48 protein-coding genes and 2 tRNA genes (1 of these 50 running past the window's edge) are annotated in these 57,212 nt (G+C 70.7%); 33 read left to right on the forward strand and 17 right to left on the reverse strand.

What is annotated here, in order from left to right:
- Positions 1-128: 128 nt before the first annotated feature.
- Positions 129-1,976 (reverse strand): dihydroxy-acid dehydratase, encoded by a 1,848-nt coding sequence (gene ilvD / locus ACZ3I4_RS28350; protein WP_465385072.1) that lies wholly within the window; start codon positions 1,974-1,976, stop codon positions 129-131.
- An 842-nt stretch (positions 1,977-2,818) separates the two neighbouring features.
- Here ilvD and ACZ3I4_RS28355 point away from each other — a divergent pair.
- The 6 genes from ACZ3I4_RS28355 to serA all read left to right on the forward strand — a co-directional run bounded on the left by ACZ3I4_RS28355 (position 2,819) and on the right by serA (position 11,096).
- Positions 2,819-4,408 carry a putative bifunctional diguanylate cyclase/phosphodiesterase gene (locus tag ACZ3I4_RS28355; RefSeq protein ID WP_465385369.1) on the forward strand — a complete coding sequence of 530 codons (1,590 nt, stop codon included), beginning with the start codon at positions 2,819-2,821 and terminating at the stop codon, positions 4,406-4,408.
- A gap of 200 nt (positions 4,409-4,608) precedes the next feature.
- Positions 4,609-6,438: an acetolactate synthase large subunit gene (locus ACZ3I4_RS28360; protein WP_465385073.1), complete on the forward strand. Its 1,830-nt coding sequence runs from the start codon at positions 4,609-4,611 to the stop codon at positions 6,436-6,438.
- On the forward strand, positions 6,438-6,953 hold the full coding sequence (gene ilvN, locus ACZ3I4_RS28365; protein WP_221375924.1) for an acetolactate synthase small subunit: 516 nt from the start codon (positions 6,438-6,440) through the stop codon (positions 6,951-6,953). Before ACZ3I4_RS28360 ends, ilvN begins: the two co-directional genes overlap by 1 nt.
- A 23-nt stretch (positions 6,954-6,976) precedes the next feature.
- Positions 6,977-7,990, forward strand: a complete 1,014-nt coding sequence (ilvC, locus tag ACZ3I4_RS28370) for a ketol-acid reductoisomerase (RefSeq protein ID WP_465385074.1) — start codon at positions 6,977-6,979, stop codon at positions 7,988-7,990.
- 174 nt (positions 7,991-8,164) lie between these two features.
- Positions 8,165-9,406, forward strand: a complete 1,242-nt coding sequence (mpgS, locus tag ACZ3I4_RS28375) for a mannosyl-3-phosphoglycerate synthase (protein ID WP_465385075.1) — start codon at positions 8,165-8,167, stop codon at positions 9,404-9,406.
- 85 nt (positions 9,407-9,491) lie between these two features.
- A complete protein-coding gene (gene serA / locus ACZ3I4_RS28380; RefSeq protein ID WP_465385076.1) occupies positions 9,492-11,096 on the forward strand; it encodes a phosphoglycerate dehydrogenase in 1,605 nt (534 codons plus the stop codon).
- On the opposite strand, the gene ACZ3I4_RS28385 is transcribed toward serA, so the two are convergent.
- Positions 11,083-11,418, reverse strand: a complete 336-nt coding sequence (locus tag ACZ3I4_RS28385; protein ID WP_465385370.1) for a hypothetical protein — start codon at positions 11,416-11,418, stop codon at positions 11,083-11,085. The two genes, serA and ACZ3I4_RS28385, sit on opposite strands and share 14 nt — an antisense overlap.
- A gap of 357 nt (positions 11,419-11,775) precedes the next feature.
- On the opposite strand from ACZ3I4_RS28385, the gene ACZ3I4_RS28390 reads away from it, so the two are divergent.
- From ACZ3I4_RS28390 to ACZ3I4_RS28415, 6 genes are all read left to right on the forward strand, one after another.
- Entirely contained in the window at positions 11,776-15,474 is a 3,699-nt protein-coding gene (locus tag ACZ3I4_RS28390; protein WP_465385077.1) for an ALF repeat-containing protein, read from the forward strand.
- A gap of 13 nt (positions 15,475-15,487) precedes the next feature.
- On the forward strand, positions 15,488-15,811 hold the full coding sequence (locus ACZ3I4_RS28395) for a hypothetical protein (protein ID WP_465385078.1): 324 nt from the start codon (positions 15,488-15,490) through the stop codon (positions 15,809-15,811).
- Between the two features lie 493 nt (positions 15,812-16,304).
- Positions 16,305-20,504, forward strand: coding sequence for a polymorphic toxin-type HINT domain-containing protein (locus ACZ3I4_RS28400; RefSeq protein WP_465385079.1), 4,200 nt, complete (start codon positions 16,305-16,307; stop codon positions 20,502-20,504).
- Positions 20,494-20,961 (forward strand): hypothetical protein, encoded by a 468-nt coding sequence (locus tag ACZ3I4_RS28405; RefSeq protein ID WP_465385080.1) that lies wholly within the window; start codon positions 20,494-20,496, stop codon positions 20,959-20,961. The genes ACZ3I4_RS28400 and ACZ3I4_RS28405 overlap by 11 nt, the downstream gene beginning before the upstream one ends.
- Before the next feature lie 116 nt (positions 20,962-21,077).
- Positions 21,078-22,103 carry a 3-isopropylmalate dehydrogenase gene (locus tag ACZ3I4_RS28410; protein ID WP_465385371.1) on the forward strand — a complete coding sequence of 342 codons (1,026 nt, stop codon included), beginning with the start codon at positions 21,078-21,080 and terminating at the stop codon, positions 22,101-22,103.
- A 146-nt stretch (positions 22,104-22,249) separates the two neighbouring features.
- Complete coding sequence (locus ACZ3I4_RS28415; RefSeq protein WP_465385081.1) at positions 22,250-23,347, forward strand: branched-chain amino acid aminotransferase; 1,098 nt, start codon at positions 22,250-22,252, stop codon at positions 23,345-23,347.
- A 276-nt stretch (positions 23,348-23,623) separates the two neighbouring features.
- Here the strand turns inward: ACZ3I4_RS28415 and ACZ3I4_RS28420 are convergent, their stop codons facing one another.
- The gene (locus tag ACZ3I4_RS28420; protein ID WP_465385082.1) at positions 23,624-24,376 is read right to left on the reverse strand and encodes a tyrosine-protein phosphatase; all 753 of its coding nucleotides are present in this window, start codon (positions 24,374-24,376) and stop codon (positions 23,624-23,626) included.
- Positions 24,377-24,628: 252 nt separating this feature from the next.
- Here ACZ3I4_RS28420 and cimA point away from each other — a divergent pair, with 252 nt between their 5' ends.
- On the forward strand, positions 24,629-26,209 hold the full coding sequence (gene cimA, locus ACZ3I4_RS28425; protein ID WP_465385083.1) for a citramalate synthase: 1,581 nt from the start codon (positions 24,629-24,631) through the stop codon (positions 26,207-26,209).
- Positions 26,206-26,589: a RidA family protein gene (locus ACZ3I4_RS28430; RefSeq protein WP_465385084.1), complete on the forward strand. Its 384-nt coding sequence runs from the start codon at positions 26,206-26,208 to the stop codon at positions 26,587-26,589. The genes cimA and ACZ3I4_RS28430 overlap by 4 nt, the downstream gene beginning before the upstream one ends.
- On the opposite strand, the gene thrS is transcribed toward ACZ3I4_RS28430, so the two are convergent.
- A complete protein-coding gene (gene thrS, locus ACZ3I4_RS28435) occupies positions 26,567-27,763 on the reverse strand; it encodes a threonine--tRNA ligase (RefSeq protein ID WP_465385085.1) in 1,197 nt (398 codons plus the stop codon). The genes ACZ3I4_RS28430 and thrS overlap by 23 nt on opposite strands.
- A gap of 298 nt (positions 27,764-28,061) precedes the next feature.
- On the opposite strand from thrS, the gene ACZ3I4_RS28440 reads away from it, so the two are divergent.
- A complete protein-coding gene (locus tag ACZ3I4_RS28440; protein ID WP_465385086.1) occupies positions 28,062-29,645 on the forward strand; it encodes a hypothetical protein in 1,584 nt (527 codons plus the stop codon).
- A 61-nt stretch (positions 29,646-29,706) separates the two neighbouring features.
- A complete protein-coding gene (locus ACZ3I4_RS28445) occupies positions 29,707-31,203 on the forward strand; it encodes a serine/threonine-protein kinase (protein WP_465385087.1) in 1,497 nt (498 codons plus the stop codon).
- Here the strand turns inward: ACZ3I4_RS28445 and ACZ3I4_RS28450 are convergent.
- Together ACZ3I4_RS28450 and ACZ3I4_RS28455 are read right to left on the reverse strand one after the other, a co-directional pair.
- Positions 31,162-31,941: a hypothetical protein gene (locus ACZ3I4_RS28450; protein ID WP_465385088.1), complete on the reverse strand. Its 780-nt coding sequence runs from the start codon at positions 31,939-31,941 to the stop codon at positions 31,162-31,164. The genes ACZ3I4_RS28445 and ACZ3I4_RS28450 overlap by 42 nt on opposite strands.
- A 31-nt stretch (positions 31,942-31,972) precedes the next feature.
- On the reverse strand, positions 31,973-32,410 hold the full coding sequence (locus ACZ3I4_RS28455; protein WP_465385089.1) for a DUF2690 domain-containing protein: 438 nt from the start codon (positions 32,408-32,410) through the stop codon (positions 31,973-31,975).
- A gap of 138 nt (positions 32,411-32,548) precedes the next feature.
- Between ACZ3I4_RS28455 and ACZ3I4_RS28460 the strand changes: the two genes are divergently transcribed.
- A complete protein-coding gene (locus ACZ3I4_RS28460; RefSeq protein ID WP_465385090.1) occupies positions 32,549-33,448 on the forward strand; it encodes a helix-turn-helix domain-containing protein in 900 nt (299 codons plus the stop codon).
- Between the two features lie 21 nt (positions 33,449-33,469).
- On the opposite strand, the gene ACZ3I4_RS28465 is transcribed toward ACZ3I4_RS28460, so the two are convergent.
- Together ACZ3I4_RS28465 and arfB are read right to left on the reverse strand one after the other, a co-directional pair.
- Positions 33,470-34,177: an alpha/beta fold hydrolase gene (locus tag ACZ3I4_RS28465; RefSeq protein ID WP_465385091.1), complete on the reverse strand. Its 708-nt coding sequence runs from the start codon at positions 34,175-34,177 to the stop codon at positions 33,470-33,472.
- The gene (gene arfB / locus ACZ3I4_RS28470) at positions 34,177-34,605 is read right to left on the reverse strand and encodes an alternative ribosome rescue aminoacyl-tRNA hydrolase ArfB (RefSeq protein WP_465385092.1); all 429 of its coding nucleotides are present in this window, start codon (positions 34,603-34,605) and stop codon (positions 34,177-34,179) included. The genes ACZ3I4_RS28465 and arfB overlap by 1 nt, the downstream gene beginning before the upstream one ends.
- Positions 34,606-34,644: 39 nt before the next feature.
- On the opposite strand from arfB, the gene ACZ3I4_RS28475 reads away from it, so the two are divergent.
- From ACZ3I4_RS28475 to ACZ3I4_RS28490, 4 genes are all read left to right on the forward strand, one after another.
- Positions 34,645-35,961 carry a M16 family metallopeptidase gene (locus ACZ3I4_RS28475; RefSeq protein WP_465385093.1) on the forward strand — a complete coding sequence of 439 codons (1,317 nt, stop codon included), beginning with the start codon at positions 34,645-34,647 and terminating at the stop codon, positions 35,959-35,961.
- Positions 35,961-37,307, forward strand: a complete 1,347-nt coding sequence (locus ACZ3I4_RS28480) for a M16 family metallopeptidase (RefSeq protein ID WP_465385094.1) — start codon at positions 35,961-35,963, stop codon at positions 37,305-37,307. Before ACZ3I4_RS28475 ends, ACZ3I4_RS28480 begins: the two co-directional genes overlap by 1 nt.
- Positions 37,308-37,359: 52 nt before the next feature.
- A complete protein-coding gene (locus ACZ3I4_RS28485; protein ID WP_465385095.1) occupies positions 37,360-38,370 on the forward strand; it encodes an endonuclease/exonuclease/phosphatase family protein in 1,011 nt (336 codons plus the stop codon).
- 102 nt (positions 38,371-38,472) lie between these two features.
- A complete protein-coding gene (locus ACZ3I4_RS28490) occupies positions 38,473-39,483 on the forward strand; it encodes an endonuclease/exonuclease/phosphatase family protein (protein WP_465385096.1) in 1,011 nt (336 codons plus the stop codon).
- Here ACZ3I4_RS28490 and ACZ3I4_RS28495 read toward each other — a convergent pair.
- Both ACZ3I4_RS28495 and ACZ3I4_RS28500 read right to left on the reverse strand, forming a co-directional pair.
- Positions 39,480-40,079, reverse strand: coding sequence for a YdeI/OmpD-associated family protein (locus ACZ3I4_RS28495; protein ID WP_465385097.1), 600 nt, complete (start codon positions 40,077-40,079; stop codon positions 39,480-39,482). The two genes, ACZ3I4_RS28490 and ACZ3I4_RS28495, sit on opposite strands and share 4 nt — an antisense overlap.
- A gap of 43 nt (positions 40,080-40,122) precedes the next feature.
- Positions 40,123-41,064, reverse strand: a complete 942-nt coding sequence (locus tag ACZ3I4_RS28500; protein ID WP_465385098.1) for a 3-methyladenine DNA glycosylase — start codon at positions 41,062-41,064, stop codon at positions 40,123-40,125.
- A 172-nt stretch (positions 41,065-41,236) separates the two neighbouring features.
- On the opposite strand from ACZ3I4_RS28500, the gene ACZ3I4_RS28505 reads away from it, so the two are divergent.
- Genes ACZ3I4_RS28505 through ACZ3I4_RS28520 form a run of 4 tightly spaced genes read left to right on the forward strand, consistent with a single transcriptional unit; the run spans position 41,237 to position 44,117 of the window.
- A complete protein-coding gene (locus ACZ3I4_RS28505) occupies positions 41,237-42,172 on the forward strand; it encodes an ABC transporter ATP-binding protein (protein ID WP_465385099.1) in 936 nt (311 codons plus the stop codon).
- Positions 42,169-43,011 (forward strand): ABC transporter permease, encoded by an 843-nt coding sequence (locus tag ACZ3I4_RS28510; protein ID WP_465385100.1) that lies wholly within the window; start codon positions 42,169-42,171, stop codon positions 43,009-43,011. Before ACZ3I4_RS28505 ends, ACZ3I4_RS28510 begins: the two co-directional genes overlap by 4 nt.
- 10 nt (positions 43,012-43,021) lie before the next feature.
- Positions 43,022-43,285: a helix-turn-helix transcriptional regulator gene (locus ACZ3I4_RS28515; RefSeq protein ID WP_465385101.1), complete on the forward strand. Its 264-nt coding sequence runs from the start codon at positions 43,022-43,024 to the stop codon at positions 43,283-43,285.
- Positions 43,286-43,325: 40 nt separating this feature from the next.
- Positions 43,326-44,117, forward strand: a complete 792-nt coding sequence (locus ACZ3I4_RS28520; RefSeq protein ID WP_465385102.1) for a fumarylacetoacetate hydrolase family protein — start codon at positions 43,326-43,328, stop codon at positions 44,115-44,117.
- On the opposite strand, the gene ACZ3I4_RS28525 is transcribed toward ACZ3I4_RS28520, so the two are convergent.
- Positions 44,088-44,840: a TetR/AcrR family transcriptional regulator gene (locus ACZ3I4_RS28525; protein WP_465385103.1), complete on the reverse strand. Its 753-nt coding sequence runs from the start codon at positions 44,838-44,840 to the stop codon at positions 44,088-44,090. The two genes, ACZ3I4_RS28520 and ACZ3I4_RS28525, sit on opposite strands and share 30 nt — an antisense overlap.
- A 21-nt stretch (positions 44,841-44,861) precedes the next feature.
- On the opposite strand from ACZ3I4_RS28525, the gene ACZ3I4_RS28530 reads away from it, so the two are divergent.
- The 4 genes from ACZ3I4_RS28530 to ACZ3I4_RS28545 all read left to right on the forward strand — a co-directional run bounded on the left by ACZ3I4_RS28530 (position 44,862) and on the right by ACZ3I4_RS28545 (position 46,907).
- Positions 44,862-45,650: an SDR family oxidoreductase gene (locus ACZ3I4_RS28530; RefSeq protein WP_465385104.1), complete on the forward strand. Its 789-nt coding sequence runs from the start codon at positions 44,862-44,864 to the stop codon at positions 45,648-45,650.
- A gap of 68 nt (positions 45,651-45,718) precedes the next feature.
- A tRNA-Gln gene (locus ACZ3I4_RS28535) sits at positions 45,719-45,790 on the forward strand.
- Positions 45,791-45,881: 91 nt separating this feature from the next.
- Positions 45,882-45,954: transfer RNA gene (locus ACZ3I4_RS28540), tRNA-Glu, on the forward strand.
- A 275-nt stretch (positions 45,955-46,229) separates the two neighbouring features.
- The gene (locus ACZ3I4_RS28545) at positions 46,230-46,907 is read left to right on the forward strand and encodes an MBL fold metallo-hydrolase (protein WP_465385105.1); all 678 of its coding nucleotides are present in this window, start codon (positions 46,230-46,232) and stop codon (positions 46,905-46,907) included.
- 22 nt (positions 46,908-46,929) lie between these two features.
- Here the strand turns inward: ACZ3I4_RS28545 and ACZ3I4_RS28550 are convergent, their stop codons facing one another.
- From ACZ3I4_RS28550 to ACZ3I4_RS28565, 4 genes are all read right to left on the reverse strand, one after another.
- On the reverse strand, positions 46,930-47,676 hold the full coding sequence (locus ACZ3I4_RS28550) for an MBL fold metallo-hydrolase (protein WP_465385106.1): 747 nt from the start codon (positions 47,674-47,676) through the stop codon (positions 46,930-46,932).
- The gene (locus tag ACZ3I4_RS28555; RefSeq protein WP_465385107.1) at positions 47,673-48,461 is read right to left on the reverse strand and encodes an alpha/beta hydrolase; all 789 of its coding nucleotides are present in this window, start codon (positions 48,459-48,461) and stop codon (positions 47,673-47,675) included. Before ACZ3I4_RS28555 ends, ACZ3I4_RS28550 begins: the two co-directional genes overlap by 4 nt.
- Before the next feature lie 103 nt (positions 48,462-48,564).
- Positions 48,565-51,339: an AAA family ATPase gene (locus tag ACZ3I4_RS28560; RefSeq protein ID WP_465385108.1), complete on the reverse strand. Its 2,775-nt coding sequence runs from the start codon at positions 51,337-51,339 to the stop codon at positions 48,565-48,567.
- 30 nt (positions 51,340-51,369) lie between these two features.
- Positions 51,370-52,056: an IclR family transcriptional regulator gene (locus ACZ3I4_RS28565; protein ID WP_023561932.1), complete on the reverse strand. Its 687-nt coding sequence runs from the start codon at positions 52,054-52,056 to the stop codon at positions 51,370-51,372.
- 49 nt (positions 52,057-52,105) lie between these two features.
- Here ACZ3I4_RS28565 and leuC point away from each other — a divergent pair, with 49 nt between their 5' ends.
- The 4 genes from leuC (at position 52,106) to ACZ3I4_RS28585 (ending at position 55,719) form a co-directional block, all read left to right on the forward strand.
- Positions 52,106-53,545, forward strand: coding sequence for a 3-isopropylmalate dehydratase large subunit (gene leuC / locus ACZ3I4_RS28570; protein WP_465385109.1), 1,440 nt, complete (start codon positions 52,106-52,108; stop codon positions 53,543-53,545).
- Positions 53,546-53,560: 15 nt separating this feature from the next.
- On the forward strand, positions 53,561-54,148 hold the full coding sequence (leuD, locus tag ACZ3I4_RS28575) for a 3-isopropylmalate dehydratase small subunit (protein WP_465385110.1): 588 nt from the start codon (positions 53,561-53,563) through the stop codon (positions 54,146-54,148).
- A gap of 188 nt (positions 54,149-54,336) precedes the next feature.
- Complete coding sequence (locus ACZ3I4_RS28580) at positions 54,337-55,173, forward strand: HU family DNA-binding protein (RefSeq protein ID WP_465385111.1); 837 nt, start codon at positions 54,337-54,339, stop codon at positions 55,171-55,173.
- 105 nt (positions 55,174-55,278) lie between these two features.
- Complete coding sequence (locus ACZ3I4_RS28585) at positions 55,279-55,719, forward strand: hypothetical protein (protein WP_465385112.1); 441 nt, start codon at positions 55,279-55,281, stop codon at positions 55,717-55,719.
- Here the strand turns inward: ACZ3I4_RS28585 and ACZ3I4_RS28590 are convergent.
- Together ACZ3I4_RS28590 and ACZ3I4_RS28595 are read right to left on the reverse strand one after the other, a co-directional pair.
- On the reverse strand, positions 55,676-56,563 hold the full coding sequence (locus ACZ3I4_RS28590) for an NUDIX hydrolase (protein ID WP_465385113.1): 888 nt from the start codon (positions 56,561-56,563) through the stop codon (positions 55,676-55,678). The two genes, ACZ3I4_RS28585 and ACZ3I4_RS28590, sit on opposite strands and share 44 nt — an antisense overlap.
- A gap of 1 nt (position 56,564) precedes the next feature.
- On the reverse strand, positions 56,565-57,212 hold the 3' end of the coding sequence (locus ACZ3I4_RS28595; protein ID WP_465385114.1) for an RNA degradosome polyphosphate kinase. The gene runs 1,614 nt beyond the window's last position; only the last 648 of its 2,262 coding nucleotides appear in the window; its start codon lies beyond the right edge, outside the window; it ends in the stop codon at positions 56,565-56,567.

The raw sequence follows: 57,212 nt of genomic DNA on the forward strand, positions 1-57,212 counted from the left end.
GCCGCTGGCGCCCCCCCCCCCCCCCCCCGCGGGGGGGCCCCCCGCGCCCCCCCCCCCCCGGGGGGGGGGGGGCCCCCCCCGGGGGGGCGCCCCCCCCCCCGGGGGGGGGGGGGGCCCCCCCCACCCCTCTACTCCGGGACCTTGCGGTAGGCGCCGTCGCTGGCGCTGGTGGCCATTGACGCGTAGGCCCGCAGGGCGGCCGAGACCGGGCGCTGCCGGTCGACCGGCGTGTACGGCTTCGGGCGGCGCTCCTGCTCGTGGCGGCGCTGGGCCAGGGTCTCGTCGTCGACGTGCAGGGTGATGCCGCGGCCGGGGATGTCGATGCTGATCTCGTCGCCGGTCTCGACCAGGGCGATCAGGCCCCCCGCGGCCGCCTCGGGGGAGACGTGGCCGATGGACAGGCCGCTCGTGCCGCCGGAGAAGCGGCCGTCGGTGATCAGCGCGCACGCCTTGCCGAGGCCGCGGCCCTTGAGGAACGAGGTCGGGTAGAGCATTTCCTGCATGCCCGGGCCGCCGCGCGGGCCCTCGTAGCGGATGATCACGACGTCGCCCTCGACGACCTGCTTGCCGAGGATGCCGTCGACCGCGGCGTCCTGCGACTCGAAGACGCGGGCCGGGCCGGTGAACTTCCACAGCGTCTCGTCGACACCGGCGGTCTTCACGACGCAGCCGTCGGGGGCGAGGTTGCCGAAGAGGATGGCCAGGCCGCCGTCGACCGTGTACGCGTGGTCGACCGAGCGGATGCAGCCGTTCTCGGCGTCCGTGTCGAGCTTGGCCCAGCGGTTCTCGGTGCTGAACGGCTGCGTCGTGCGCACCCCGCCGGGCGCCGCGTGGAACAGCTCCAGGGCCCGCGGGGAGGGCGAACCGCCGCGGATGTCCCACTCGGCCAGCCACGACTCCAGGTCGGGCGAGTGCACCGAGCGGACGTCGGTCTTGAGCGCGCCGCCCCGGTGCAGCTCGCCGAGCAGGGCCGGGATGCCGCCGGCCCGGTGCACGTCCTCCATGTGGTACTTGGGGCTGTTGGGCGCGACCTTGGACAGGCACGGCACCCGGCGCGAGATCGCGTCGATGTCGGCCACCGAGAAGTCGATCTCGGCCTCGCGGGCGGCGGCCAGCAGGTGCAGCACGGTGTTGGTCGAGCCGCCCATGGCCACGTCCAGCGCCACCGCGTTCTCGAAGGCCGAGTGGTTGGCGATGTTGCGGGGCAGCACCGACTCGTCGTTCTCTTCGTAGTACTGCTTGGCGATCTCGACGATGAGCGAGCCGGCCTTCTCGAACAGCGCCTTGCGGGACGCGTGGGTGGCCAGCGTCGAGCCGTTGCCCGGCAGCGACAGGCCGATCGCCTCGGTGAGGCAGTTCATCGAGTTGGCGGTGAACATGCCGGAGCAGGAGCCGCAGGTCGGGCAGGCCGAGCGCTCGATCTCGCCGAGCTGCTCGTCGGTGACGTTCTCGTTGGCGCTGGCGCTCATCGCGTCGACCAGGTCGAGTTTCTCGTGCACGACGCCCTCGATCGCGACCGTCTTGCCGGCCTCCATCGGGCCGCCCGAGACGAACACCGTGGGGATGTTGAGCCGCAGCGCGGCGATCAGCATGCCCGGGGTGATCTTGTCGCAGTTCGAGATGCAGACCAGGGCGTCGGCGCAGTGCGCGTTCACCATGTATTCGACCGCGTCGGCGATCAGCTCGCGGCTGGGCAGCGAATAGAGCATGCCGCCGTGGCCCATCGCGATGCCGTCGTCGACCGCGATCGTGTTGAACTCGCGCCCCACGCCGCCGGCCTCGGCGATCGACTCCGCGACCAGGCCGCCCATGTCTTTGAGGTGCACGTGACCCGGTACGAACTGGGTGTAGCTGTTGGCAATCGCCACGATGGGCTTGCCGAAGTCGTCGTCGGTCATCCCGGTGGCGCGCCAAAGGGCACGCGCGCCGGCCATGGTCCGACCGTGGGTCGAGGTCCGGGAACGCAGGTCAGGCATCCCCTCAGTGTGCCACTGCCCGAGGTAAGGACCGCCATTTACGTCCACAGGACGGGATGCCAGGTCTATCCATGGGGGGAGAGATCCGGCAGAGTGTTCGCGTGCAGTCACCGTCCGGCGTGGAGCTGGCTGGGCTGGCGAGCCTTCTGGTCGCCGTCCCGGCCGTCGCCCTGCTGGGCGATTCCGGCCGCAAGCACACCGGCCACGCCCGCCGCGCCCATCTCATCCTGGCTGCCGGGGCGGCGGTGGTCACCGCGGCCGCCCTGGCCGGCGTCATCACTGTGCTTCTCACCACGGCCGCCCCGCCGCGCATGGCCCTGGGCACGGCGGTTGCCGCCGGCACCGCGCTGGGCGTGCTCACCCTGCTGGCCGGCGCGGCGCTGATGCCCGGCGCGGCCGAGAGCGCGGCGGCGGCCCTGCGGCACTTCCTCGACGGTCTGGTGATCGCGGCCGCGCTCTGGTTCGTGGGCTGGGTGCTGATCAGCGAGCCGACCCGCATCCTGGGCGACGCGACCCCGGTGGCCTGCCCCTCGGTGCTGGTGCCGGCCGGGCTCGCGGTCGTCTCGCTCGGGCTCACGATTGTGCTGGCCCTGCACGCCCATCGCCCGCGTCTGACCACCGTACGGGTGGCCGGCGGGGTCACCCTCGTGTCGGGCGCGGCGGTCGCCATCGCCGGCGGCATCTGCCAGGACCAGGACGGCGCGGTGCTGACCGGCGCCCTGCTGCTGCCCGCGGGCCTGTTCGTGATCGCCCGCGCGGTCAAGGTGGCCGACCGCCCGGTCGAGGTCGTGGGCGACGTCACCGAGCGCAACACGGGGTACGCGATCGTTCCGATGGTCGCCATGGTCGTCGCGCTCGGCTATCACCTGGCCCGCGGCGGCGCCTTCGACCTGTACGGGTTCCTGGGCGCCAGCGTCGAGGGGTTCGCGCTGGTCGGGCGGCAGTTCCTGGCCCTGCGCGACGTCCGGCGCTACACGCTCGAGCTGCGCGAGCGCGAGGCTCACTTCCGCGAGCTGGCCCACACCGACCCGCTGACCGGCCTGGCCAACCGCCGTGGCCTGCAGCGGGCGCTGCGGGCGAGCGGCGAGTCGCGGGTGCTGGTCGGCATCGACCTCGACGGCTTCAAGACGGTGAACGACATGCGCGGGCACGACGTCGGCGACGCGGTGCTGACCGAGGTCGGCGACCGGGTGCGGCGCAACCTGCTCGACGGCGACGTGGCCGCCCGGCTCGGCGGTGACGAGTTCGCGGTGCTCATGCGGGGCAACGCCGAGGAGGCCATGCTGACCGCGCATCGGCTGCTGGCGGTGCTCGGGGAGCCGTACGAGGTGGAAGGTTTGGCGGTTTTCCTCTCGGCCAGCATCGGCGTGGCCGACTCGACCACGCTCAACCCGGCCGACACCGGCGAGCTGATCCGCGACGCCGACCTCGCGCTGCGCTACGCCAAGCAGCGCGGCAAGAACCGGGTCGAGCGCTACCAGGCCCGATACGACGAGCTGTTGCGCCGCCGCGGCACGCTGGAGAACGAGCTGCGCCACGCGATCGACCGCAGGCAGCTTCGGCTCGTGTTCCAGCCGGTGGTGGCCCTGCCCTCGATGCGGCCGGTCGGCGCCGAGGCGCTGCTGCGCTGGCATCACCCGACGCTGGGGTCCGTGCGGCCCGACGAGTTCATCCCGGTGGCCGAGGAGTCCGGGCTGATCAACCGGATCGGCGCGTGGGTGCTCGAGCAGGCCTGCGTCCAGCTCGCCGAGTGGCTGTCGCGCGGGCACGACGTGTGGGTGTCGGTCAACCTGTCGCCCAAGGAGCTGCACTCCACCGACTTCGCGGGGCACGTGGCCGACGTGCTCGACCAGCACGGGGTCCCGCCGCAGCGGCTGGTGCTCGAGGTGACCGAGCACGCCGTGGCCACCGACATGGAAGAGCTGATCAGCCGGCTGGCCGAGCTGCGGGCCACCGGCGTACGGATCGCGCTCGACGACTTCGGCGCCGGTTACTCGTCCCTGGGCCAGTTGCGCACGCTGCCGGTCGACATCCTCAAGATCGACCGCGCCCTGGTGGCCGAGCCCGAGTCCCGTACGGGCATGGCCGCGCCCCTGGTCGACGTGGTGGTCCGGATGGGGCACCGGCTCGGGCTGGAAGTGCTGGCCGAGGGCATCGGCACCCCGGCGCAGCGGGCCGCGGTCGAGGAGGCGGGCTGCCGGCTGGGTCAGGGCTCGTTGTTCGGCTGGGGCGTGCCCGCCGAGCATCTCGAGGCCCAGTTGCAGACGCTGCGCCAGGGCAACAACCGGCCGATCCCGGCGCCCCGCTCGGCCCCGCCGGCCGACGCCGCGCCGCGCAGCCAGGTCGTCATGCTGGGTCCCGGGATGCGCCAGCTCAGGGCGTTGCTGCCCAGTGATCCGGGGTTCGGCGCACAACCGGGTGAGCCCCAGTGATCAAAATGTGGGATCAGTTGACTCACCGCGTGAGATGGGGCAAGGTTGGCAACATGTGCTTCGCGTCCCGAGTACTTATGTGAGCGCACTCCCGTCGCATCAATGGCGGCCAGAGTGCGCTAGGTCCCGTGCTTTCTGCACGAGGGCCTTTTTTGTTGCGTAAGAACCGGATCGCCCAACCCGTAAAGGTATGAAGTGCCATGACGAGACCCACTCCCGAGACCCTCGCCCACCGAGCCAACCCGGCCACTGTCGCGGCGGCCGCCACTTCGGCCCCGGCCGTAGCCACTCCGGTTTCCACCTCGGGCGCCGGGTCGCTCGTGCGGTCGCTCGAGGCGCTCGGCGTCGAGGTCGCGTTCGGCATCCCGGGCGGAGCGATCCTCCCCGCGTACGACCCGCTCTACGACTCCAAGGTCCGGCACATCCTGGTGCGCCACGAGCAGGGCGCGGGTCACGCCGCGACCGGCTACGCGCAGGCCACCGGCAAGGTCGGCGTCTGCATCGCCACCAGCGGTCCCGGCGCCACCAACCTGGTGACCCCGATCGCCGACGCCTACATGGACTCGGTGCCGATCGTCGCCATCACGGGCCAGGTCGCCCGTCCCTCGATCGGCACCGACGCCTTCCAGGAGGCGGACATCCAGGGCATCACGCTGCCGATCACCAAGCACAACTTCCTGGTGCAGACGCCCGAGGAGCTCCCGCGGATCCTGGCCGAGGCGTTCCACCTGGCGATCACCGGGCGCCCCGGCCCCGTCCTGGTCGACATCCCCAAGGACGTGCTGCAGGCGCAGACCACGTTCACCTGGCCGCCGACGCTCGACCTGCCCGGCTACCGTCCCACGCTGCACCCGCACGGCAAGCAGATCCGCGAGGCGGCCCGCCTGATCGCCGCGGCCAAGCGCCCGGTGCTCTACGTGGGCGGCGGCGTGCTCAAGGCCGGCGCCACCGACGGGCTGCGCAAGCTGGCCGAGCTGACCGGCATCCCGGTGGTCACCACGCTGATGGCGCTGGGCGCGTTCCCCGACTCGCACCCGCAGCACCTGGGCATGCCCGGCATGCACGGCACGGTCCCGGCGGTCTACGCGCTGCAGAAGTCCGACCTGCTGATCACGCTGGGCGCGCGCTTCGACGACCGGGTCACCGGCAAGCTCGACTCGTTCGCGCCGGACGCCAAGATCGTGCACGCCGACATCGACCCGGCCGAGATCGGCAAGAACCGGCACGCCGACGTCCCGATCGTGGGCGACGCGCGGCACGTGATCGACGAGCTGCTCGCCGCCGTCTCGGCCACGGCCGAGGGCGCGGGGCAGTACGAGCCCTGGTGGGCCACGCTGAACGAGCTGCGCGAGCGCTACCCGCTGGGCTACGAGGAACCGACCGACGGCTCGCTCGCCCCGCAGTACGTGATCGAGCGGATCGGCGAGCTCGTCGGCCCCGACGCGATCTACGTGGCCGGCGTCGGCCAGCACCAGATGTGGGCCTCGCAGTTCATCCGGTACGAGAAGCCGGGCACGTGGCTGAACTCGGGCGGCGCCGGAACCATGGGCTACGCCGTCCCGGCCGCGATGGGCGCCAAGGTCGGTCAGCCGGACACCCCGGTCTGGGCGATCGACGGCGACGGCTGCTTCCAGATGACCAACCAGGAACTGGCCACCTGCGCGCTGGAGGGCATCCCGGTCAAGATCGCCGTCATCAACAACGGCAACCTGGGCATGGTCCGGCAGTGGCAGACCCTGTTCTACGAGGGCCGGTACTCCAACACCGAGCTGGGCACCCACAAGCACCGCATCCCCGACTTTGTGAAGCTGGCCGAGGCGCTGGGCTGCATCGGCCTGCGCTGCGAGTCCAAGGACGACGTCGACAAGATCATCAAGCAGGCGATGGAGATCAACGACGCGCCGGTGGTCATCGACTTCACGGTCGGCAAGGACGCGATGGTGTGGCCCATGGTCGCGGCCGGCACCAGCAACGACGAGATCATGTTCGCCCGGGACGTGCGTCCCAGCTTCGAAGAGGACGATCTGTAATGAACAAGCACACCCTCTCCGTGCTGGTCGAGAACAAGCCGAGCGTGCTCGCGCGGGTCAGCGGCCTCTTCTCCCGGCGCGGTTTCAACATCGACTCCCTGGCGGTCGGCGAGACGGAGAACCCGGACGTCAGCCGCATCACGATCGTGGTCAACGCCGACTCCTCACCCCTGGAGCAGGTGACCAAGCAGCTCAACAAGCTGGTGAACGTTCTGAAGATCGTCGAGCTGGACCCGCAGCAGTCGGTTCAGCGCGAGCTTCTGCTGGTCAAGGTGCGCGCCGATCGCGCGCAGCGCAGTCAGGTGCTCGAGACGGTCGAGCTGTTCCGGGCGAAGGTGATCGACGTCGCTCCGGACACCCTCACGATCGAGGCCACGGGTAACCCCGACAAGCTGGACGCGTTGCTGCGCGATCTCGAGCCGTACGGCATCAAAGAAATGGTCCAGTCCGGGCTCGTGGCCATCGGCCGCGGCTCCCGCTCGATCACCACCGGCCCGGCGCTCCGCGCCGCCTAAAAGAAAGACGCATGGAAACCAACATGACCGCGGAAGTGTTCTACGACGACGACGCCGACCTCTCGATCATCCAGGGCAAGAAGGTCGCCGTGATCGGGTACGGCAGCCAGGGCCACGCGCACTCGCTGTCGCTGCGTGACTCGGGCGTCGAGGTGGTGGTCGGCCTGCAGGAGGGCTCCAAGAGCCGGGCCAAGGCCGAGGAGCAGGGCCTCGAGGTCAAGACGCCGGCCGAGGCCTCGGCCTGGGCCGACGTGATCATGGTGCTGGCGCCGGACACCGCGCAGCGCAAGATCTACACCGAGTCGATCGCGCCCAACCTGTCCGCGGGCAAGGCTCTCTTCTTCGGGCACGGCCTCAACATCCGGTTCGAGCTCATCAAGCCGCCGGCCGACGTGACCGTGGCCATGGTCGCCCCCAAGGGCCCGGGTCACCTGGTCCGCCGCCAGTACGTCGACGGCAAGGGCGTGCCCTGCCTGGTCGCCGTCGAGCAGGACCCGACCGGCGAGGGCCTCGCGCTCGCGCTGTCCTACGCGAAGGCGATCGGTGGCGCCCGGGCCGGCGTCATCAAGACCACCTTCAAGGAGGAGACCGAAACCGACCTCTTCGGCGAGCAGGCCGTCCTCTGCGGTGGCACGGCGGCGCTGGTGCAGACCGGCTTCGAGGTGCTCACCGAGGCCGGCTACGCGCCCGAGATCGCGTACTTCGAGTGCCTCCACGAGCTCAAGCTGATCGTCGACCTGATGTACGAGGGCGGCATCTCCCGCATGCGCTACAGCGTGTCGGACACGGCCGAGTTCGGTGACTACGTCAGCGGCCCGCGCGTGATCAACGCCGAGACCAAGGCGGAGATGAAGCGGATCCTGGCCGACATCCAGTCCGGCGAGTTCACCCGCCAGCTGATCGAGGACGACGACAACGGCCGTCCGCTGCTCACCAAGTACCGCGAGCAGGGCGCCGCGCACCCGATCGAGGTCACCGGCAAGAAGCTGCGCGACATGATGAGCTGGGTCGACCGTCCGATCACCGAGACGGCCTGACGCTGATTCTCCGGGCCCGGTTCTGCTTTTCCTCAGGCAGAATCGGGCCTTTTGCGTGACGCTTCGATTACCTGAAACGTGCGCGTTACTTCCCGCTTACCTGGGACACTTCCGAAACTGAATTGTGTGCCGTTCGGGCTCTTGCCGGTATGTTCCGGCGGGTATCTTCGCGAGATGCGACTGGCTGATTCTTTTCGGAGTGAGCGCTTCGGCGCGGTCCGGATTCATGAGCTGCAGCGGGTAATCGAGCTGGACTCGGGCACGTCGGCCGGTGCGGGCAGCCAGGTTGTACCGGCCGAGGCGTTACGCGCCGTCGAATCGCAAATGGTAATCGTCGTGCCGTGCATGAATGAGACACGGTCGGTCATCGAGGGCGTCCTCTCCGGAATTCCGCACGACTGCCTCATTGTGCTGGTGTCGAACAGCGACCGCGGCCCGGTCGACCGATACGAGATCGAGGCGCAGACCGTCGAGCAGTTCTGCCGCCTGGCCGGTCGCTCCGCGATATCCGTGCATCAGAAGGACCCGGGCGTCGCCGCCGCGATCAAGGCGGCCGGCATGCCCGAGCTGATCGACGACGACGGGCTGGTCCGCAGCGGCAAGGGCGAGGCGATGCTGATCGGCATGGCGCTCGCCGCGATGACCGGCCGTCGCTACATCGGCTACGTGGACGCCGACAACTACGTCCCCGGCTCGGTCCACGAGTACTGCAAGAGCTACGCGGCCGGGCTGCACCTGGCCGGCTCCCCGTATTCGATGGTCCGCATCTCGTGGCACTCGAAGCCGAAGCTGCGGGACAACCGCCTGTTCTTCAGCCGCCGCGGCCGCAGCTCGCAGATCACCAACGAGTGGCTCAACCGGTTCCTGGCCGAATACTCCGACTTCGGCACCGAGGTGATCGCCACCGGCAACGCCGGCGAGCACGCGATGACCCTCGACCTCGGTCTCAAGCTGCGCCTGGCCGGCGGGTTCGCGGTCGAGCCGTACGAGTACATGGATCTGTTCGAGCAGTTCGGCGGGGTGCTCGAGAGCACCGACGCGGACGTGATGGCCAACTCGGTGCCGGTGCTGCAGATCGAGACCCGCAACCCGCACTTCCACGACAACAAGGGCGAGGAGCACGTGCAGGGCATGCGGATGCAGGCCCTCAACGTGCTCTACCACTCGCCGGTGACGCTGCCCGCGGTCCGGCAGGCCATCCTCGAGTTCATGGTCGGGCAGGGCGCGCTCGAGGTCGGTCAGGAGCCGCCGCGCGAGCGGGTCTACCCGCCGGTCGGCACGCTCGATCTCGACCTGCTCTACGACGCGCTGGATGCCGAGGCGTTGAGCTTCCGGCAGCCCGACGGACTGGCCCTGGCCGGCCTCGCGGCCGCCCCGCCCATTGACCGGGACAAGATTCCGAGGCGTGTTGCCTGAGTAACGGGTGTGTGACGGTCGTCACATGACTGTGGATCTCCGGGACACCATACGATCGGGTCCCGCGATCCCCGGAGGCTGCCGCGTGACGCCCGTCGTTCTGATCGCCGAAGAACTGGCCCCCTCCGCCCTCGATGTTCTCGCCTTCGACTACGACGTCCGCCACGTCGACGGCACCGACCGCGCCGCCCTGCTGGCCGAGGTGGCCGAGGCCGACGCGCTGATCGTCCGCAGTGCCACCCGGGTCGACGCCGAGGTGCTGGCGGCCGGTTCCGGGCTGCGGGTGGTGGCCCGGGCCGGTGTCGGGCTAGACAACGTCGACGTGCCCGCCGCGACCGCCCGCGGTGTCCTCGTGGTCAACGCGCCGACCAGCAACATCGTGTCGGCCGCGGAACAGGCGATCGCGCTGCTGCTCGCGGTCGCCCGGCACACGGCCACCGCCTCGGCCTCGCTCAAGGGCGGCAAATGGCAGCGGTCGCGCTACGTCGGGGTCGAGGTGCAGGGCAAGACGGTCGGCGTGGTCGGGCTCGGCCGCATCGGCGTGCTGTTCGCCCAGCGCATGGCGTCCTTCGGCACCCGGCTGATCGCCTACGACCCGTACATCCAGCCCGCCCGGGCCGCGCAACTCGGCGTACGGCTGGTCGGTCTGGAGGAACTGCTGCGCGAGAGCGACTTCATCTCGGTGCACCTTCCCCGTACGCCGGAGACCGTGGGACTGATCGGCGAGAAGGAGCTGGCCCTGGTCAAGCCGGGGGTGCGGATCGTCAACGCGGCCCGCGGCGGGCTGATCGACGAGGCCGCGCTGGCCGCCGCGCTGACCGAGGGCCGGGTCGCCGGGGCCGGGCTCGACGTGTTCGTCACCGAGCCGACCACCGAGTCCCCGCTGTTCGGCTTCGACAACGTCGTGGCCACCCCGCATCTGGGCGCGTCGACGGCCGAGGCGCAAGACAAGGCCGGCCTGTCCGTGGCTCGCAGCGTCAAGCTGGCGCTCGACGGCGAGTTCGTGCCCGACGCGGTCAACGTGCAGGCGGGCGGCGTGGTCGACGAGGACGTGCGTCCGCTACTGGCGCTGGCCGAGAAACTGGGCAAGGTCTTCACGGCGGTGGCCGGCGGGGTCGCGGCGAACGTCACGGTCGAGGTGCGCGGCGAGATCGTCTCGCACGATGTCGGCGTGCTGCGGCTGGCGGCCACCAAGGGCCTGTTCACCGCGATCGTGGACGAGCGGGTGACGTACGTGAACGCGCCCCAGCTCGCCCTGGACCGCGGCGTCGAGGTCGAGCTCTCGGTCAGCGACGAGCCCGCCGATCACCACAACCTGGTCACCGTACGAGGGGCGCTGCCCGACGGACGGGCGGTGAGCGTGGCCGGCACGCTGGCCGTGCACGGCACCCGCGAGATCGCCAAGCTCACCGGGGTCGACGGCTTCGACCTCGACCTCACCGCGGACGGCGTGCTGCTGTTCTTCCGTTACAGCGACCGGCCCGGCATCGTCGGCGCGATCGGCACCATGCTCGGCGAGGCCGGCGTCAACATCGCGGCCATGCAGGTGGCCCGGCGTGAGGCGGGCGGCGAGGCGCTGATGACCCTCACCGTGGACTCCTCGGTCGACGCCGAACTGCTCTCCACCGTGGCCGTCGCGGTCGGCTCGGAGCGGGGCAGCGCGGTCGATCTGCGGCTCAACGGCTCCTGACCGGCGGCGGATACACCGTCCCGTCCTGCAGATCCAGCAGGTCGAGGTTCAGCTCGGCGGCCAGCCGCTCGATCGTCTCGAGCACCTCGTCCGGGCAGTTCTCGTCCAGCCGCATCTGAATGTGATCGGCCGCGGCATGCAGCGGGGCGTGCGCCCACGGCGAGCCGGTCGCCGTGGCACGCGGGCCACGGTCAGGATAATCGCTGGTCAGGGCGTCGTAAAAGGCAACGACGCGCGGGTCGGCCGGGCGCTGCGGGTGCTCACCGCGCGCGCACCGCGCGTTGGCGGCCCGCACGGCGTCCGGCAGGTCCGTCTTGTCCATCGCCCACACCACGAGGTCGAAACTCACCGGCGCATGGTGCCATCACCGAGCCCGGCAAGCGCGAAGAAGCCGCCCCGACACGCGGGTGCGCCCCAGCCGCCGTCACGGTGAGTCCGCCCGCAAACGTGCTCCGTAAAGATCACACCCGGCGGGGGCAGCCGGCCGGGCAGTGATGTGGTTGAATTCCCGCGGCGATCAGCCCATCGATCGAGATGATTCCGATTGATCGTGGCGCTCAACGGGGGACGAGCGTCGCGTCCGTGCGTGCCTCCGCGCGCACGGGGTGGTCGGCCGGCCCCTCCGGTCGGCCTCGCGTGCCGGCCGGGTGACCGAGCACGCGAAACGGGGATTCCAGTAGTGAGCATTCTCAGGCGGGCCCGCGCGGCGACATTCGTGTCGCTGGCCGCGGCCTTAGTCGCAACATATCTGCACGCACCACCCGCGATGGCGGCGCCCAGCGGGTCGAGGGTCGTGGCGCTGGCCGAGGACCCGCCCCGCATCGAGGTCCCGCCGCTGATCACCGAGTCCTGGAACGGGACCACCGGTGTGTCGGCCGTCGAGGAGCGGTGGCGCAAGGCCGTCGCCGATGTCGCCGAGTTCACCGCCGAGCCCGAGGTGCGGACCGCGGCCCTGGCCGCCCTGGCCACCGGCGACCCGGCAGTGATCCAGAAGTTCGCCATTGTCGACAAGCCTGCCCTGGAAAAGCAGATCGCCGCCCGCAAGAAGCAGGAGGCGGCGGACAACCTGGCCGCGATCCGGGCGATGGCCGGCACCGGCGGGGCGTATTTCAACGCCGAGGTGCAGCGCGTCCTGGCCGGCACCGACAGCGATCGGGCGGCGTTCCTGGCCTACGGGGCCGGCATCGCCCGCGACCGCGACGCCCAGGTGGCCCGGACGGCCGCCGAGCGTGCGGCCACGCTGCGCGAGCGGGTCCGTATCGTGTTCGCCGCCGCGCCCGCCGAGTCGAACGTGCGGCGCGCCGCCGAGGCCGCCCTGGCCGGCGGCGACGCGGCCATCACGGCCTTCCTCAACGGCGGCTATCTCGCCGCGGCCCGCCTGGACGCGGCCGAGCGCGAGCAGTATCTGAAGGACCTCGAGGCGCGTAACAAGGCGGCCGAGGAACTGACCGAGCTGGCGCGCAGGTCCGAGCGGGCCAACGTGGCCCGCCGCCAGATGCTGGTCGCCCACGGCGAGGCGGTGCACGCGCTTCAGCGGGCGGCCAACTCGATGGGCGCCGTGGCCAATGCGGCCCGGCATTCCGCCCGCGTGCTCGACGGCGCCGGGACGACGGCGCAGAAGGCCACCGAGCTGACCACCGCCAACACCGAGGCCAAGCGTCAGCTCGGGTACGCACAGCAAGCGGCTCGGGAGGCCTCGATCGCGGCGCAGACGTCCGCGTCGGCGGCCGACGTGCTGATCGAGGTGGGTCTCGAATACGGCGCCGAGTGGACGCTGATCGCCCAGGGCATGAGCGAGGCGGCCACCGCGGCGGTCGGCGCCACCCAGACGGCCCAGTACGCCATCGACGCGACCATCGCGACCAACAGCGCCGAGGGCGCGCAGGCCAAGGCCGAGGCGCACGCGCAGCAGGCGATCAAGTGGCGTCAGCACGCCGAGGAGCACGCCAAGTCGGCGGCCAAGCTGGCCGCCGCGGCCAAGCGTCAGGCCGACGCGGCCAAGACGGCGGCGGCGCGGGCCAAGAAGGCGCGCGAGCAGGCTGAGGCGGCCGAGGCCGAGGCGTGGGCCGAGGCGGCGAAGACCCGTCAGCACCGGCAGGAGGCGGAGGCGCAGGCGGCCGAGGCCAAGCGGCAGCGGCAGATCGCCGAAGCCGAGCGGGCCAACGCGGCGCGGCACCGGGCCGAGGCCGAGCAGCAGGCGGCTGTCGCCCGCAACGCCCGCGCTCAGGCCGAGGCGCACGCGGCCACCGCCGCCTCGGCCCGGCAGCGGTCCGAGGCGGCCGATGCGGCCGCCGGTCAGGCGGCCGACCGGGCGTGGGACCAGGAGGGCCGGGCTCGCCAGGCGCGGGACGACGCGCTGGAAGCCGAGCGTGCCGAGCAGACGGCCAAGGCCAAGGCGGCGGCCCTGCGGGCCGGAGCCGCGTCGGCGTCCAGTGGCGCCGAGCGGGACGAGGCGCAGCGACAGGCCGACTCGGCCGCGGCCGAGGCCGGCACCGCCGGCACCGCGGCCCGGGGCGCCCGGTCGGCAGCCAGTACTGCGACCGGAGCTGCGGCCAACGCACGCGCGGCAGCCAACCAGGCCCAGGCCGCGGCCGACCGCGCGTGGGTGGCGGCCGAGCGTGCCCAGCAAGCGGCGATGGCCGCCGACGCCGCGGCCGACCGGGCCGAGGCGACCGCCAAGGCGACGCACGCGGCCCGGGTGCGGGCCGACGCCAAGGCCGCCGAGGCGACCGCGCAGGAGGTCAAGGCGGCCCGTGCCTCCGACGCCGCCGTGCGGCTGGCCGAGCAGGCCAACGAACAGGCGGTCCGCGCACTGTGGTCGGCCAATCGCACCAAGGACGAGGCCGAGGCGGCGACGACCGAGGCCGTCGCGGCCGCGGCCCAGGCCGAGATCGCGGTGACGGCGGCCGCGGCCGCACGGCAGTCGGCGGCCGGCATCGCCGAGCCGGCGAACGCCGCGATCGCCATGGTGAACCCGTTCGCCGGCAGCGACATCGACGCCGACTTCGTGCAGCTGGTCGCCGAGCAGGCCCGCACCATCGGCGCCGAGCAGGCGGCGGCGGCCCAGGCCCGCGCCAACGAGGCGATCGTCGCGGCCGAGCGGGCCGAGGCGGCCGCAGACGTGGCCAACGCGCAGGTCAAGCCGGCCTTCCAAGCCGCCGCGGCGGCGGCTCGGTCGGCGGCGGCAGCTGCTCAGTCGGCCGCCGAGGCGAAGAAGTACGCGGCCCAGGCCGCGGCCGACGGGGCGAAGGCCCGGGAAGCGGCGGCCAGTGCCGGACGCGCGGACGCGCAGGCTCGCGCGGACGCCATCGCGGCGCGGGCGGCGGCCAACGAGGCGGCCAACGACGCGGCGATCGCCGGTCAGGCCGCCCAGGCGGCTCAGGCCGACGCCGACGCGGCGGGCCGTGCGGCGAGCGCGGCCGAGAGCGACGCCGCCGCGGCTCGAGGAGCGGCCGACCGGGCCGAGGCGGATGCCGCGGCAGCCAAGTCGGCTGCTGACAGCGCGCAGAAGCACGCCGACAGCGCCGCGACCGCAGCCGGCAACGCGCTCCAGGCCGCGGTCGAGGCCCAGCAGGCGGCCGAGCGGGCCGAGGCGGCCGAGCGCAAGAGGGCGAACGAGGCGATGGCCGCCGCGGCCACCGGGCCGCCCGGCGAGGTCGACCCCGACCTGCTCGACTACCTGACCCCGGAGCAGAAGGAGCAACTGCGCCAGGCTCAGGCCGAAGCCGGGATGAGCCTCCTGGACTTCATCAAGGAGAACGCCTGGCAGCTCTTCCTCGACCTCTCGGGGGCTGGTGACCTGATCTCCTGCATCACCGAGGGGAACCTGGAGGCCTGCCTCTGGACGCTGGCCGGGATGCTCCCGGTGGGCAAGCTGCTCGGCGCGTCGGCCGACCTCGTCAAGCTGATCCCCAAGCTGCTCAAGTTCCGCAAGAAGGTCGAGACCGCGGCCAAGAAGAGCGACGAGATCGAGGACCTTGCCAAGCAGCGCAAGGCGGACGCGCTCGAGGCCTGCCCGATCACCCCGCGTGGCAAGTCGGCGTCGCGGGCGATGGCCGCCGCCGGGGCACCCGAATGCCCGGAGCTCGCCGCCGGCACGTGGGACAGGGCGACGTTCGACGACATCAACGGCAGCTTCGACTACCACTACAAGAAGCACGTGATCGAGGACGGCATCCCGGGCGTCTCCCGGGAGAAGTACGCCGAGGATGCCGCCGCATGGGTCAACGACTCCAAAAAGGGCGCCGGCGTCAACTCGTCGCGTGTTCAGCTGGAGGACGGCTCGTGGGGCGTCAAGTACTACAAGACCGGCCAGAAGGGCGGCATCGTCAGGATGGTCGACGGCAAGCCCAAGGTCGTGAGCTTCTGGTACAAGTAGGCGGGAGTCGACGTTGCTCAGCTTCATGGACGCGTACGTGATCTGGCGGTCTCTGAAAATGCCGTCGGGCGGATCCAGGGATGATCTGACGGAGATCAAGAGTGATCTCGCGCTGGCGGACCACTACGTCACTGTGGTGATCCGGTTCGTCGAGCGCGGCATCTACAAGCCGGCCGTCCCGGACGTCTTCGGCCTCCTCGGCGACATCCAGGAGCGGCTCCGGCCGTTGCTCGACGACGAGGATCCCGACGTGCGTGACCTCGCCCGTGAGCAACATGCGTACGCGGCCATCATGCGGGAGGTCTACACCGGTTTCCTGGAGCAGGCGCCCAAGTGATTGGCCGACACGCGGTGATGCGGCTTGCGCGTTATAAGTCCGCATCGCTAGCGTTGTCCGTGCTAGCCATATCGGGTAGGCCCGTCTTCGGGTGATGGTGCCTGCCCGTCAGGTGTGCATTTGGCGGGACCGAGCCACGCGTACTCGTCGCTACAGCCCCCGTTGCCGTTTGCCGCGGCGCGGGGGCTGTCGCCGTTCCCGGGCCGGGTGGCCACACCGTCGCGGAGATCTGCCCCACGTGGGCGGCCCACGCGGAAAATCATGTGATTGAATGCCTCCGGCCGTTCGGCCATCGAATCCGGTAACTCGCTGAGCAGTGCGTTCCCGCCTGCGCGCGTCCGGACTCGGTCATGACGATCACGGGGGTAATCGCCATGCGCGGATGCGCGTCAACGATCTCGGCCATCGGCTGAGCCCCGGCTTCTTCCTTGCCTCCGACGACGGCCATCGGGCCGTCCGGTTCCGGCACGCCTTGAAACGGGGATTACCAGCAGTGAAGATTTCTCAGCGGATACGCGCGGTGACACTCGCCGCGCTGGCCGCCGCCCTGGTGGGCACGACTCTGCACGCGCCACCGGCCCTGGCCGTGCCCTCGGGCGTACGGGCCCTGGTGTCGACGCCGATCGTGGTGCCGCCCCTGGTGACCGAGACCTGGAACGGGTCCACCGGCGTCTCGGCGATCGACGAGCGGTGGCGCAAGGCGGTCGCCGACGTCGCCCAGTTCACGGCCGAGCCCGAGGTGCGCGACGCCGCCCTGGCCGCCCTGGCGACCGGCGACCCGGCGGCGATCGCGAAGTTCGCGAACGTCGACAAGCCGGCGTTGGAGAAGCAGATCTCCGCCCGGAAGAAGCAGGAGGCGGCCGACAACCTCGCCCGGGTCAAGGCGATGAAGGGCACCGGCGGCGCCACCTTCAACGCCGAGGTCGACCGGGTGCTCGCCGGCAGCGACAGCGACCGGGCGGCGTTCCTGGCCTACGGCGCGGACATCGCCCGTGACCGTGACGCGCAGGTCACCCGGACCGCCCAGGAGCGTGCGGCGACCCTGCGGGAGCGCGTACGGCTGGTCGCCGCGGCGGCGCCGGCGGAGTCGAACGTCAAGCGTGCCGCGGAGATCGCGCTGGCCGGCGACAACGCCGCGATCAACGCGTTCCTCAACGGCGGCTACCTGACTGCCGCGCGGGCCGATGCCGCCGAGCGGGAGCAATACCTCAAGGACCTCGAGGCGCGAAACAAGGCGGCCGAGGAACTGTCCGACCTGGCCCAGCGGGCGGCTCGGGCCTCCGAGGCGCGCCGGCGCCTGCTGGTGGCGCACGGCGACGGCGTACGGGCTCTGCAGCAGGCCGCCAACGCGATGGCGGCCACGGCCAACGCGGCCCGGCACTCCTCGCGTGTCCTGACCGGGGCCGGCACCGCGGCGCAGAAGGCGACGGAGCTGGCGGCGTCCAACACCGAGGCCAAGCGTCAGGTCGGCTACGCCCAGCAGGCCGCCCGGGAAGCCGGTGTCGCCGCGGCGATCGCCACCACCGCCGCCGATGACCTCGTCGAGACCGGCCTCGAATACGGCGCCGAATGGTCCCTGATCACTCAGGGCATGAGTGAGGCGGCCACGGCGGCGGTCGGGGCGGCTCAGACGGCGCAGTACGCGATCGACGCGACCGTTGCGACGAACAACGCGCAGGGCGCCCAGGCTCAGGCCGAGGCGCACGCGCAGCAGGCGATCAAGTGGCGGCAGCACGCGGAGGAGCACGCCAAGTCGGCCGCGAAGCTGGCGGCCGCGGCGGCGAAGCAGGCGGCCGCGGCGAAGACGGCGGCCGAGCGCACGAAGAAGGCACGGCAGCAAGCCGAAGCGGCCGAGGCCAAGGCGTGGGCCTCGGCGGAAAAGGTGCACCAGCACCGGCTCAAGGCCGAGGCCGAGGCGGCCGAGGCCAAGCGGCAGCGGCAGATCGCCGAGACCGAGCGGGCCAACGCGGCCCGGCACCGGGCCGACGCGGAAGCCCAGGCCGCCGTCGCCCGCAACGCCCGGGCCCAGGCCGACGCGCAGGCCGCCATCGCGAACGGCGCCCACCAGCGCGCCGACGGTGCGCAGAACGCGGCCTCCGCGGCCGCCGACCGGGCATGGCAGCACGAAGGGACCGCGGGCCGGGAGCGGGACGCGGCCATCGCCGCGGAACGCGCCGAGCAGACCGCCAAGGCGAAGGCCGCGGCAATGCGGGCCGGCGTGGCGGCCGCCGGTAGCCAGAGCGAGAAGGAAGAGGCGCAGCGGCAGGCCGACGCGGCCGACCGGGAAGCCGGCGTGGCCGGGACCGCGGCACGGTCGGCGCGATCGGCCGCGAACACGGCGACCGGCGCGGCGGCGAACGCGCGGGCCTCGGCAACACAGGCGCAGGAGGCGGCCGATCGGGCCTGGGCGGCCGCCGAGCGGGCCCAAGCCGCGGCGGACGCGGCGGATGCGGCCGCGGACAAGGCCGAGTCCGAGGCCAAGGTGACGCACGCGGCGAGGGTGCGCGCGGACGCGAAGGCGGCCGAGGCCACCGCGCAGGAGGTGCGCGCGGCCCGGGCCGCGGATGCTGCCACCCAGGCGGCTCGGTCGGCGGCCGAGGAAGCCGTCCAGGCCCTGTGGGCGGCCAACCGGACCCGCGACGAGGCGGAGGCGGCCACCACCGAGGCGGTCGCGGCCGCGGCTCAAGCCGAGATCGCGGTGCGTGCGGCTTCCGCCGCGCGGCAGTCTGCGGCCGGAATCGCGGAACCGGCGAACACGGCGATCGGCATGGTCAACCCGTTCGCCGGAGCCGACATCGACGCCGACTTCGTCCAGCTGGTCGCCGAGCAGGCCAAGACGATCGGTCAGGAGCAGGCTGACGCCGCGGCCGCACGCGCGGCCGAGGCGGTGCTGGCCGCGCGCCGGGCCCAGGAAGCCGCCGATCTCGCGAACCAGCAGGTGAAGCCGGCCTTCGTCGCGGCCGCGGCGGCGGCGAAATCCGCCGCTGACGCGGCGGTGTCCGCAGCCGAGGCCAAGAAGGCGGCGGCCCAGGCCGCGGCGGACGGTGCAGCGGCCCGGGCCGCGGCCGCCAGTGCAGCCCGGGCCGACGCCCAGGCGCGGGCGGACGCGGCCGCGGCCCGGCAGGCCGCCAACGAGGCCGCCGGCGACGCGGCCATCGCGGGCAAGGCAGCCCAGGATGCTCAGGCGGACGCCGACGCGGCCGGCCGCGCGGCGAGTGCCGCAGAGGCGGACGCGGCCGCGGCTCGCGGTGCGGCCGACCGGGCCGAAGCCTCCGCCGCAGCTGCTCGGACCGCCGCCGACAACGCGCAGAAGTACGCCGACAGCGCGGCGACGGCGGCCGGCAAGGCACTGGAGCACGCGGTCGAGGCGCAGAAGGCGGCCGAGCGGGCCGAAGCGGCCGAACGCAAACGGCAGGCGCAGGAGATGGCCGACGCGCTCGGCGGCCCGCCGGGTGCGCCGGACCCGGACTTGTCCAAGTACCTCACCCCGGAGCAACAGGCCGCGTTGGCGGCGGCGCACGACGAGGCCGGTCAGAGCGTGCTCGACTGGCTCAAGGAGAACGCCTACGACCTGTTCATGGACCTGTCCGGTCTCGGCGACATCAAGAGCTGCGTCATGGACGGGAACGTCGAGGCGTGTCTGTGGACCCTCGTCAACCTGCTGCCGGCCACCAAGATTCTCGGCGCGACGCTGAAGCTGGCCAAACTCGCTCCGAAGCTGCTCAAGTTCCTGGACAAGATCAAGGACGCGGCCAAGAAGCGTGACGAGCTCACCGACCTGGCCAAGAAGAAGAAGCGCGAAGCCGACTTCTGCCCGATCAAGAGGCCCAGCAGCTTCCTGCCCGGCACTCGGGTGCTGCTGGCCAACGGCGCCACCCGCCCGATCGAGCAGCTGCGGATCGGCGACCGTGTTCTGGCCACCGACACCGCCACCGGCCGCACCACGGCCAAGACGGTCACCGACACCATCACCAGCAAAGGCACCAAGCAGCTGATCGACGTCACGATCGACGTCGACGGCGCCCGGGGCCACCGGACCGCTGCCGTCGTGGCGACCGGCAACCACCCGTTCTGGGTTCCCGCGCTCGCCAAGTGGGTGCCGGCCGCCGATCTGTCCGCCGGGCAGTGGCTGCGCACCAGCACCGGAACGCGGGTCCAGGTCGCCGCCGTGCGGCCGCACACCGCGGTCACCCGGGTGCACAACCTGACCATCGCCGACTTCCACACGTACTACGTGGTGGCGGCCGGTCGGGCCGTACTCGTCCACAACGACCCGGAGCTCCCGGGCGGTTGTGGCGGCACGGTCAACCGCAACAAGCTCTCCGACAAGGAATACAACCAGGCCAACGAGATCAAGGACGAGGTCGGCGGCCACTTCGAGGGGCAGACCGGGGGCAACGGCAACGAGCCCGGAATCGACGGATTCTGGAACGACATCCCGGCCAGTCTCAAGGAGCTCGAACCCAACCCCACCAACCCGGTCAACGCGCTGAAGAGCGCGGCCGACAAGGCCCGCAAGTCGGTTCTGAAGAACGGCTACGGTGACAAGGGAGCTGTCCTGTTCATCCGGGCGACGGACGTCTCGGCCGCGGACGCGACGGGCATCGACCACCTCATTCGCATGGCGGGTGGCCGGGCGTTCTCCAAGATCTCGATCCGGACCAAGGACGGCTGGGTGCACTATGGCGGTTGAGTGGGTGATCTCCGAGGGGCGCCCGGTGGATCCGGAGGACATCGTTCCCCGGATCGAGACGGCCTTCGGACGATTGATCCACCGGTCGTCCGGGCCGATCCGGCGGGTACCGTCCGCCGGATCGGCCGGGGACCATGAGTTCAGCGTCTCGCTGCTGCTCGACGACCCCGCCGGCGGCGCGGCGCGGGTCGACCTGGACCAGATGAGTTACGACGCCACGACGGGAACCTGTTACGGCTACGTGGAGGCGACGCGAAATACGCTGTCGGTGGCTCTCGGCATAGTGGCCGCGGTGTGCTGGCACGCGCAGGCCCACGGCGACCTGTCCGGGACGGGACTCGAAGGCCGCCTCTCCGTGGAGCAGGCGGAGAACCGGCTCGAGGATCTCTTCCGGGGCGTGAGCGACCTCGGTGATCTCCGTGCGGTGGCGGTCGCGCTGGGGTTCCCGGCCGACTGACGTTACCGCCCGGTATCGACTTAACGTTCACTAGGTGGGACCGGCGTACCGAAGATCGGGACCCAGGCGCTAGCCTGGGTCCCGATCGCATCAGACCTTGAGGAGCAGACGTGAGCGTGGCGCGGATCGCGGTGGTGGCCGGCGACGGCATCGGTACCGAGGTGACCGCGCAGGCTCGCAAGGTCATTGAGGCTGTGCTCCCCGGGGCGGAGTTCGACGAGTACGACCTCGGCGCCCGGTTCTACAACCGCACCGGCGAGGTGCTGCCGCAGGCCATCCAGGACGAGCTGGCCCTGCACGACGCCATCCTGCTCGGCGCGATCGGCGATCCCAGCGTCCCGCCCGGCGTTCTCGAGCGCGGCCTGCTGCTCAAGCTCCGCTTCGACTTCGATCAGTATGTGAACCTGCGCCCGTCCAAGCTCTGGCCCGGCACGACCAGCCCGCTCGCGGGGGTCAAGTCCGGCGAGATCGACATGGTCGTGGTCCGCGAGGGCGTCGAGGGTCTCTACGTCGGCGCCGGCGGGGTTCTGCACAAGGACACCCCGGCCGAGATCGCGACCGAGGAGAGCCTCAACACCCGGCACGGCGTCGAGCGGGTCATCCGGGACGCGTTCGCCCGCGCCCAGCGCCGCGACCGCCGACACCTGACGATGGTTCACAAGACCAACGTGCTGACCAAGGCCGGCGGTCTGTGGGCGCGCACGTTCCAGGCCGTCGCGGCCGAGTTCCCCGAGGTCACCACCGAATACCAGCACATCGACGCGGCCAGCATGTTCATGGTCAGCAACCCGCAGCGGTACGACGTGGTCGTGACCGACAACCTCTTCGGTGACATCCTCACCGACATCGCCGCTGCCGTTACCGGCGGCATCGGCATGGCGGCCAGCGGCTCCGTCAACCCGGAGCGCAAGTATCCGTCGACGTTCGAGCCCGTACACGGCTCCGCGCCGGACATCGCCGGTCAGGGCATCGCCGACCCGGCGGCCGCCATCCTCTCCGCATCGCTTCTGCTCGAGCACCTCGGCCACCATGACGAGGCCCACCGAGTATCCGAGGCGGTCGCAGCCGAGGTCGCTTCCCGCACCCCGGGAGCCCCGCTGCGCACCGCCGACGTCGGCGACCGCGTCGCGGCCGCACTCTAGGCCGCGCCTCTCCCACAGGGCCCCGCGCCAGCGGTCTCTTCACCCACGCCCGTTGTTTTAACGAGCGTTCGGGGTAAGTTCATGAAGCACTACGGGTGCTTCCGCATGCCTAAAATCTTCTGTTGACGAAAGCAGGTCCACTTGTCATGAGCGGTGGTGACAACCTCGAGTTCGAGATCCGTCCGAACCCGGCACCCGTGGCAGATGCCGAGCGCGCCGCGCTCCTCGCCAACCCCGGCTTCGGCCGCATCTTCACCGATCACATGGTCACGATCCGTTACGCCGACGGCAAGGGCTGGTATGAGCCCCGCGTCGAGGCGCGCGCCCCGATCCCGATGGATCCGGCGTCGGCCGTGCTGCACTACGCGCAAGAGATCTTCGAGGGGCTGAAGGCGTACACGCTGCCCGACGGCGGCGTCGCGATGTTCCGTCCGGATGCGAACGCGCTCCGTTTCGCCCAGTCCGCGCAGCGCATGGCCATGCCGCAGCTGCCCGTCGAGACGTTCCTCCAGTCGCTGCGCGAGATCATCTCGATCGACCGTTCCTGGCTTCCGCCGGGCGACGAGGGCAGCCTCTATCTGCGACCTTTCGCGTACGCGAGTGAGGTCTTCCTGGGTGTGCGGCCCGCGATGGAATACCTGTACCTGGTGATCGCGTCCCCGGTCGGGCCGTACTTCTCGGGCGGCGTCAAGCCGGTGTCGGTCTGGGTGACCCCCGACTACACCCGCGCGGCTCCCGGCGGCACGGGCGCGGCCAAGTGCGGCGGCAACTACGCGGCGGGCCTGTCGGCGCAGGCCGAAGCCATCGAGCACGGGTGCGACCAGGTCGTCTACCTCGACGCGGTCGAGCGGAAATACATCGACGAGCTCGGCGGCATGAACGTCTTCTTCGTCCTCGACGACGGCGCCCTGGTGACGCCGCCGCTGACCGGCACGATCCTGCCCGGCATCACCCGCGACTCGGTCATCAAGCTGGCCGAGCGGGCCGGCCGCAAGGTCGAGGAGCGCCCGGTCAGCCTGGACGAATGGCGTACGGGCGCGGCCTCCGGCGCCATCCGCGAGGCGTTCGCCTGCGGCACTGCCGCCGTGATCACCCCGATCGGCACGGTGAAGTCGGCCGACGGCGGCTTCACGATCGCCGACGGCGGCACCGGCGAGGTCACCGCGGGCCTGCGCAAGCAGTTGGTCGACATCCAGAGGGGCCGCGCCGAAGACCCGTTCGGCTGGGTCCACCGCGTCCTCTGACAAAGCCCGGCGTCGGGCATCCGCGCATGATCTGACGGATGCCCGACCCGCTTTCCCGCCCCGGCGCATTGCTGAGCCTGCAACAGCGGTGGTCCGGTCGGTGCCGCAGCGCGAGCTGGGATTGCTTCAATGAATTACTGCGGTCGCGGTGAGTGGGTGGTCACGGTGACCACTCGCTGCCGTTCTTCGCCGCAGGCCAGCTGCAACTCATCATTCTGTGGTCCGGGCCAGAGATTTGATCCAAGAACAAGTTGAATCCCGCGCGAGCGGGCCCGCTTACGCCGCGTTCGGTTCCAGGAGGTGGGCTCGCATGGCGGCCACCTCGCGGTCGGTCAGGCCGATCTCGGCCACGTAGTTCTCGACCGAGCCGTGCAGAGCCCGCAGATCGTCGAGGAACATCTGCATCGCGGCGGGCGGTGAATCCCACATGTGTTGCTTGCCGAGGACCGCGGACGGGTGTTTCTCGAGCAGGTGCGCCGTCAGCGGCTGCATGGCCTTCGTCGTCAAGGCGTAGTCGGCCGCGATGTCCTCGTCGGACACGCCCAGCAACGACAGGGACAGGGCGCAGACCGTGCCCGTACGGTCCTTGCCCGCCATGCAGTGCACGATCACCGGGGCCTGGGCCGGGTCGGCGATGATCTGCAGCGAGGCCAGGATCGCCTCGCGGCCGTCCTCGGCGAAGTTCAGGTAGCGGTCGGCCAGCCACCGCTCGTGCACCACGTCGTCCGGGTGGTCGATCGTCTCCCAGTCGACGTGGTTGAGCACCAGATTCTGGTACGCCAGCCCGTACCGCTCGGCCACCCGGCCGTACCTCTCGATCTCGAACGGCCGGCGCAGGTCGATCACCGTACGCACACCGAGCGCCTCGAACGCGGCGGTGTCGTCCTCGCCCAGGCGGTGCAGCGCGTCCGAGCGGAAGAGCCGCCGCCAGCGGACTTTGCGGCCGTCGAGGCCGCTGTAGCCGCCGACGTCGCGGAAGTTGTAGGTCGCCGAGAAGCCGAGGTTGCGGGAATACTGTTCGACAGCCACGAACCCAACTTAACCCGCCCGATCGAACGACGCTGTGACGCGGAAGTGTCCCCCGGGTGAGGGACCTTGTCCCAGTCCGTGGATTTCTTGTTCCACATCCCCGAGTGCGTGGCATGCTTCGGAACGTGACCCACTCCGTGCTGATTATTCGCACCTAGCGCGCCGGCTGACTTTTCGCCGACGCGCAGACCTCCCGCATCCGCGGGGGGTCTTTTTGTTGGGCCACCATCAAATCCTTGAAGGGAACGCGCCATGGAGTACCAGGTCTTCGACACGACGTTGCGCGACGGCGGGCAGCGTGAGGGGATCAGCTACTCGGTCGCCGACAAGCTGGCGGTCGCGAAGCTGCTGGACGAGTTCGGCGTGGGCTTCATCGAGGGTGGCTGGCCCGGCGCGATGCCCAAGGACACGGAGTTCTTCCAGCGCGCCCGCACCGAACTCCAGCTGCAGAACGCGGTTCTGGTGGCGTTCGGCGCGACCCGCAAGGCCAACACCGTGACGGAACAGGACCCGCAGGTCCAGGCCCTGCTCGACGCCGAGACCCCGGTCGTCTGCGTGGTCGCCAAGAGCGACATCCGGCACGTCGAGCGCGCGCTCCGCACCACCGGCGACGAGAACCTGGCCATGGTCCGCGACACCGTACGCCACCTGGTCGCGAACGGCCGCCGCGCGTTCGTGGACTGCGAGCACTTCTTCGACGGCTTCCGCTTCGACCCGGAATACACGGCGAGCGTCGTACGGACGGCGATCGACGCCGGAGCCGAGCGCGTCATCATGTGTGACACCAACGGCGGCATGCTGCCCTCGATGATCACCAAGGCCATCAACGAGGTCGTCGAGCGTACGGGCGTCTCGGCTGATCTTCTGGGCATCCACTGCCAGAACGACACCTCATGCGCCGTGGCCAACACGGTCGCCGCCGTCGAGGCCGGGGTCAAGCACTTCCAGTGCACCGCGAACGGATACGGCGAACGGCCCGGCAACGCGGACCTGTTCGCCACGGTCAGCAACATCCAGCTCAAGCTCGGGCTGCAGGTCCTACCGGACGGCTGCCTGGAGAAGGCGACGCGGGTCTCGTCCGCGCTCGCCGAGATCGCCAACATCGCCCCCGACACCCACCAGGCCTACGTCGGGGCCGCTGCCTTCGCTCACAAGGCGGGGTTGCACGCGAGCGCGATCAAGGTGGATCCGCTGCTCTACAACCACGTCGACCCGTCGGTTGTGGGCAACGACATGCGGATCCTGGTGACCGAGATGGCCGGCCGGGCCAGCATCGAGCTCAAGAGCCGCGAGCTCGGGATCGACCTGGCCGGCCATCCGGACACGCTCAGCACGGTCACGCGGCGGGTCAAGGATCTGGAGGCGGGCGGCTGGTCGTTCGAGGCCGCCGACGCGTCGTTCGAGCTGCTGGTGCGGAGCGAACTGCCGGGTGAGGGCTTCGGCCGCCCGTTCAACCTGGAGTCGTACCGGGTGCAGGTGGAGCACCGCGAGGACGGTTCGGTGGTCTCCGAGGCGACGGTCAAGGTTCGCGTACGGGGGGAGCGGGTCATCGCCACGGCCGAGGGCAACGGCCCGGTCAACGCGCTCGACGAGGCCCTTCGCGCCGCCCTGACCCAGTACTACCCGCAGCTCAAGAACTTCGAGCTGACCGACTTCAAGGTGCGCATCCTCGAAGGCAGCCACGGCACCAACGCGATCACCCGCGTGTTGCTGGAAACCGGCGACGGGGACCGCGACTGGACGACGGTCGGCGTGCACGAGAACATCGTCGAGGCGTCGTGGGTGGCACTGGTCGACGCGCTCACCTACGGGCTGGCCGAGTCGGCCGAGTGACGAGAATCTTCAGCGGTTCGACGTTCGAGGAACAGATCGGGTACGCCCGGGCCGTGGTCCACGGCGACACGGTCTACGTCTCGGGCACCACGGGTTTCGACTACTCCACGATGTCGATCCCCGAGGGCGTGGTCGAGCAGGCCGAGCAGTGCGTCCGCAACATCGAGGCCGCGTTGACCGAGGCCGGATGCGCACTGGCCGACGTCGTACGGGTGCGCTATCTGCTTCCCGATCGCGCCGACTTCGAGCCGTGCTGGCCCGTCCTGCGCCGTGCTTTCGGCGAGGTCCGCCCGGCCGCCACCATGATGGTGTGCGGCCTGGCGGACCCGCGCATGCGCATCGAGATCGAGGTCGACGCTAGGCTTTCGCCTCCTCGCTGAGCATTTCGATCGCGCGATCCACCGGCATCGCGGGCAACTGACGCCCGTCGCGATGCCGCAGGGCGACCAGGCCGTCCGGCGCCTCCCGCTTCCCGATGATTCCCGCGTACGGGATCCGGCTCCCGGCGGCCGACCGGATGCGCGCCCCGATCGAACCGTCGTACGCGATGGACGCCCGCAACCCGGCGGCGATCGCGGCCCGCATCAGCGCGTTCGCCGCCGGCGCTTCCTCGTCGGAGATCGGCAGCACGGCGAGTTGCACGGGCGAGTACCAGAGCGGAAAAGCCCCGTCGTGCACCTCGATCAGATGCGCGAAGAGCCGTTCCATCGACCCGGCCAGGCTGCGGTGCACCATGACCGGACGCGACCGGCCGCCGGACGCGTCGGCGTATTCGAGGCCGAACGCCTCCGGCTGGTGAGAGTCGACCTGAACGGTGGCCAGGCTCCACTCGCGGCCGGCCGAGTCGGCGACCTGCACGTCGATTTTCGGGCCGTAGAAGGCGGCCTCGCCCGGCACCGCCGCGTAGTCCACGCCCGCGGCGTCCAGGGCCTCGCGCAGCAGCCGCTCGGCCGAGGCCCAGCCGGCCTCGTCCCCGCCGTATTTCTTGCCCTCGCCGCGTAGCGAAAGCTGGAACGACGACGGTTCGATGCCGAGCGCCGCGTGCGCCTGCCGCATCAGCCGCAGCACGTCGGCCACCTCGGCGGCCGCCTGATCGGCGGCGCAGAAGATGTGCGCGTCGTTGAGCTGGATGGCCCGTACCCGGGCCAGCCCGCCGAGCACCCCGGAGCGTTCGGCCCGGTACATCGGTCCCAGCTCGGCGATGCGCAACGGCAGATCGCGATAGGAACGCCCGCGCGACTTGTAGATCAGCGCGTGGTGCGGGCACAGGCTGGGCCGCAGCACGAGTTCGTCCCCGCCCATGGCCATCGGCGGGAACATGTCCTCGGCGAAGTTGCGCCAGTGCCCCGATTTCTCGAAGAGCTGCCGCTTGCCGAGGGCGGGCGAATACACGTGCTGGTATCCGTTGCGGCGCTCCAGCTCATGCAGATAGGACTCGACCACGTGCCGGGCCGCGGCCCCGCCGGGCAGCCAGAACGGAAGTCCCGCGCCGATCAGCGGGTCGGAGTCGAAGAGGTCGAGCTCGCGCCCGAGTTTGCGGTGGTCGATGTGCATCGGATCTCTCCCTTGCTTGGGCGGGCGAGACTCCGGGCATGCGAAACGGCCCCGGGCATCTCGCCCGGGGCCGTGTCTGTCGCTGCGGATCAGGTCAGCGGAGAACCACGCCGGGACACCCCGGCGTCGTCGTCAGCAGCTGCCTGAAACTCATGCCCCGATGCTAGGCCCGCGGGCCCGGAGCGGGCATCCGATTAATGCTTCCGGGGCGCATTGAGGCTGCGTGGGCAAGGGGACGACACCGTACCGTCCTCTATGGCATGATCACGGCTCGCCTCCTCCTCGTGCAGGGATAGCCATGTTCTCTTTCGTCACGCGTGCCCGCCTGGGGCGCGGTCTGGCCCTCGCCGTGATACCCGCCTTGCTGCTGGGCATGGGCGGCGCCGCTGTGGCCGCCACCCACACCCTCACCGTCACCGTTCTGAACCGCAACGGCGTCAAGGTGAAGGCGGGCCTCCGGCTGGTCGACGTGGCGAGCAGCACCACCTACTCGGCGACCTCCGGCACGGCCAAGAAACTGCCCAAGGGCACGTACGCCGTCCTGACCTCGGTGACCACCGGCGACACGGTCACGTTGTCCGGTAAGGCGATCAAGGTGTCCGGCTCGGCCAAGCTGACGATCGACGCCCGTCAGGGCAAGGGGGTCGGACTCGCCCTGAAGCCCGCCCCCACCGGCCTCGACCGCTCCATCAGCATGCGCATCTGCACCCGGACCAGCGCGAGCGACCAGGTCGAGGTGACCGCTTCCGGCAGCACGAAGCTGTTCATCGTCCCGTTCGCCTCGAAATACCTCGGCTTCGCCGCGCTCGGCTCGTGGAGCGAGAGCCTCGGCGGCTCCACCAGTTATGCGGTGCTGCATCAGACCACCGGCGTGCCGGGTGGCCTCGGCCGCACCTTCAACCGCAGCCAGTTGGGCACGTTCCGGGTGGTGCAGAAGCGCGGCCCGTCCGGCTCCAGCAGCTCCGACCTGGCGATGCAACCGATCACCAGCGGCTGCGGCAACGACCTGTACGCCGGGCTCGGCGGCACCGACCGGCCGACCGCCACCAACGTGCTCGTCTCGCCGGGCACCTGGGACGTGCGGGTCAGCTCGTCGGCCGCCACGAAGTCCGGCGAGACCTGGAACATCGGCAGTTACTTCGCGCGGCGCACGATCACCGCCGGGAAGACGCACAACCTGAGTTTCTTCAACTCCGCCTGGGGCCCCAGCGCGCGGCTGCCGCTCACGGTCAACGGGCACCTCTGGTTCGAGCTCAACGAGATGTTCGCCGATCCGGGATATCCGCGTGACGGCTCGGTCGAGGGCGGCGACAAGGCCGTGGCGACCCTGACGTTCGGCGGGAAGAGGGTGGCCGGCAAGCAGGACAAGGGCTGGGAGCCGAACTCGACCTCCCTGGAATACACGGTCAAGAAGGCCGGCTGGTACACGCTCACCAACACCGCCACCCGCTACTACCCCGAGATCACTTTCCCGTCCGGGATGATGTCGACCACCAGCCGGGTGACGTACCGGTTCCAGGCCAAGCCGAAGGCCAGCGTGGTGGCCGGGGTCTATTCCGTGCACATGCTGCCGACCGGCCTCAGCCTGACCAACCGGGCCAAGGCGGGCAGCACCACCAAGGTCGCGCTGAGATTGCTCCGTATTGCCGACAACCCCGACGCCAAGCGCGGCACCGACCCGAAGCTGACCAAGATGACCGCCCAGATGTCCCCGGACAGCGGCCAGACGTGGCGCACCGTGCCGGTCCAGAAAATCAACGGCACCTGGTACGCGACGATCACCAACCCGAAGACCAGCGCGGTCGCCCTGAAGGCCCGCGCCACGGTCGCCGGCGGCGCTTACACCGAGGTCACCGTGTTCCGCGCGTACGGAATCGGCTGATCCTTCCGCCGCGGGACGAGCCCGGTAGCCTGACCGTCCACAGCAGAGGGTAGGTGGATCGGTGGGGGACGCGCGGCGGGTGGCGGGGATCGCGCCCGGATATCGGATCGGGACGTGGCGGGTCGTAGAGCCGCTGGACGACGGTAGCTGGAGCAGCGTCTACCTGGTCGCCGAGGAGACGCCGGACGGTGGGGGAGAGGGACGGCGGGCGGCGCTCAAGGTCGTGCCGACCGGGACGCTGACGCCGCGGCAATTGGCCGGTCTGGGCGACATGGTCGATCGGGAGCTGGCGGCTCATCGTGAGCTCCAGCATCCGAACCTGATCCGGATGCTGGACGTGCTGGTGGTCGACGACCCCGCGGCGCCCGAGCTCGACGGGGCCACGGCGATCGTGCTGGAACTGGCGGCCGGATCGGCCGCGCAGGCACTGGCGGAGGATGGCCTCCCGGACGCGGAGCGAGTGCTCACCGAAGTCTGCGCCGGGCTGGCCTATCTGCACGATCAGGGCTGGGTGCACGGCGATCTGAAACCGGCGAACGTCCTGCTGATGCCGGACGGTTCGGCGCGGCTGGCCGACTTCGGGCTGTCCACCGAGCTCGCCGGCACGCACGCCTATCTGCCACCGGCCGGTACCACCGACTACACGCCACCGGAGCGCTGGGCGGAAGGGCTTCAGGCCAAGGGCGTGGCCGTACGGCAGACCGCGGACATCTGGGCCCTCGGAGTGACAGCGTGCCAGCTGCTCACCGGACGGATGCCGTTCCCCGGCGTCAACGCGCGGGCCCGGTCCAGCGCCGCGGCCGCGTATGCGGAAGGCCGGGCCGAGCTCGCGCTGCCCGAGTCGCTGAGCCCGTTCTGGCGGGAATTCGTGACCGACTGCCTCGCCCCGCACCACGACAGCCGACGCGAACACACCGCGGATCGGCTCCTCGAACGTGTGCGTACAGGGAAAAGGGAAGCTCGGTCGAGGCGGCATGGCCTGATGGCGGTGGCGGCGCTCGCGGGGATTCTGATGGCCGCCGGGATTGCGGTTCCGGTGGTCAGGAGCCTTGACGACGGCGATCGGCAAGACGGCTACAGCAGGCACTTCCGGGTCGACGCCGATATCCCGCCGGAATACTACGATCTGATCGTCACGGCCGGCACCAGATGCCCGGACAACCCGGTCGTCACGCCGTTGCTGGTCGCGGCGATGCTCAAGGCCGAGACCGATTTCGATCCGGACTTCAGCGACCCGGCGAACGACGAGTACGGCATCGCCCGGTGGACACCGACCGTCCTTCAGTACTACATGCCGCCGGGGCAGCGCCGGACGCCACCGGCGCCCCCGTTCACGCCGGAGATGTCGATCCCGCCGGTCGGCGACTACCTGTGCAGGTATCAGTCGGCTCTGGAGGGTCTTCCGGGCGACCCGAGAGTCAACATCGCCGTGGCTTATCGCACGTCCGCCACGACGGTGCGGGAGGCGGGCGGGGTACCGCCGGGCCGGCCCGCGCTCGCGGCGTACGTCGACCGGTTACGGCAGGCGCTCGCCGCCTACGCCCCGCCCAGCGGCTGACATCGGCGGGAGCAGGGCCAGATGCTCCTCCCGTACGAGGTCGAACTGCAGGGCGACCGAGATCAGTGCCGCCCGCTGCCAGTCCGCCCGGCCCTCGGAGCTCTCGGCCGGCGCCTTGACCCGGAGCTTGGTGCGGGCCAGATAGTCGATGTGGAAGGCGACCGCGGACCGGGTCATGCCCTGGGTCGCGGGCAGTTCACCGAGCCGGCGCAGAATCTCCGGCACTGTGCGGATCACCGGTGACGTGCCATCGCGCAGCCGCGGTTCGCACAGCGCGACCAGGATCAGGAAATACTTGGCGGTCTCGTCGAGCGGGAAGGCCACCCGCGTCGCGTCCCCGGAATCCGCACGGAGGTCGTGCGGATCGGCGTAGTGGTGCCGCGGCGCATAGACGAACAGGGTGATCGGCCCGTCGGATCCCGGCAGCACGACGCGGGAGAACTCGAACGGCACCGGCATGTCGAGCCGGCGCGGGGCGACCTTGATGAACTCGCCGCCGCCTTCGGGATTCTCGACGACGTACGTGCTTCGCGCGCTGAGGTTGCTGATCAGCCAGTAGTCCTCGACGGCGGTGAGCACCCCGGCCATGCGGGAAACCCCGGCGCCGGCGAGGTCGATGTCGGCCTGTGCGCCCGGGCGGCCGCGCCCGAAACTCGCGCTCTGCCCGGGACCCAGCTCGGCGACGGTGCGCAGACTGTCGCCGAGCTGAACCACGATTCCCCGCCACGAACCTTGCATCCACCCATTCTGGGCGGCCCAGGCAAGATCGTCAGTACGCCCCGGTGCAGATCCACTTGACGTTGGTGCTCCAGTCCGGCTGCAGGCACACCTTGGTCGTGACGCCGTGGTCGTCCGCCATGGGCGTCCACTCGTTCGCGCCCTTGAAGTACTCGTACTGGACCGTGCTGGCGCCGTTGCGGTACAGCACCATGATGTCGTGGGTCTGACCACCGTAGAGCCGGCCCCAGACGGTCTCGCAGTTGTCGCTGTAGCGCAGCTGGAGCGTACGGCCGTAGTACGTCGCCGTGTAGATCGTCTCGCCGTCGTCGGCGCACGGACCGGCGGGCGGGTAGGCCGACGGGTCCTTCCAGTCGCAGCGCGCGTTGCAGTACCACTTGGCGGCGGATGCCTGACCAGGCGACACCACCACGGCGCCGAAAATCATCATGGGAACGGCGAACAGGGCCATCAGACGGCGTCTGAGCACAAGGACCTCTTTCATCGAAGGGCGTGAACGCCTTCGACTATCGGGCCGGCCCGGGATCGCGGATACCTCGAAGCTGACAGGGTGAACGACCGCAAGAACCGTCAAGCGGTGGTGCGGCCCGATTGGTACCGTCCGATCGTGTCGTCGCGAACCCGCGAGCTGCTTCAACTTCTCGCCGTCGTCAACTCCCGGCTCAGCGAGGACGTCTCGCTGCCGGCCCTGGCGCGGTGGGCGCACCGGTCGCGTTTCGATCTGCACCGCCGGCTCCGCCAGTTGACGGGTCAGACGCCGAAGGCATACACGACGCGGGTCCGGCTGGCTCGTGCCGCAGGCGAGCTGATAGCCGGCGACCGTCGCGTGTCGGCGATCGCGTTCGACCACGGGTTCGGCAGTCACGAGGTCTTCACCCGGACCTTCACCCGCCACCTCGGTCGGAGTCCGCGGAGCTACCGTGCCCGCGGGCTGCACGTGGCCGGCCGGCGCATCGCCGCCGTGCACGCCTCGACGGTGAGTTCGACCGCACCGTGCATCAGCCTCTACCGCATCAGCATCACCGAGAGGAAACCCGCTGTGCCCCTGGCCGTCTCGGTTCGTGACCTGCCCACCATCCACGCCCTCGTGATACGCCGCCGGATCACACGCGACGAGATCGCGACGGCACTCGGCGAGAGCCTGCCGAAGGTCTTCGAATACGCCCAGCGGCACGGGCTGGCTATCGCCGGGCCGCCGTTCGCCCGCTACCCGGAGGTGGCGATGGGGTCGCTCGTCATCGAAAGCGGCATAACCATCGCCGAGCCCCCGACCACGGCACTCCCCGATGACATCGAGGCGCTCGTCATCCCACCGGGGCGAGCGGCCGTGACCATCCACCGCGGACCCTACGACAGCCTGTCCGAGTCGTACCAGCAGATCGAGAAGTGGATGCGGGACCAGGGACTGTCCGCGGCCGGAGCCCCTTGGGAGACCTACTTGACCGATCCGGGAGAACACCCGGACCCGGCGACGTGGGAAACCGAAATCGTCCAGCCCGTTCGCTGACCACGCGCCATCTCCGGCGCCTTAGTTCCGGGCGTCCAGGAATTCCAGGATCAGGCGGGCTGTCTCGTCGGGGGCCTCCAGGTGCACGTCGTGGCCCACGCCGGGGACGACGACCCGGCGGGCGGCCATCCGGGTGACCTCGTCGGGTGGGATGGCGCCGTGCTCGCCGAGGATCTGGAGGACCGGGACGGTCAGGCTCTGCCACTCGGTCCAGCGGGCCTGCGACGCGACGCCGGCGATCGCCGCCTTCATCACATCGGGGTCGAAGCGGGGCCACAGGCCGTCGGGGCGGGCCTCCAGGTCGGCGATCCAAGCCTCGGTGATCGGGCGGTCGCCCAGGAATTCCCGCGCGGCGGCGGCGTCGGCGAACGGAAGCGGCCACGAGGCGAACCAGGCGCGCAGCCGTTCGGGATAGTCGTCGGTGGAGCCGCCCACGCCTCCTTCGATCATTACCAGACCCCGTACGCGGGAAGGGTCTGATGCGGCGGCCAGCATCGCGGTGTGCGCACCCATCGACTGGCCCACCAGGAAGGCCGGCTCGTCGAGCAGGGCCAGCACATCCGCCACATAGGCCTCCCGGGACACGTCGGCCGGGTGGCGTTCGTTGTGGCCGTGGCCGCGCTGATCGGGGACGACGACCCGGTGACCGGCCGAGGCCAGGCGGGCGGCCAGCGGGGCCATCTCGTTCGCACTGCCGGCCAGACCGTGCAGGACCACTATCAGCGACATCAGTCCGAGGAATCCGGGCGCCGGTTGCGTTTGGTCTCGCCGCGGCGCTTCTTGGCCGCGATGCGGCGTTCGACCGAGCCCTTGGAGGGACGGGTGGCCCGCCGGACCCGGGGCGGCGCCGAGATGGCCGAGGCCACCATCCCGGCCAGGCGCGCCGCGGCGGCCTCACGGTTGCGCAGCTGCGAGCGGTGTTCCGAGGCGGTGACGGTCAGCACGCCCTGCACCAGCCGGGGGCCGAGGCGTTCGGCGGCGCGCTCCTTGAGCATCGGCGGCAGCAGCGCCGATCCGGCCAGATCCCACGACAGCTCGACCCGCGAATCGGTCGTGTTCACACCCTGGCCACCGGGGCCGCTGGAGCGCGAGAACCGCCAGGCGAGCTCGGCCGCCGGAATCGTGAGCCGATCATTGACCCGGACGTCATCCACCACGCCGCCCAGCATGGCACGCGCACAAGGCACTATGAACAGGTGACGTCCCCAACTGCGCCGGCCGCCGTGACCGGCTATCCGTGGCCCATCGAATCCACGCGCCTCGACAACGGCCTGCGAGTCGTGGTCAGCGAGGACCGGACCGCCCCGGTGGTCTGCGTCAATCTCTGGTACGACGTAGGGTCGCGGCACGAACCCGCCGGCCAGACCGGCTTCGCCCACCTGTTCGAGCACCTCATGTTCGAGGGCTCGGAGCATGTGGCGAAGACCGAGCACATGCGCCTTGTGCAGGGCAACGGCGGCTCGTTGAACGCGACCACCAACCCCGACCGCACCAACTACTTCGAGACCATGCCGGCCGAGCACCTGGAGCTCGCGCTGTGGCTGGAAGCCGACCGGATGGGCGGCCTGGTGCCCGCGCTCACCCAGGAGACGCTGGACAACCAGCGCGAGGTCGTCAAGAACGAGCGCCGCCAGCGCTACGAGAACGTCCCGTACGGCGACGCCTGGCTGCGCCTGCTGGCCCTGCTCTATCCCGAGGGCCACCCCTACCACCACGCCACGATCGGCTCGATGGAAGACCTGAACGCGGCGAGCCTGGACACGTTCAAGGCGTTCCACCAGCAGTACTACGCGCCCAACAACGCCGTGCTCACGGTGGCCGGGGACGCGTCGCCGGCCGAGGTGTTCGCGCTCGCCGAGAAGTATTTCGGCGTGCTCGAACCGGTCTCGTCGATCCCGCCCGCCCCGCACAGCCACCTGTCCGGTCCGGCCACCGAGCCCCTACGCGAGACGGTGACTGCGGCCGTACCGGCGCCCCGCCTCTATGTGTCGCACCGCACTCACCCGTTCGGCACGGCCGGCTACGACGCCATTACCGTTCTGGCCGCGGTTCTGGGCAACGGCCGGGGCAGCCGGCTCTATCAGCGCCTGGCCGACGGGGCCCGGATCGCGCAGCCCGACTACATCGGGTCGTACGGGGTCGATCTGGCCCACGCCCCGGCCCCGCTGATCATCACCGCCACCGCCAAGGACGGCGTGCCGATCGAGACGCTGGAGGAGGGACTGACCGAGGTGATCGGCAGCCTGCTGACCGAGCCGGTGACCGAGGAGGAGCTGTCCCGGGCCAAGGCGCTGCTGACCACCTCGTGGTGGCGGCAGGTGTCCACGGTGGGCGGCCGGGCCGACACGCTGTCCCGCTACACCACGCAGTTCGGCGACCCGGGCGCCGCGGGCTACCGCCTGCCGCAATGGCTCGCGGTCACCGCCGACGACGTCACCGACGCCGCGAAGTACGCCCTCAAGCCCGAGTCCCGGGTCACCCTGACTTATCTGCCCGAGAACGGGGACAACTGATGACGCTGATCGCCACCCGGCCCGACCCCGGCCAGGCCCGGCCGTACACCTTCCCGGATCTGCAGCGGGTCACCGCCGGCGGGGGCCTTGTGATCGGCGCCCATCTGCCCGGTCAGGCGCTGGCCGCCGCGATCCTGCTGGCCGACGCGGGCGCCGCCCGGGAAACCGCCGGTCGCGAGGGCACGGCCACCGTGCTGGCCAAGTCGCTCGAGGAGGGCACCAGGACGCGCGATTCGGCGGCGTACGCCATCGCCCTGGAGAGCCTGGGCGCGGAGCTGTCACCGGCCGTCGACTGGGACACGTTCCGGGTCGGCGTCTCGGCGCCGGTCCCGCAGCTGCTCGACGCCGTGCGGCTGGCCGCCGAGGCGGTCCGCACGCCGCGGCTCGACCCGGCCGACGTCACCCGGGTCCGCGACGACGAGGTGACCGCGCTGCGCATGGACTGGGCCCAGCCGGGTCCGCGCGCCGACGCCGCCCTGCGGGCCGACCTGTTCGGCGCGGCCGAGCGGTTCGGCCGTCCGATGCACGGCGACCCGGCCTCGGTGGCCGCGGTGACCGTCGACGACGTGCTGGCCTTTCACCAGTCCTGGCTGCACCGCCCGTCGGTGCTGCTGGTCGCGGGCGACCTGAGCACGCTCGACCTGAAGGCGCTGGGCGAGGCCGCGTTCGGCGGGGTCGAGGGCAGCCCGCTGACGGCCGAGCCGCCGCTGGACGTGCCGGTGCGCGGCGAACGCCGGATCCTGCTGGTCGACCGGCCGGGCTCGGTGCAGTCGACGCTGCGGATCGGGCACCGCTCGCCGGAGCGGGCCACCCCCGACTTCGTGGCCATGACGCTGGCCGCCACGGTGCTGGGCGGCGCCTTCACGTCCCGCCTCAACCACCTGATCCGCGAGGTCAAGGGCTACACGTACGGGATCCGTGGCGCGTACGCGATGAGCCGGCGCTTCGGCCGTTTCGAGGTGGCCGCGGGCGTGCAGACCGCGGTGACCGTGCCCGCCATCATCGACACGATCGGCGAGATCGCCCGGACGCAGGAGACCGGCGTGACCGAGGAGGAGCTGGCCGTCGCCCGTTCGTGGCGGGCCGGGCAGCTGTCGGTCGAGATGCAGACGCCGGGCTCGATCGTCGGCGCGCTGAGCACGCTGGTCGTGCACGGCCTGCCCGACGACTACTACCCCACGCTGCGCTCGCAATATCTGCAAACGCCGCTCGAGGAGGTCAGCGCGGCCGCCGGCCGGCACCTGCACCCGCACGGCCTGACCCTGGTGGTCGAGGGTGACGCGGCGGTGATCCGGGACGAGCTGGTGGCGGCGAAGATCGGCGACGTGGTCGACGCGGAGATCTGAATCACGCGCCGTTTCAAGGGAACGGCAAGGTAGGACCGATAGCTTTGCCGCCATGACGATCACCACGACACCGTCCGAGGTCCGGCCGGGCCGGCGGGTGAGGCGCACCGCGCTGCTCATCCTGCTGGCCCTGCCGGCCCTGGCCTGGGCGGTGGTGCGGCTGTTCGGCTGGGAGCACGGGTTCCTCGTGCAGCTGATCGCGTTCACGCCGTACGCGGCGGTCTGGTCGCTCGTCCCGCTGGTGATCGCGCTGGTGACCCGGAAATGGGTCGCCGCGGCCGTGGCCGCCCTGGCCACGGTCCTGCTGGCGGCGGCCGTGCTGCCCCGGGCCGTCCCCGACACCGACAAGGGCCCGGCGACCGGCGTCCCGATGACCGTCATGACCGTCAACATGTACATCGGCGCGGCCGGCCCGGCGGCGGTGGTGCGGCTGGTGCGCGAGCACGACGTCGCCGTGCTGGCGGTGCAGGAGTTCACGCCCGAGTCGGCGGCCGGGCTGACCGCGGCCGGGCTCGACGAGCTGCTGCCGCATCACGCGCTGGCCGACGAGATCGGCACCACCGGCTCGGGTCTCTACTCCCGCTTCCCGATGACCGATCAGGGCTCGCGGCGCGGTGACGGCGGCGGGCTGCAGGACGGCAACCTTCAGGCGTACGCGACCATTCAGCCGCCCGGCACCGGTCCGGTCTTCCTCGAATCGGCGCACCCGCTGGCGCCGTACGCGCTGGCGGCCGAACAGGCGTGGCGCGCCGACCTGGAGTCGCTGTCCCGGGCCGATGCGGCCGGTCCGCCCAAGCTGATCCTGGGCGACTTCAACTCGACGCTCGACCACGCGCCGCTGCGCGAGACCATCTCGCACGGCTACCGCGACGCGGCCGCGGCCACCGGCAAGGGGCTGATCGGCACCTGGGGCCCGTACGCCGGGCTGCCGATCCCGCCGGTGACGCTCGACCACATTCTGGTCGACAAGCGGATCGGCGTACGGGACACGTCTGTGCACTCGGTCACGGGGAGCGATCACCGTGCTCTGGTCGCGACCATCACCCTGCCTGCCGCGTCATGAGTGACTGCACCGGAGTGAGCGGAGCGGTCGTAGGGCCAGGAAGGCATGACCCAGCAAGCTCAGTCATAGTTGGTCTGGCGTGGGGTAGCTAGCCTCGCCGCCATGACGATCACCAGCGCGCCGAGCGCCGGTCGTGAGGCCGGCCACCCTCGACGACGACGAAAGGCCGCGCTGACCGTGCTCTTCTGGCTGTTCATCCTCCCTTTCCTGATCTGGGCCGTGATCCGCCTCGGCGGCTGGGAACGGGGCCTGGCGGTCCAGTTGCTGGCCTTCACGCCCTATGTCGCGGCCGCCGCCTGGGCACCGGCGATCCTGGCCCTCGCCACCCGCCGCTGGACCGTGGCCGCGGTGGCCGTCATCGTGGCGATCGCGCTGGCCTCGGCCGTGCTGCCGCGGGCGGTGCCGAGCCGCGACAAGGGCCCGAAGCTGGGCCTGCAGGTCAACGTCATGACCTCGAACATGCTCTTCGGAAAGGCCGACGCGACCGCGATCGTCAAGCTGGTCACCGACCACGACGTCGCCGTGCTGGCCGTGCAGGAGTTCACCACCGAGGGCAAGGAGGCGCTGGCCGCGGCCGGGCTCGGGTCGCTGCTGCCGTATTCGTCGCTGGCCGACAAGCCGGGGGCCGAGGGCTCGGGGTTGTATTCGCGCTACCCGATCACGTCGGCCGGCGCCGGGGAGAACGGCGGGGGCTTCATGCAGGCGTACGGGACCGTGCAGATGCCCGAGGCCGGGCCGGTCCTGATCGAATCGGCTCACCCGCTGGCCCCGTACGCGGGCTCGGTCCTCGGACAGTGGCGCAAGGACCTGCTGGCCGAGCCGCGCGCCGACCGCAGCGCGACCCCGGTGGTCCTGCTCGGCGACTTCAACGCGACCCTCGACCACGCCCCGCTGCGCGAGCTGATCGCGAGCGGCTACCGTGACGCCGCCGACACCACCGGCAAGGGGCTGATCGGCACCTGGGGACCGTACGACGGCAGCCCGATCCCGCCCGTCACGATCGACCATGTGCTGGTGGACGAGCGGATCGGCGTCCGGGAAACCAGCGTGCACGCCATCCCCGGCAGCGACCACCGCGCGATCATCGCCGGGCTCACCGTCCCGGCGGCCTAGTCCGAGGGCTTGGCCTTCTGCGGGTAGATCGTTTCGTGGCGGGCCAGCATGGCGACGAACTCGACGATCTTCCGCTCGCGGGTCTCCGCCCGTTTGACGGCATTGAGCCGATAGACGAGAGCGAACAGGTTGGTCTTGGTGAGCACGTCGAACATGGCCTGGGCGGCCGGAACGGCGGCGACGGCGGCGAGGAGGTCGGCCGGCGCCTCGACCTCCGACGGCGGGGCGTAGGCCGTGGCCCATCGCCCGTCCGCTTTGGCGGCGTCCACCGCGGCGCGGCCCGCGGGCAGCATCCGGCCCTCGGTCTCCAGCCGGGCCACGTGCACGGTGTTGCGTTGTGACCAGGAGCTGCGGGGCCGGCGCGGGGTGAACCGGATCCACGAGGTCTCGTGATCGCGTTTGCGGGCCTGCCCGTCGATCCAGCCGAAGCACAGGGCCTCGTCGACCGCCTGCTGCCAGGTCAGCGTGGTGACCTGCCCGCCCTTCTTGGTCAGGGCCAGCCAGACACCGGGCGACGTGGCGTGGTTGGCCGACAGCCACGCGCGCAGCGCCCCGGCGTCCGCGACGATCAACTCATCCAGCTCGGCACCCGCCATGACGGCAGGCTAACCGACGCCGCCGGGCCGCGCCCGCCCGTGTTCAGCGGTGGTTGAAGGGGGCCACGGCCTCGCGGTTGCGGGCCGCGCTCTCGGAGCCCATCAGTTCCTCGCAGACCCGGATCAGGCGGGCCCGCAGGGCGGCGGCGCGGCGGGCGAACTCGCGCTGGCGGGCCACGTACTCGGCCTTGCCCTCGGGGGTTTCGATCTTGACCGGGGGGTGGCCGTAGGAGCTCAGGTCGTACGGGCTGGCCTGCATGTCGAGCAGGCGGATGTCGGCGGCCAGCGCGAAACAGTCGAGGGCCAGCGCGCCGGGCACGGCGGCGCCCAGCTTGGTCGCCCACTTGTGCACGTCCATCGCGGCGTGCAGGCAGCCGGGCTGGTCGAGGTCGACCTGGGTGGCCCGGGTCGGCTGGAGCCGGTTGAGCCCCACGGCCTCGGGCGTGAAGAAGCGGAACGCGTCGTAGTGGGTGCAGCGGATCGGGTGCTGCTCGACGACCCGGTCGGTCTCGGCCAGCCCGAGGCGCAGCGGCAGCGCGTGCCGGTGCTCGGGGTCGCGATAGACCATGGCCCACTCGTGCAGCCCGAAGCAGCCCGAGAAGACCGGGCGGGACGCCGTGGCGGTGAGCAGGCCGTGGATGTAGCGCACGCTTTCGCCGCGGGCGTGCATGTAGGCATCCTGGTCGAGCGTGACCACGCCGTCGGGAAAGGTCATGTAGAACTTCCACGACGCCTGCTCGGCCAGCCCGTCGGGCGCGGGCGCGAGGCCGGCCCCGACACCGGGATGCCAGCGGCGCAGCACCGACGGGCGGGTGCCGTAGTAGTCGTACAGGAAATCCTCGATGGCATGCTTCTCACCGGTGGCCCGGCGAGCCCGGTGACCGGCGGTCATCTCGTCGGCCCGCTCGGCGTGGGCCCGGGCGAGGGGAATCCAGGTCACCGAGGGCAGCGTCGTGGTGAGCGCCCTCACCTGCTTGATCCCCATCGCATCAGCGTATCCAGCCGAGGCGATCAACACGATCACCGTTAGGCGCGAATGCGTCATGCGTCGCGCTCAAAAATGGCATATGCGGCCAAAACCTACCATCGATTGGCACATGCCGAACGACTGCTCGTAGATGTAGTACACCTACTACATTGTTGATAGTGTGCTGGACATGGGAGGAACGACTTTGACGGGGGCCCTCGAGGCCGGTCCGCAGGTGCCGGTCGACGAGCGGGTTATCGACGTCCGTGACCTGCGGATGCGATACGGGGCGAAGGATGTCCTGCACGGTGTGAGCTTCGCCGCTCGGCGTGGCGAGGTGCTCGCGCTGCTCGGGCCCAACGGCGCGGGCAAGACGACGACGATCGAGATCCTCGAGGGCTTCCGCATGCGGTCCGCGGGCGAGGTGACCGTGCTCGGCGCCGACCCGGCCCGGGTCGGCGAGGCGTGGCGGGCCCGCGTCGGCGTGGTCTTGCAATCCTGGCGCGACCACGGCAAATGGCAGGTTCGCGAGCTGCTGGGCCACCTCGGTGACTACTACCGGCGCTATTCGTCCGACCAGCGGCCGCGACCCTGGCCGGTCGACGACCTGCTCGACGTGGTGGGCCTGGCCGAGTCGGCCCGCACCCGCATTCAGCGGCTCTCCGGCGGCCAGCGTCGCCGGCTCGACGTGGCGATCGGCATCGTCGGCCGGCCCGAGCTGCTCTTTCTCGACGAGCCCACGGTCGGTTTCGACCCGTCGGCCCGGCGCGAGTTCCACGATCTGGTGCACCGGCTGACCGATGTGGACGACACCACGATCCTGCTCACCACCCACGACCTCGACGAGGCCGAAAAGCTCGCCGACCGCATCCTGATCCTGTCCGGCGGACGCATCATCGCCGACGGCTCGGCCGACGAGTTGTCCCGGCGGGTGACGGGCGAGAGCGAGGTCCGCTGGACCCGCGACGGCCAGCGCTTCGTCCATGCGGCGGCCAACCCCGTTCCCTTCGTACGGGAACTGCTCGTGCAATACGGCGACGCCGTCGAAGACCTGGAAGTGCGGCGCAACAGCCTCGAAGACACCTACATGCGGCTGGTCCACGACTCGGAGGGAAGCACGCGATGATCGAGACGCTGAGGGTCGGCGCCGCCCGCGGGCTGATCGAGGCCCGGCAGACGCTGACCAACGCGCAGGACCTCTGGGGTTACTTCTTCCCGTCGGTCGGGCTGCTCATCACGGTGTTCTTCACCAACAACGCCAAGGTCCCGGGCACCAGCTTCTCGCTCGGCGCGGCCACACTGCCCAGCTCGCTGGGCATGCTGCTGGCGTTCGGCGGCCTGCTGACCATCGCCCAGATCCTGGTCGTCGAGCGCGAGGACGGCACCCTGCTGCGGGCCAAGGCCACGCCCAACGGCATGAACGGCTACCTGATCGGCAAGGTCATCGCGGTCGGCGGCATGACGTTGTTCTCGGTCCTGACCGTGCTGATCCCCGGGCTGTTCCTGGTCGACGGTCTGAGCGTCGACCTCGGCGGCGCCCTGACCCTCGTCTGGCTGCTCCCGCTGGCCGTCGTGGCCACCATGCCGATCGGCGCGGCCATCGGCTCGTCGTTCGAGAACCCGCGCTACCTCGGCCTTGTGATGATGCCGGTGTTCGGGCTGGTCGCGATCTCCGGCATCTTCTATCCGATCACCGGCATGCCGGGCTGGCTGCAGGCGGTCGCGCAGATCTTCCCGATCTACTGGCTAGGGTTGGGCATGCGGTCGGTGTTCCTGCCCGACGCCCTGGCCTCGGTCGAGCTGGGCGACTCGTGGCGTCATTTCGAGACGTTCGGGGTGCTGGCCGGCTGGGCGGTGCTCGGCCTGCTGGTGGCGCCGGTGCTGATGCGGCGGATGGCCCGGCGCGAGTCGGGTTCCGCGGTGGCGGCCCGGCGGGAGCGGGCGCTGACCACGGTCGGCCGGTAAGAGAGAGCCAATGGGCAGCAGCGAAGTCACTTACAACCGCATCGCGATGCTCCGGGCCGAGCGCGGGGTGTCGCGGCGGCAACTGGCCGACGCGCTGGGCGTGCACTACCAGACGGTCGGCTATCTGGAGCGCGGCGAGTTCAGCCCCAGCCTCCACCTCGCGCTGCGCATCTCGCGCTACTTCGAGGTGCCGGTCGAGATCATCTTCTCGCTCGATCCGTTCCCGCGGCTGGGCACGACCGCGAACGGAATGCAGGGCGAGCGCTCGGCGTAGATTTCCCTGGAAGAGCCGCAAGCCGTAGAGGGGATCAACCGTGCGATTCGCCCGTTTTGTTCATGCCGGAGGAGTGTCGTTCGGCGTCGTCGAGGGTGACGCGTCGGGCCTGACCATCGCCGAGATCAGCTCGCTGCCGTTCGAGGAGGTCCGGTTCACCGGTCAGCGGTGGGCCCTGGCCGACGTACGCCTGCTCGCCCCGATCTTCTCCAGCAAGGTGATCGGGGTCGGCCGCAACTACGCCGACCACGCCGCCGAGTTCGGCAACGAGGTGCCCAAGGAACCGCTGATCTTCATCAAGCCGTCGACCTCGGTGATCGGGCCCAACGACGCGATCCGGCTGCCCCCGCAGTCGCAGCGGGTCGAGGAGGAGGGCGAGCTCGCCGTCGTCATTGGCGCGACCGGCGCCCGCCGCGTCGACCGGGCCGGCGCCGAGAAGGCGATCTTCGGGTACACCATCGGCAACGACGTCACCGCTCGCGACCTGCAGCGCAGCGACCCGCAGTGGACGCGGGCCAAGGGCTTCGACTCGTTCTGCCCGATCGGCCCGTGGATCGTCACCGGCCTTGACGTCAGCGACCTCGAGATCCGGGCCGAGGTCGGCCGCAACCCCGAGGCATTGGAGACGGTGCAGCTGGGCCGCACCAAGGACATGGTGTTCGACGTGCCGACCCTGGTGTCGTACGTGTCGCACGTCATGACGCTGCTGCCGGGCGACATCATCCTGACCGGCACGCCCGCCGGGGTCAGCCAGATCACGCCGGGCGACACGGTGTCGATCAGCATCCAGGGCATCGGCGAGCTAAGGAACCCGGTCGTCTCCCTGGACTGACCGCTCGATTCCGTCCAGCAGCAGGCCCAGGCCGTACTCGTACGCGTCCTGGGCCTGTTCGTCGCTGCCCCGGTCGAAGGCGCCGGCGTTCCAGATCGAGGTCATCGTGGGGTGGCTCGCGACGTCGAACCAGCTCTCCCACATCTCGCCGCGCTGCTGCCACCACTCGTCCGTGCTCAGCCCGGTGGTGCGGCGCAGCAGCACGCCCTCGGCCTCGTGCCGGGCGGCCGAAGTGACCCACGAGGTGATCGCCGTGGCGGCCCGGCTCAGGCGGGCGATCGGCAACTCCAGCGTGGCCACCGCGGCCAGCATGAACTCGGTCTCGGCGAGCATGCCCGGACCGACCGGCGGCCGCACCCGGGACACCTCGGCCAGCCACGGATGCGCCCGATACATCGCGAAGGTGCGCTCGGCGTAGAACAGCACCCGCTCCCGGAAGGCGCCCCCGGCGCTCAGGCCGCGCGCCCACAACACCTCGTCCACCATCAGGTCGACCAGCTCCGGCCGCGACGGCACATAGGTGTAGAGGCTCATCGTGGCCACCGACAACTCGGCCGCCACCCGGGCCATCGAGGCCGCCTCGAGCCCCTCGGCGTCGGCGATGCGAACCGCGGCGGACACCACGGCGTCGACGGTGAGGCGCGGCGGGCGGCCCACCGCCTTACGGGCCGGAACGTGCCGCCGCCAGAGCAGCGGAAGGATCCGGGCGCTGAAATCCGACATGATTCCGTATACCCTACGGGAATGAAAATTCTGGTCACGGGGGCCACCGGAAACATCGGCCGGATGGTGGTCGACGAGCTCCTGGCCCTCGGCGCCGACGACGTACGCGCCCTGACGGTCGACCCGGCCCGGGCGGCGCTCCCACCCACCGTCGAAGTCGTCCGGGGCTTCCTGGGCCGGCCCGCGACCGTCCCGCTGGACGGCGTCGACGTGATGTACCTGGCGCCGCACATCCCCACGGTCCACGAGGTGTGCCGGCTGGCCGCCGCGGCCGGAGTGCGGCGCATCGTCGACCTGGCCGGCGCCAAAGGCGACCACTGGCAAGAAGTCGAAGACGGCGTCGAAGCGTCCGGAGTGCCGTACACCCACCTCGAACCGGGCGAATTCATGGCCAACGCCACCCTCTGGGCCGACCAGATCCGCGCCGGCGACGAAGTGCGCGACGGCTACGCCGACTCGGCCAACGCCCAAGAAGACATCGCCGCCGTGGCCGCCCGGGTGATCATCGACGACGGTCACGCGGGCCGATCCTACGAACTCACTGGACCCCAGTCCCTGACCCGGCGCGAAAAGGTCGAAGCCATCGGCCGGGCCCTCGGTCGTGAACTGCGCTACATCGAACTCCCGCACGACGAGGCGGTCGAACAACTGCGACCGGTCATGGGCGAATACGCCGAGTGGTACCTGCAAGGCGCTGCCCTGCTCGCCCAGCACCCTCAGGCGGCGCTGCCGACCGTCGCCGAACTGCTGGGCCGACCAGCGAAAACGTACGAACAGTGGGCCCGCGAGCACGCCCGCCTGTTCCAATGAAGGAACCCGATTTGGTCGGCCTCGGAGCGTCAGGTAGAGTTTTCTCTCGGCACGGGAAACCGGGCCATTGGGGTATGGGGTAATTGGCAGCCCGGCTGATTCTGGTTCAGCTAGTCTAGGTTCGAGTCCTGGTACCCCAGCGCTACCACTCCCAGGGGGGAGGCGGCGCTGGACTTCTGATAGAGTTCGGCCCGTCGCCAACGCGGAAGCGGAAGCAACAAAGCAAGTCCTGGCCCCGTCGTCTAGCGGCCTAGGACGCCGCCCTCTCAAGGCGGTAGCGAGGGTTCGAATCCCTTCGGGGCTACATTCGGGGTGAGCCTGTCTGCAGAAAGCGCAGACGGGCTCATTTCGCATTCTGCCTGGGGGCCGAGCCCCCAGACCCCGCGGTGCGGTGGTTGCGGTGGGGGAGTCGGTGCGGGGTGGGTGGGGCTTGGGGGCTTTGCCCCTTGCCCCCAACTGCCGCACTGCGTCTGCTGCGCCTCGCGGCATGACGTGCGCTGCGCGCCGTCAGTTTGTCTGGCACTCCGGGGCGTGTGCTGTGGGTGACTGGCGGGGCTGTTTGGGCGGTAGCTTGGGGTTGTGACTGGGATATCAGTTCGGCGGGTTAACTTCGGGTATTTTGTTCGGCCTGCTGAGGAGACCGGCACCGGGAAGCCGCGGGTTGAGCCGACTCTGGGGTACCTCGTTGAGCATCCGGCGGTGGGGCTGATTTTGGTTGATACCGGCATGGGGGGTAACTCCGAAGTGGACGCCTGGTATCAGCCGGTTCGCATCGGCCTGCCTAGCGCCTTGAGGGGCGCTGGGGCTGATCTTGACGACGTTCGCATGGTTGTCAACTGTCACCTGCACTTTGATCACTGCGGGGGTAATCCGGGGCTGGCGGGGCGGCCGGTTTTTGCTCAGAAGGCGGAGCTGGCCCTGGCCCGGGCCGCCGAGAGCCACACTCTGATTGAGTTGGTGGATTACCCGGGCGCAGTCTTTGAGGAGCTGGATGGCGAGGCTGAGATAGCGCCCGACGTCTTTGTCGTGCCTACTCCCGGGCACACCGCGGGGCACCAGTCCTTGGTGGTTCGCCGTAGTGACGGCACAGTCATCGTGGCGGGGCAATCGCACGACAACGCGAGCCTCTTCACCGGCGACGTTCTGGCTCACCAAGCCGGCCTGGAAAGCGCCCCAGCCTGGCTGCCCCGCCTGTTGGCTCTGGATCCCAAGCAGATCTTCTTTGCCCACGACAACGCCGTGTGGACGCCGTCCTGAGTTGGTCGCGGGGTGCGACGGCTCAGGTCAAGGTGGTTCGGGATCCTGGGGTTAGCCAGGTCAAGGTGTTGGGTGGGAAGGCGGCGGTGATTTGGGGGCGGCCCTCGTGGAAGTGGGACCAGCCCTCGTAGTGGACGGGGATGATGTGGCGGGGGCGTACGTGGTCGCACAGGGCGGCGGCGTCGCGGCCGGTCATGGTGAAACGGGCGGGGCCGGTCAGGCCGAACTGGACCTTGCCCAGGTGCAGGATTGCGGTGTTGACGGTGAAGCGGTCGGCGACCTCTAGGACGCCGGGGAAGAGCACCGTGTCGCCGGAGATCCAGGTGACCGCGGAGGCGCCGGGGGTTCGCAGGGCGAAACCCGTTGTGGGGCCGACGATTGGGGTGCTCCATGATGGACCGTGGCGGGACGGGGTGGCGGTGATCTCTACGTCGCCGATCGTTGCGGTCTGCCAGGGGGCCAAGCCCGTCGCGCCCAGTCGCCGGGCGGCCGCGGGGGTGGTCAGCACGACGGGGACCGAGGGCAGGAGCGCGCGGCCGGCGTCGTCCAGGTTGTCGGCGTGCTGGTCGTGAGTGAGCAGGATGCCGTCGAGGGGGCCCAGCGAGGACGCCGGCAGGGCCGGGCCGGTGGTCTTGCGCGACGACGTGCCCCAGCCGAACGCGTAGCGCCGGCCGGGGGCGTCGAACGTCGGATCCACCAGCAGCCGCACGCCGCCCAGTTCGAGCAGCGTGGTCGGGCCGCCGATGTGGGTGATCGCGAGTTCGGTCATCGGGCGTGCGCGAGCGCCCAGTCGAGGACCTCGTCGGCGATCTGCTCCCAGCCCTTCTGCGCGGGCAGCAGGTGGGCGTACCCCTCGTACTCCCGCCGTTCGGTCACGGTCTTCGACTTGTAGTGCTTGCAGTTCGACTCCTGGATCGCCGGCGGCATGATGTGATCCTCGGAGCCCGAAACGAACAGCAGCGGCGCCCGGTTGTCGTTCTCGTAGTCGACCCAGGTGTCCTGGTGGCCTGGCTGGAAATTGGCCAGCACCCCGCCCCAGAGGATGGCGCCGCTGGCCGGAATCGCGTAGCGCTCGTACAACGCGCGGGCCTCGTCGTCGGGGAACGTGTTGGTGAAGGCGTACTTCCACTCCTCGAAGCTGAGCGGGATCGCCTTGTGCCGGTTGGCCGGGCTCTTGAGCACCGGGAAGGTCGACTTCAACTGCGACAGCGGCACCACCCGTACGCCCTCGGTCGGCGCCGAGTTGAGGGCGACACCGGCCGCGCCGAACCCGTGATCGAGCAGGATCTGGGTGAACGCGCCGCCGGCCGAGTGCCCGATGATGATCGGCGGCTCGGGCAGCGCCCGGATCGCCTCCTCGTAGTGGCTGATGATCTGCGGCACGGTCACGTTCACAACCGGCGTGGGATCGGCGTTGAGCGACTCCACCTCGACCTCGAAACCGGGATAGCCGGGCGCGATCACCTGGTGGCCCTTGGCCTCGAAGTGCGCGATCCAGTTCTCCCAGCTGCGCGGGGTCACCCAGAAACCGTGGACCAGAACGATGGGCTTCATCCGTCGAACTCCTTCAGGAGGGCCATCTCGGCGGTTCGCACGTCGGCCATGCCGATGATCCTGCTGGGAGCGCGTCCACTCGCGAATCACGCGTCACACGTAGTCAGGGTTGCAAACCTTCGCGCAGCTGCCGCCGCGATCGCACCCCGAGCTTCCGATAGACCTTGCGCAGGTGATAGTCGACGGTGTTCGTGCTCAGGAAGAGGTGCGCCGCGATCTCGGCGTTGGTTCCCCCGTCCCGGGCCAGGCGGGCCACGGCGGCCTCCTGCGGGGTCAGAGCCGTTTCGTTCCTTTCCCGTACGGGTTTCCGCACGGTCCCGCCCAGCGCCCGCAACTCGGTGCGGGTTCGTTCGGCGAACGCCTCGGCCCGTACCTCCTCGAACATGTCGAGCGCGGCGGCGAGCTGCTCGCGGGCGTCCCGCCGGCGACGCCGGCGGCGCAGCCATTCGCCGTAGAGCAGATGCGCCCGGGCCACATCGCCGGGCCCCAGACCGCCGGTCAGGTGTTCGATCGCCCGCCGATAGAGGGGTTCGGCCTCGTCCGCCGCGGCCAGCAGCGCCCGCGACCGTTCCAGCACGCCGAGCGCGCGCGGGGTGCCGCACGCCTCGGCGACGCGGGCGAGGTCGGCCGCGGCGAGTTTCGCGGTCCGCCGGTCACCGGAACGCGCGGCGGCCTCCACGAGTTCGGGCAGCGCCTCGGAGTAGCGATACGGCCGGCCCAGTTCGACGAGGCCGCGCAGGGAGTCGCGGGCCGTGGCGTACTGCCCCTCGGCGTTGTCCAGAACCGCCAGGCCGAGCCGGGTCCAGCCGTGCAGGCCGCCCAGCCCCATCATCTCGAAGACGCCGAGCGCGGCCCCCACCGACTCCCGGATGCCCGGGCCGGCCCGCCAGGTGGCCAGTTCCGGGTGACGCCAGACCTGTTCCTGGGCGGCGGTCAGACCGAGCGCGGCCCGCAACCGCTGCCCGGCCGCGTCGTGCCGGTCCGCCTCGTTCAGCCCGCCCAGCAGGGACCAGGTCATCGTGCCGAGATAATGCACCAGATCGAGCGCGTGCAGGGCGCCGCTGCGCCGGGCCGCGGCCTCGGCCCGCCGCAGCATCGCGTCCTTGACGGCGTCGTCCCAGAGCAGCGTGCAGAAGTTGACTCCGACCACGAGACGGGCCAGCGCGGCCTCGTCGGTCAGGCCGGGGTCGGTGAGGGCGGTGACGGCCCGGCGGACGGCCGGCAGGCCCCGCTCGTAGCCGTGCAGCGTGAAATCGGCGTACCCGGCCAGGATCAGCTCGTCCAGGCCGACCGGCTCGGCGCCGACCAGCCGGGCCGCCTCGAGAGCGATCTCCGGCTCGGTCACCGTGGACAGGTGCTCGGCGCTGCGGGCCAGTTCGATCGCCTGGACGACGGCCCGGCGCGCTCTTTCCCGGTCGTCGCCGAACGCCTTGGCCGCGGCCAGGCACCGGGCCGCGCCCAGCCGTTGCCCGGCCGGTGTTCCCGTGTTGACCTCGGCCAGGGACCGGGTCATCAGGGCGCTGCCGCGGGCCGGGCCGGGCAGCGTGCTCTCGTCGACGTCGTCCAGCAGCAGCAGCGCCCGGGCGTAGGCGCCGGACGCCAGCGCGGCCTCGGCCGCCCGCACCTGGCGGACCGCCCGCAGCCCCGGATCCGGTGTCAGTTCGGCCGACCGGGTCAGGAAGGTGGCGCGGGCGGTGTGCCCGCCGCGGGCCGCCGCCCGGCCGGCGCGCAGCTCGAGCTCGGCCGCGGTCGCCTCGTCCGGGCCGTCCGCGGCCGCCGCCAGATGCCAGGCTCGGCGGTCGGCCTCGGACTCGCCGATGATCGCGGTGGCCAGCGCGTGGTGGACGGCCCGCCGCGCGGCCGGCGTCGCGCCACCGTAGACGGCCGAGCGCACCAGCGGATGCCGGAAGGTCAGCGGCGGGGAACCGGTGATGAGCCGGTCGGCCTCGGCCGGGGCGGCGTCCGACGGCGCGGCGCCGAGCAACCGGCCCGCGACGGTGTGCCGGTCACCGGCGCCGCTCCCGTCCGCCGCGGCCAGCAGCAGCCACGTGCGTGTGGCCGGGGGATAGCCGGCGATCCGGGCCGCGTAGTGCGCCTCCAGCCGGCTGCCGATCGGTGCCGGTTCGGGCAGCGCGATGCTGCCGCCGAGCTGTTCGGCGGTGAGCTCCCGGGCCAGATCGGTGAGGGCCAGCGGGTTGCCGCCGGTGGCCCCCGCGATGTGCTCGGCCAGCGCCCGGTCGGCCACGGCGTCCACCACGTCGGTGAGCAGCGCCACCGCCGCGTCCCGGTCCAGGCCGCCGATCTCGCGCGCCTCGACACCGGCCAGCAGGCCCGGCTGGTCGCCCTCGGCGCGCAGGCCGAACAGCAGCACCACACCCTCGGCGTACAGGCGGCGGGCCACGAAGGCGAGGGCCCGCAACGACTCCTTGTCGAGCCATTGCGCATCGTCCACGACACACAGCCGGGCCCCGGCCGGCGGCCGGTCCTTGGCCGGGCGCGGGAAACCGGGACCGGACCGGGGCGCGCCGGCCAGCATGGTCAGGGCGGCCAGGCTCACCAGGTACAGATCGGGTGGCGGGCCGTCGGCCAGACCGCAGGCCACCTCGAGCGCGGCCAGCTGGGCGGGCGGCAGCCGGTCACGGTCGTCGAGCAGGGGGATCAGCAAGCGGTGCAGGGCCGCGTACGGGAAATCGGCTTCCGGCTCGACGCCGCTGATCCACAACGTGTCCGTGGCGCGGCTTTCGGCGTACCGCAGAAGCGCGGTCTTGCCGACACCGGCCTCGCCGCGCAGCACCAGGCTCGCGCTGCGCCCGGATCCGGCCTCGGCGAGCACGGTGTCGAGCGTGGCGAGCTCCGCGTCCCGACCGAAAAGCCGCACGGGGCGACTCTATCGATCGAATGTGACGCCTTAGAGACCCGAAAGTCTCTGTCCGGCCCGCACGACGGCCATCGCGTGCCGTTCGCCGGGGCGGCGGCCCAGCCGTTCGATCGGACCGCTTATCGAGATGGACGCGATGACCCGCCCCGTCCGGTCGCGGATCGGCGCCGAGACACTGGCCACACCGGGCTCGCGCTCGGCCACGCTCTGGGCCCAGCCGCGCCGGCGCACCTCGGCCAGGGTGCGGCCGGTGAACTTGCATCGGGGCAGCAGCGGCATGACGGCCTCGGGCGGCTCCCAGGCGAGCAGGATCTGGGCGGCCGAACCGGCGACCATCGGCAGCACCGAACCGACCGGAACCGTGTCGCGCAGACCGCTCGCGCGCTCGGCCGCGGCCACACAGATGCGCTCGTCGGCACGGCGCAGGTAGAGCTGCGCGCTCTCCCCGGTGGCGTCCCGCAATGCGGAAAGCAGGGGCTCGGCCGCGGTCAGCAGCACGTCCGGCGCCGCGTTGGCCAGCTCGCCCAGCCGGGGGCCCGGACGCCACCGGCCCTGGGTGTCCCGCACGAGCATCCGGTGGATCTCCAGGGCCTGGGCCAGGCGATGTGCGGTTGCCCGCGGAAGCTTCGTACGGTCGACGAGTTCGGCCAGGCTGGCGCCGTCGACACACGCCGCCAGGATGACTACCGCCTTGTCGAGAACGCCGACACCGCTCATACTGTGTCCCACAAGCCGAAACATACCTCCCAGAATTTAGGATGTCCAGATGGTGGGAGTCACTCCGAGGACCCTGGCCGAAAAGGTCTGGGACGACCATGTCGTGCGTGCTGCCGAGGGTGAGCCTGATCTGCTCTACATCGACCTGCACCTGTTGCACGAGGTGACCAGCCCGCAGGCCTTCGACGGCCTGCGCCTGGCCGGTCGCCCGGTTCGACGCACCGATCTCACGCTCGCGACCGAGGATCACAACACGCCGACGGGCTATGCCGACCCGGCCTTCAACACCCGCCGCGGCGAGCTTTTCACGATCGCCGACACGACCTCGCGGACGCAGATCGAGACGCTGCGCAAGAACTGTGCCGAGTTCGGTGTTCAGATCCGCCCGCTGGGCGACGTCAATCAGGGCATCGTGCACGTGATCGGGCCGCAGCTCGGCCTGACCCAGCCCGGCATGACGATCGTCTGCGGTGACTCGCACACCGCCACCCACGGCGCGTTCGGCGCGCTGGCCTTCGGCATCGGCACCAGCGAGGTCGAGCACGTGCTGGCCACCCAGACGCTGCCGCAGGCGAAGCCGAAGACGATGGCGGTCACCGTGGTCGGCGACTTGCGCCCCGGCGTCAGCGCCAAGGATCTGATCCTCGCGCTGATCACCCAGACCGGCACCGGCGGCGGCAACGGCCACATCGTGGAGTACCGCGGCGAGGCCATCCGCAAGCTCTCCATGGAGGGTCGGATGACCATCTGCAACATGAGCATCGAGTGGGGCGCCAAGGCCGGCATGATCGCGCCGGACGAGACCACCTTCGCCTACCTCGAGGGCCGCGAGAACGCGCCCAAGGGCGAGGACTGGGACGCCGCGGTGGCGTACTGGAAGACCCTGGTGACCGACGAGGACGCCGAGTTCGACACCGAGATCCTACTGGACGCCGCGGCGATCAGCCCGTTCATCACCTGGGGCACCAACCCGGGGCAGGGCGCGCCGCTCGACAGCGTGGTGCCGGACCCCGAGGAGTTCATCGAGGAGACCGACCGCAACGCCGCCCGCCGCGCCCTGGAATACATGGACCTGGCGCCCGGCACCCCGTTTCGCGACGTGCCGGTGGACGTGGTCTTCGTGGGCTCCTGCACCAACGGCCGCATCGAGGACCTGCGGGCGGCGGCCGACGTGATCCGGGGCCACCGGGTGCACGACGGCGTCCGCATGATGATCGTCCCCGGGTCGTACAAGGTGCGCGAGGCGGCCGAGGCCGAGGGACTCGACAAGGTCTTCACCGAGGCGGGCGCCGAGTGGCGTTTCGCGGGCTGTTCGATGTGCCTGGGCATGAACCCGGACACGCTCAGCCCCGGCCAGCGCGCCGCCTCCACCTCCAACCGCAACTTCGAGGGCCGGCAGGGCAAGGGCGGGCGTACGCATCTGGTCTCGCCTCAGGTCGCCGCGGCCACCGCCGTGGTCGGCAAGCTGGCCGCCCCCGCCGACCTGTAGAGGAAGAGACGACAGATGGACAAGTTCGTCACTCACAGCGGCAAAGTGATGCCGCTACGCCGTTCCGACGTGGACACCGACCAGATCATCCCGGCCGTTTATCTGAAGCGGGTAACTCGCACCGGATTCGAGGACGGTCTGTTCAGCGCGTGGCGCGACGACCCGGGCTTCGTACTCAACAATCCGGCCTACACCGGGGCCACGATCCTGGTCGCCGGCCCCAATTTCGGCACCGGATCATCGCGTCAGCACGCCGTCTGGGCCCTGCGCGACTGGGGTTTCAAGGTGGTCATCGCCGCTCGCTTCGGCGATATCTTCCGCGGAAACGCCCTCAAGGAAGGGCTGCTGCCCGTCCAGCTCGACCAGAAGGCTGTGGAAGCCTTGTGGGATCTGGCCGAGAGCGAGCCGGAAAAGCAGATCACCGTGGACCTCGGGGGTCGCCGGGTGGTCGCGGACGACGCCTCCTGGTCGTTCCCGATCGACGATTTCAGCCGTTGGCGCCTCATGGAAGGCCTCGACGACATCGGACTGACCCTCCGCCACGCCGACATCATCACCTCGTTCGAGAAAAATCGTCCTTCCTTCAAGCCGGTGACCGCCTGAGGGCGAAAACCCTAGTCAACACAGCGTTTTTCGCCCCCGCCGCATCCCTGGCGGGGGCGAATTCGTTGTAACGCAAGGGTTTTTTATGACACTAATGTTTGTGTCCGCTGGTCAGAGGGCATACGGTGCGCGCAGAATGGCTCGCATTGGGCCAGTGAGGCTCAGTTCTCACGTTTGGGAGGAAAACCGTGAACAAGGCCGAGCTCATCGAGGCGCTGGCAGCCCGATTGGGAGACCGTAAGTCCGCCACGGCGGCACTGGATGCGGTCATCGCCGAGGTGCAGGGTGCTGTCACCAAGGGCGATCGAGTTGCTATCACCGGCTTCGGCGTCTTCGAGAAGCGGGCACGCAATGCGCGTACCGCCCGCAATCCGCGTACGGGCGAGCCGGTGAAAGTAAAGAAAACCTCCGTGCCGGCATTCAAGCCTGGCACCGCCTTCCGCGAGATGGTCGCGGCCGGAAAGGTCGCGAAGGCGGCCGCTCCGGCGAAGAAGGCGACGGCGACCAAGGCCGCCACCGCGACCAAGGCTGCCCCCGCCACCAAGGCGACCACGGCGCGGAAGACCGCCGCAACGAAGGCGGCTGCGACCCCCGCAACCGCAACCAAGACGACGACGGCGGCGGCCAAGAAGACGGCCGCTACCAAGGCCGCCCCGGCCAAGTCGACGGCGACCAAGGCGACCACCGCTACCAAGGCGACGGCGGCCAAGAAGACGGCCGCTACCAAGGCCGCCCCGGCGAAGAGCACCGCTACCAAGGCGACGGCGGCCAAGAAGACCGCCGCCACCAAGGCCGCCCCGGCCAAGTCGACGGCGACCAAGGCGACCACCGCCGCCAAGGCGACCACCGCTACCAAGGCGACGGCCGCCAAGAAGACGGCCGCCACCAAGGCCACCCCGGCCAAGAGCACCGCTACCAAGACGGCGGCCGCCAAGAAGACGACCGCCCGCAAGACCACCACGGCGGCCGCGGCTGCCACTCCGGCACGGGCTCGCGCCACGAGCACGGCGCGCAAGTCCCGCTAGTTTGGCGGATTGCGCAATGTTGGGCCGATAAGGCGTCCACCCTAACGGTGGACGCCTTTCGTGTGTGCGGGCGCGCAAACCGTTGCTGCGCCTACCGTCCGGGGCATGGAGCGCAGAGCATCGCCGCGGGGGCTGGTCAGCAGGTCGCTGATCGCCACGCTGGTGTTCGCGGCCGCCGTGGTGCCCGGCTGGACGCTGGGCACTCTGGCCGAGCGGTACACCGGCTCGGAACTGCTCGACTGGATGGTCACGTGCGCGTGCGGCGCCGTCGCCGTGCGCGTGCTGGCGCCCTGGGCGTCGTACCGGCGGCGGGACGCCTGGCTGGGCCTTATCCCGCTCTACAACTGGTATCTCGTCTGCGTGCTCGGCTGGCGGGTGGCGCTGCTGCCGTTCCGCGACTGGGAACCGCGCGACGACGAGCTGTGGCGGGCACGCTGGCTCACCGGCGACCTGATCGGCTACTGGCGGGCCGATCCGGTGCCGGTGGGGGCGGGTCGGGCCGCTAGAGCCGCGTCGGCTCCAGCAAGCGGTCGCCGCTCCAGGTGAGCAGCCAGGCCTGACCCTTGGGCGTCTTGTAGGGCTCCGGGTCGGCCTCGTCGCGCAGGGCGGCCAGCAGGTGCGGGATTATCTTGCCCTGGCTGCAGATCGCGGGCAGGCTGGTCGCCGACCGCAGCTCGAGCAGGCGCTGCGCGGCCAGTTTGGCCTTGGCCGGGGCGTCGTCGGCCTCAACCGGTTCGGCGAAGGCGCCGTCCACCACGATCGGCATCCCGCCCAGCGACGCCGCGAGCGGCTCCAGGGTCTGCTTGCAGCGCAGCGGCGTCGCGGTGACGAGTCGCTCGGGCCCGATCGGACCGCAGATCACGGCGAACCGCTCGGCCTGCTCCTGGCCCAGTTCGTCGATCGGCCGCAGCGCGTCGTTGCCGGACCACTTCTTGCGCTCGCCGGCGTGCGCGTGCCGCACCAGCACGACCACGTCGGTCACCGGCGGCAGCGCGGCGACGTGTTCCAGCACCGCGCGCTCGTCGGCGTAGCTGACCCGCTCGATCGCTTCGGCCGGCGACAGCCACGCGATCTCGTCGACCTCGTCGGTGTCCTGCACCGGGCCGCCGTCGCCGACGGCGTCCATCAGCCAGTAGTGGACCGTCTTGGGCCGGCCGTCGGGCAGCGTGTAAGCCACATCGGGCAGAGCCAGCCGTACGCGGCCCCGCCAGCCCGTCTCTTCCAGCACCTCGCGGGCCGCACCGGCGAGCGGGTGCTCGAGGTCGTCGAGCTTGCCCTTGGGCAGCGCCCAGTCGTCGTAGCGCGGGCGGTGCACCAGGCACACCTGGCCGTCGCGGACGAGCACTCCGCCGGCCGCGAGAACCACCGATTTCGTTGACTCGGTAGTCATCTCAGGACGCCTTGCCGATCACCCGGCGCAGCAGGGCCTCCTGCAGGTGCACGTGCGGCTCCGCGAGGTTGGTCGGATGCCGGTGCCAGTTGCCGTCGCCGTCCAGGTCGAAACCCTCGGTGCCGTCGCTCATCGACAGGTCGAGCACGTAGCGCAGCTCCTCGCGGGCGGTCGGCAGCGTGACGCGGACCAGCGCCTCGACGCGGCGGTCGAGGTTGCGGTGCATCATGTCGGCCGAGCCGATCCAGTATTCGGAGTCGTCGCCCGGTCCGAACCGGAACACCCGCGAGTGCTCCAGGAAGCGTCCGACGATCGAGCGAACCCGGATGTTGTCCGACAGACCGGGTACGCCGGGCCGCAGCGCGCACATGCCCCGGATGATCAGGTCGACCTTCACGCCGTCCTGCGAGGCGCGGTAGAGCGCGTCGATGGTCTCCTCGTCGACCAGCGAGTTCACCTTGATCTGCACCAGCGCCTCGTTGCCGCCACGGGCGATGCGGGCCTGCTCCTCGATCCGCTCGATCAGGCCCGAGCGGACACCGTGCGGGGCCACCAGCAGCCGCCGGTACGACCTCTGCCTGCTGTACCCGGTGAGCACGTTGAACAGGTCGGTGACGTCGGCGCCGATCTCGGGGTCGGCCGTGAGCAT

This window comes from Actinoplanes sp. NPDC021490, from assembly GCF_055562135.1.

Bases quoted from the DNA above. Each gene is read 5' to 3' on its own strand.
- ilvD (WP_465385072.1), bottom strand. From the start codon at position 1,976: ATGCCTGACCTGCGTTCCCGGACCTCGACCCACGGTCGGACCATGGCC.
- ACZ3I4_RS28355 (WP_465385369.1), top strand. From the start codon at position 2,819: ATGGTCGTCGCGCTCGGCTATCACCTGGCCCGCGGCGGCGCCTTCGAC.
- ACZ3I4_RS28360 (WP_465385073.1), top strand. From the start codon at position 4,609: ATGACGAGACCCACTCCCGAGACCCTCGCCCACCGAGCCAACCCGGCC.
- ilvN (WP_221375924.1), top strand. From the start codon at position 6,438: ATGAACAAGCACACCCTCTCCGTGCTGGTCGAGAACAAGCCGAGCGTG.
- ilvC (WP_465385074.1), top strand. From the start codon at position 6,977: ATGACCGCGGAAGTGTTCTACGACGACGACGCCGACCTCTCGATCATC.
- mpgS (WP_465385075.1), top strand. From the start codon at position 8,165: ATGCGACTGGCTGATTCTTTTCGGAGTGAGCGCTTCGGCGCGGTCCGG.
- ACZ3I4_RS28385 (WP_465385370.1), bottom strand. From the start codon at position 11,418: ATGGACAAGACGGACCTGCCGGACGCCGTGCGGGCCGCCAACGCGCGG.
- ACZ3I4_RS28405 (WP_465385080.1), top strand. From the start codon at position 20,494: ATGGCGGTTGAGTGGGTGATCTCCGAGGGGCGCCCGGTGGATCCGGAG.
- ACZ3I4_RS28415 (WP_465385081.1), top strand. From the start codon at position 22,250: ATGAGCGGTGGTGACAACCTCGAGTTCGAGATCCGTCCGAACCCGGCA.
- cimA (WP_465385083.1), top strand. From the start codon at position 24,629: ATGGAGTACCAGGTCTTCGACACGACGTTGCGCGACGGCGGGCAGCGT.
- thrS (WP_465385085.1), bottom strand. From the start codon at position 27,763: ATGCACATCGACCACCGCAAACTCGGGCGCGAGCTCGACCTCTTCGAC.
- ACZ3I4_RS28440 (WP_465385086.1), top strand. From the start codon at position 28,062: ATGTTCTCTTTCGTCACGCGTGCCCGCCTGGGGCGCGGTCTGGCCCTC.
- ACZ3I4_RS28450 (WP_465385088.1), bottom strand. From the start codon at position 31,941: ATGCAAGGTTCGTGGCGGGGAATCGTGGTTCAGCTCGGCGACAGTCTG.
- ACZ3I4_RS28465 (WP_465385091.1), bottom strand. From the start codon at position 34,177: ATGTCGCTGATAGTGGTCCTGCACGGTCTGGCCGGCAGTGCGAACGAG.
- ACZ3I4_RS28480 (WP_465385094.1), top strand. From the start codon at position 35,961: ATGACGCTGATCGCCACCCGGCCCGACCCCGGCCAGGCCCGGCCGTAC.
- ACZ3I4_RS28485 (WP_465385095.1), top strand. From the start codon at position 37,360: ATGACGATCACCACGACACCGTCCGAGGTCCGGCCGGGCCGGCGGGTG.
- ACZ3I4_RS28490 (WP_465385096.1), top strand. From the start codon at position 38,473: ATGACGATCACCAGCGCGCCGAGCGCCGGTCGTGAGGCCGGCCACCCT.
- ACZ3I4_RS28495 (WP_465385097.1), bottom strand. From the start codon at position 40,079: ATGGCGGGTGCCGAGCTGGATGAGTTGATCGTCGCGGACGCCGGGGCG.
- ACZ3I4_RS28500 (WP_465385098.1), bottom strand. From the start codon at position 41,064: ATGGGGATCAAGCAGGTGAGGGCGCTCACCACGACGCTGCCCTCGGTG.
- ACZ3I4_RS28505 (WP_465385099.1), top strand. From the start codon at position 41,237: ATGGGAGGAACGACTTTGACGGGGGCCCTCGAGGCCGGTCCGCAGGTG.
- ACZ3I4_RS28510 (WP_465385100.1), top strand. From the start codon at position 42,169: ATGATCGAGACGCTGAGGGTCGGCGCCGCCCGCGGGCTGATCGAGGCC.
- ACZ3I4_RS28515 (WP_465385101.1), top strand. From the start codon at position 43,022: ATGGGCAGCAGCGAAGTCACTTACAACCGCATCGCGATGCTCCGGGCC.
- ACZ3I4_RS28525 (WP_465385103.1), bottom strand. From the start codon at position 44,840: ATGTCGGATTTCAGCGCCCGGATCCTTCCGCTGCTCTGGCGGCGGCAC.
- ACZ3I4_RS28530 (WP_465385104.1), top strand. From the start codon at position 44,862: ATGAAAATTCTGGTCACGGGGGCCACCGGAAACATCGGCCGGATGGTG.
- ACZ3I4_RS28550 (WP_465385106.1), bottom strand. From the start codon at position 47,676: ATGACCGAACTCGCGATCACCCACATCGGCGGCCCGACCACGCTGCTC.
- ACZ3I4_RS28555 (WP_465385107.1), bottom strand. From the start codon at position 48,461: ATGAAGCCCATCGTTCTGGTCCACGGTTTCTGGGTGACCCCGCGCAGC.
- ACZ3I4_RS28565 (WP_023561932.1), bottom strand. From the start codon at position 52,056: ATGAGCGGTGTCGGCGTTCTCGACAAGGCGGTAGTCATCCTGGCGGCG.
- leuC (WP_465385109.1), top strand. From the start codon at position 52,106: ATGGTGGGAGTCACTCCGAGGACCCTGGCCGAAAAGGTCTGGGACGAC.
- leuD (WP_465385110.1), top strand. From the start codon at position 53,561: ATGGACAAGTTCGTCACTCACAGCGGCAAAGTGATGCCGCTACGCCGT.
- ACZ3I4_RS28585 (WP_465385112.1), top strand. From the start codon at position 55,279: ATGGAGCGCAGAGCATCGCCGCGGGGGCTGGTCAGCAGGTCGCTGATC.
- ACZ3I4_RS28590 (WP_465385113.1), bottom strand. From the start codon at position 56,563: ATGACTACCGAGTCAACGAAATCGGTGGTTCTCGCGGCCGGCGGAGTG.